This window comes from Synechococcus sp. J7-Johnson (assembly GCF_024345795.1).
Classification (GTDB): Bacteria; Cyanobacteriota; Cyanobacteriia; order PCC-6307; family Cyanobiaceae; genus Regnicoccus_A.
In genome coordinates this window covers 1-53706 of sequence record NZ_JAGQBU010000018.1, presented here as the reverse complement: position 1 = coordinate 53706, position 53706 = coordinate 1, and the positions used below count along the sequence as shown (strand labels likewise).

Here is a 53706-nt window from a genome sequence, read left to right as displayed (position 1 = left end):
CCACGACGCCGAGATGCTGCTGGCCCTGATGGCCCGGCGGGCCCGTCAGCTGGTGCTCGTGAACGACCTGATCCGCAGTCCCCTGGGCTACGGGCTGGCCTGGGCCGGCACCCGGCTGCTCAGCCGCTCCTGGATCGTGCACACCGATGGGCCGCGCTCGGTGCAGGGGGCCTTCCAGCTGGCTGAAGTGGCCGCCATGGCCGAGCGGGCTGGGCTGCGGGGCGCCTCGCTGCGGCGCTGCTGGCCGGAGCGATACCTGCTGAGCTGGTCCCGTGGCTGAGACCCTGCCCGGCGATCCCTGGGATGTGGTGGTGATCGGAGCCGGTCCGGCCGGCGCCCTGGCCAGCCTCGATCTGGCGCAGCGGGGCCTGCGGGTGCTGTTGGTGGAGAAGCGTCGCTTCCCGCGCTGGAAGGTGTGCGGCACCTGCTTCAACGGCCAGGCCCAGGCAGCGCTTGCCTCCGTGGGCCAGGGCCACCTGCTCGAGAGCCTGGGCGGGCGACCGCTGCGGCGGCTGAGGCTTGGCCTGGGCGGCCGGCAGGCGACCTGCGCCCTGCCCCCGGGATGGGCCCTCTCCCGCAGCCGCTTCGATCAGGCCCTGGTGGAAGCGGCCGTCAGCGCCGGAGTCGTGTTCCGCCCCCAGACCACGGCGCAGCTGGGTCCAGCCAGCGCCCACGCCCGCAGCGTCAGTTTGTGCCAGGGCCGCCATCAGGAGCTGCTGCAGGCGGCCGTGGTGCTGGTGGCGGCAGGACTGGCCCACCGCTGCCTCGAGAACGAGCCCACGGCCCAGACCCGTATCAGCCCCCGCTCGCGAGTGGGGGCCGGTTGCGTGCTGGGAGGTATGGGGCAACAGGATCACTGGGAGGAGGGCACCATCCACATGGCGGTGGGCCGCCATGGCTACGTGGGTCTGGTGCGGGTGGAGGACGGCAGCCTCAACCTGGCAGCCGCCTTAGATCGCAGCCTCCTGCAGGAGTGCGGGAGCACCGCTGTGGCCGCCGGACGGGTGCTGGCGGAGGCCGGCTTCCCTGCCATACCCCAGCTGGCGGAGGCCCACTGGCAGAACACTCCGGCCCTCAGTCGTCGCACCACCCCCCTGGCGGGCGATCGCTTCCTGGTGCTTGGGGATGCCGCCGGCTATGTGGAGCCCTTCACCGGAGAAGGCATGGGCTGGGCCCTGGCCGCCGCCGTCGCCGCCACACCGCTGGTGATGGAGGGCACACAGACGTGGCAGCCGGCGCTCGAGCGCCGCTGGAGTCGCACCCACAGGCAACGGATCGGCCGCCGGCAGCTGCTCTGCCGCAGCCTGGCCCTGGCGCTGCGCCATCCCACCAGCGCCCGCGGCCTGTTCTGGGCAGCGTCGCGCCTGCCATCCCTGCCGCTGCGGCTGATGTCATGCCCATGACGATCCTCGGCATCGGCACCGCAGTTCCTCGGCACCTAATCAGCCAGGGGGAATCGGCGGCGATGGCCGAGCGCATCTCCGGCTCCCCGCCGGAACGCGCGGCCCTGCTGGCGCGCATCCAGCGGCGCTCCGGGGTGAGCGTCCGTCACAGCGTGCTGCTGGAGTCGGCCCAGCATGAGGCCGACATCCACGGCCGCATGCCGTTCTATGGCGAACGCAGCCCATCCACGGGCGAGCGGATCCGACGATTTGAGGCCAATGCCGAACCCCTGGCGCTGGAGGTGGCCCGCCGCGCCCTGGCGGATGCGGGCCTGGCACCAGAGCGGATCACCCACCTGGTCACGGTGTGCTGCACGGGCTTCCAGGCGCCGGGCTTCGATCTCGCCCTGATCGAGCAGCTGCCCCTCAACCCCGATGTGGAACGCACCCATGTGGGTTTCATGGGCTGCCACGGAGCCCTCAACGGTCTGCGGGTGGCGCGGGCCTTCGTGGAGGCCGATCCGGGTGCCTGCGTGCTGCTCTGCGCCGTGGAACTCTGCAGCCTGCACATGCACTACGGCTGGGATCCGGAGAAGCTGGTGGCCAACGCCCTCTTCGCCGACGGGGCCGGCGCCCTGGTGGCCGCGGCCCCAGCCGAGGTCGCAGGCCCAGCATCAGGCACTCCCCCGTTGCAGGTGCTGGGCTCCGGCTCTACGCTCATCCCCGGCAGCAGCGATCTGATGTCGTGGACCATCGCCGACCACGGCTTCGAGATGACCCTCTCCGCCAAGGTGCCGGAGACCATCGCCGCCCACCTGCGACCGTGGCTGGAGCGCTGGCTCAGCTGCCGGGGCGAAAGCCTCGCCTCGATCGGATCCTGGGCCCTGCACCCCGGCGGGCCGCGCATCCTGGCGGCCGTCGCTGCCACGGCGGAGCTGGACCCCAGCCAGATCGAGCCCTCAGCGGCCGTGCTGCGCCAGTTCGGCAACATGTCGTCGCCCACGATCCTGTTCATCCTCGAGCGACTGCGCAGCGCGGCGGCTCCGCGGCCCTGGGTGGCCCTGGCCTTCGGGCCTGGTCTCACCGTGGAAGCCAGCCTGCTGGGCTGAGCCTCAGGGCCTCCTGAACCGGCGCAGCTCCCAGGCCGTGAGCCTTTGCTGGGTGTCGTAGATCAGGCTCACCTGCCGGAAGTGGTCGGCATCAAGGCGGCAGCCCACCTGCAACTCGAAGGCCCCCTCCGGCAGCTGCTCCGGCAGGGAACAAACCAGACCATCGTCGAAGCCGGCGGTGAGGCTGTTGTGGCTGAACCGGCTGCTGCGGAAGGGTTCGCACGGCTGCGGCGCCGGATCGACGACAGGCCAGCGCATGGGCTCAAGCCGCTCCAGCTCGCCGGGCCAGCCCTCCTGCTCCCCCAGTAGGGCCCGCCAGTCGCTGGCCGCAGGGCGGGGTGGATCCGGCTCGGGCGCCAGGCCGCAGCGGAAGGGCACCACCCCCAGGCTCTGCAACCGCCAGAGCGGAGATTCGCCCTGGGCGAACGCCAGCGGCGCGTAGAGCAGCACCAGCATCGAGCGGGAGCGGCCCCAGAACATGTTCACCTCGTGGCCGAAGCGTGGCTGCTGCCCGTCGACCGCCAGGCTCGACTGGCCGGCGGCGCCGCGGAATTGCCAGCACTGTCCGCCGCTGTTGTAAGCGGCGCGCGATAGGGGCAGCTGGCGGCGGCCGTCCGGTGCGAAGCGCAGGCCGCTGCCGTCCCACAGACCGGTGTCGAGGTCAGAGAAGCTGATGGAGTAGCGGGTGCCCTCGATCTCCGCGCTGGGGAGGGTGAGGTCCAGCACATCGGTGGCGCTGCGCTCATACCAGCGGCTCGTGCCACACCAGCGGCCCTCGAAGTTGAGCCGGTTGAGCTCCCACTGACGGTCGTGGCCGGTCATGGCATCAGGAGCTGTGGTGCTGGCGCCAGTGTGGTGGCGGCGCCTTAGCTTCTCGCCAGCCAGGCCAGTCTTGATGCGGATCGCGATCGTTGGCTGCGGCTATGTGGGCTCCGCCCTGGCAAGCCACTGGCATCAGCAGGCCAGGCACTGGCTGCGGGTCACCACCACCCGCAGCGAGCGGCTGGCGGAGCTGGCTCCCCTGGCCGATGACGTGCGGCTGCTGGATGCAGCCGACCCCGATCAGCTGCGGCAGGTCCTGGAGACCACCGAGGCGGCCGTGTTCTGTCTGGCGCCCGGGGGCAGCCGTCAGGTGAATGCCGACGGCTACGAGGCCACCTACCTGCGCAGCATGGAGGCCGTGGCAGCCGTGATGCCCCAGCTGCCAGGGCTCCAGCAGCTCGTGTACACCAGCAGCTGCTCGGTCTATGGCGAGGCCACGGGCCTGGTGGAGGAAACCACCCCCCCGCAGCCCTTTGAGCCCCACGCCCGGATCCTGCGCCACGCCGAAGAACTGCTGCTCGGCTGCCGTGCTCCCCACCGCCGCGTCGCGATCCTGCGGCTGGGGGCGATCTACGGCCCCGGGCGCGAGCTGGAACCCCGCTTCCGCTCCCTGGCGGGCAGCCGCCGCCAGGGGGATGGGTCTTCCTTGATCAGCTGGATCCACCGCGACGATGTGGTGACGGCCCTGGCCTGGGCGGTGGAGCAGGGCTTCGATGGACTCCTGAACCTCGTGGACGATGAACCGATCAGCGTGCGCGAGCTGGTCGACCGCAGCTGCCGCGCCGCCTGCCTCGAGCCGGTGATCTGGGAAGGCGACGCCGCCAGCCCTGCCGAGGGAGCTGCTCCCGCCACCGGCCGACGGATCTCGAACCGCCGCCTGCATCAGCTGGGACTCGAGCTACAGCACCCCAAGCTGGCGATCCTCGCCGCCCCGCGTTGCCCCGGGTCTGAGTCGCAGCCACCCTCCTAACCTTGCGGCGCCCCCTTGGTTGTGCCTGCCATGCGTTCCGTGCCGCTCCACCTCGAGCCCGGCAGCGACCTGCGCCGGTCGCTGGAGCAGCTGGCGCAGGAGCAGAACGCCTCAGGCTTCGTGCTCGGCGTGGTGGGCAACCTGGCCCAGGCCGCCTTCCAGTGCCCCGGCAAGATCGCCCCCACCGTGCTGCGCGGGGAGCTCGAAATCATCACCCTGCAGGGCACCCTCTCCCCCGAGGGGGTACACCTGCACCTGAGCCTCTCCGATGGGGAGTGCCGGGTCTGGGGCGGCCACCTGGAGCCGGGCTCCCGGGTGCTCAAGGGCGCCGATCTGCTGGTGGGCCTGCTCGAGTCGACTGCCGCAGCCGGAACTGAGACGGCAGGAGCCGAAGCCAGCGCCAATGAACCCCTTGAGTCCCTTGAGCCCCGGGTGACGATCGCCGTGCGCTCCGGTTGCCCCTTCTCCAGGCGCGCCCTGCGGATGCTGCGCACCCTCGGCATTCCCCACCGACTGATCGAGCCCAGCGCCGACGGGACCGTGCCCCAGATTTTCTTCGATGGGGAGCTGATCGGCGGCTACGACGAGCTGGCCCAGCGCCACGGCCGCGGCGAGCTGGAAGCCCTGCGCCAGGCATGACTGAAGACCAGGCATGACTCAGGACCAGAAATGACCCAAGACCAGATATGAGCCTGCCGCCTGCCGCCGCGCTGGAGCTGAACACCCTGGCGGGCTGCGGCCTGGCCATCGCCGGCTACCCGCATTTCCGCTACGACGCCCGCGGCGGTCGCGGCAGTGCCCAGTTGGGGCAACCATCCGGGGACGGGAGCTGGCCGCTTCGTTTCCAGCCGGAGGGGCTGTGCATTCCGCCGCTCAACTGGCGCAGCACCCGGGTTCTGGGTTTGCCCCTGCCGCCGGGGCTGAGCATCAGCATCGAGCCGGAGCAGCTGGAGGGTCTTCTCGATCCCGCCAGCGGCTGCCTGTCCCTGAATTTCAGGGCGCGCTTCCACTGTCGTGTGGGCTCGCTCTACCGCGCACCTCCCCTGCTGGTGGCCACGGAGCTGGTCACATGCGAGATCAGAAGCCAGCGGCATCACTGCTGCGGCCAGCCCCTCGCCGCCGATGGCAGGGCCCTGCTTGTCGGCGTGGCCACGATCGAGCCCACCGGTGAGGCCTGGCTCGATCGTTTCCTGGGGTTGCCCGATGAGGCTCTGGCGCTGTTGCGCTGTCGCTTCACTCCAGAAGCCGGGGCCGGGTTCCCGTGGGAACCACCTGCATACCGATCGGCGCCAGGGCAATGAACGCCAGCTTGACGTGCTGGATGCCGAAGGGGATGCCGATGATCGTCACGAAGCAGGCCAGGGCTGAACTGAGGTGGCCGATCGCCAGCCACCACCCTGCCAGCAGGAACCAGACCACATTGCCCACCAGCCCCAGGGGACCGGTGCCGAAGTCGATGCGGCCGGTGAGCTCACGGCGGCTGATCGCCTCCTGCCCGAACGGCCAGAAGGAGAAGTTGCCGATCACGAAGCAAGCCCGAGCCCAGGGCAGACCAATGACCGTGATGGCGGCCACCAGGCCCGCCAGCCACCAGCCCAGGCCCATCACGAAGCCCCCGAGCACGAACCAAAGGACGTTAAGAACAAAGCGCAGCATGTCTCCAGCCTCGCGCAGATCCGAAAATCAGTGTGCAGCCCCTGGCCCGTCAGCCCTGACCACGCGCCCGACCCGCCAGAGGCGAGCTGGCACCAAGCAAGTTTTATTACCAGCTTCCGGGCCCGTCGGCTAGAATCTGCAAACCTCCTTAACAAAAGGGACCCAAAGCATATGTTCACGCTCGAGAAAGCCGCCCAGATCTTCCCCAACACGCTTTCAGCGGATGTGGTGCCCGCCATCACGGCCCGCTACAAGCTGCTCAGCGCCGAAGACCAGCTGGCACTGATCTGGTACGCCTACCTCGAGATGGGCAAAACCATCACCATCGCCGCCCCCGGCGCTGCCCGCATGCAGTTCGCCGAAGGCGTGCTGAGCCAGCTCAAAGGCATGAGTTTTGCCCAGCAAAGTCAGGTGATGTGCGATCTGGCCAACAGCACCGACACCCCCATCGGCCGCACCTACTCAGGTTGGTCGGTGAATATCAAACTCGGCTTCTGGTATCAGCTCGGCGAGTGGATGGCCGCCGGCATCGTGGCTCCGATTCCCCAGGGCTACCAGCTCTCCGCCAACGCCGCCTCCGTGCTCAGCTCCCTCAAGAACGTCGAGCAGGGCCAGCAGATCACCCTGCTGCGTAACTTCGTCGTGGACATGGGTTACGACCCCGCCAAGGGCGAGGCCCAGCGCGTCATGGAGCCAGTGGTAGCTCCCACCCCTGAATCCCAGCGCCAGAAGGTATCGATCGCCGGTATCGACAGCGCCACGGTGAGCGCCTATATGGATCAGCTCAACGCCAACGATTTCGACAACCTGATTGAGCTGTTCCTGCCGGATGGAGCGCTGCAGCCTCCCTTCCAGAAACCGATTGTGGGCAAGGAAGCCATCCTGCGATTCTTCCGCGAAGACTGCCAGAACCTGAAGCTTCTGCCCGAATCCGGCATTGCCGAACCCGCCGACGGCGAGTTCACCCAGATCAAGGTCACCGGCAAGGTGCAGACCCCCTGGTTCGGAGCCGGAGTTGGCATGAATGTGGCCTGGCGCTTCCTGCTCAATCCCGACGGCAAGATCTACTTCGTGGCCATCGATCTGCTGGCCTCCCCTGCCGAGCTGCTCAAGTTCGCCCCTTGAGCCTTGTTACAGCCCCGGCCCCTGCCACCGGCAAGGGCCTGCTGTTGGCCGGCATGATCCTGCTGGCCTGGATCCTCAGCCTGGTGGTGCTGCTGCCAGCTGACCCCGGCCATTGGCCCCTGCCTCTGCTGCTGCTCGCCATCGGCATCCGCTCGGTGCTGCATACCGGCCTGTTCATCGTCGGACACGACGCCATGCATGGCCTGCTGATCCCAGGCCGGCCCAGGCTGAACCACCGGCTGGGGCAATTGGCCCTTGGTCTCTATGCCGGCCTGCCCTACGACGCCTGCCGCGCCAACCACCTGCGCCACCACCAGGCTCCGGGAACCGCCACCGATCCCGACCACCAGCCAAGCCAGGGCAGCGGTGTGCTGCGCTGGTATCTCCACTTCATGGCCAGCTATCTCTCCGCCGGCCAGATGCTGCGCCTGCTGGGAGGGTGGGCCCTGCTCATCCTGGTGGTGGCCGCGCCCTTCGGGGCCATGGCGCCGCTGTCGGTGCTGTTGATCTGCACCCTTCCCCTGCTGATCAGCTCCCTGCAGTTGTTCGTCTTCGGGACGTACCTCCCCCACCGCCAGTCAGAGGGGGAGAGACATCGCCACCAGGCCCGCAGCCTTGAGCTGCCGGTATGGCTCTCCCTGCTCGCCTGTTTCCACTTCGGTTATCACTGGGAACACCACGAGTTCCCTTCCAGGGCCTGGTTCCAGCTGCCGGGGATGCGCCGGTTCCGCCCGCCCATGCACACCCAATCGTTGCGGCTCGCGCCACCGGTGCTGCCGCGATAAAGTCTTGTATCAAGGAAGACATCATGGTTGAGCCGGCACTGATCACCTGGACCGACGACGAGCAGGCCATCGCCCAGGAGGCCTTCAGTCACGCCTACGGCCGTGCCGTTTCGACGGTGATCAGCACCTTGCGCCGTGAAGCCGATTCAATCCACACGGCCCAGGCGCTCTGGCGTCTGCACGACTACCTGAGCACCCAGCGCCACGTCATGGAAGGACGTTTCGATTTCCGCCTTGAGGGAATTCTGTTCACCTTCGCCAGCCTGGTGAAGGAAAACCTGCTGGAGCTCCAGGAACTCGATGGCCTCGACGCCGACAAGCTCGCCAAGATCAAGGCGATGTCGCGCTTCTAGGGCCAGGCAACCAATCGGCCAGACTGGCCTCCTATTCCTCGAGGCATCCGCCCCCCATGGCCGTCAGCGGGTCTGCAGTATCCCCGGCTGGTGCAAGAGCGGCAGGCACCAGCTCCTTCCCTCTGGCGGCCATCACCGGTCACGGCACCCTCAAGCTGGCCCTGCTGCTGGCGGCGGTGGATCCTGGTCTGGGCGGGGTGGTGATCGCCGGCGGCCGCGGCACCGGCAAATCTGTGCTGGCACGAGGCCTGCATGCCCTGCTGCCGCCGATCGATGTGCTGGCCCTCGGTGATGCCTGCCGTCGCCTGAACGTGGACCCCCAGCGGCCCGACGACTGGGACGCCACCATCCACAGCCGCATCACCCAGCTGGGAGGTGATCCCACCGGCGCCGACCCCACGGCATTGCTGCCTACCACGGTGATCCCGGCACCGTTCATCCAGGTGCCCCTCGGCGTCACCGAAGACCGTCTGGTGGGCTCGGTTGATGTGGCCGCCTCCCTGGCGGCCGGGGCGTCGGTGTTCCAGCCCGGCTTGCTGGCGGAAGCCCACCGGGGCGTGCTCTACGTCGATGAGCTCAACCTGCTCGACGACAACATCACCAACCTGCTGCTGGCGGCGGTGGGCAGCGGCGAGAACCGGATCGAGCGCGAGGGGCTCAGCCTCTCCCATCCCTGCCGCACCCTGCTGATCGCCACCTACAACCCGGAGGAGGGGGCGGTGCGCGACCACCTGCTAGACCGCTTCGCCATCGCCCTTTCGGCCAACCAGCTGCTGGAGATCGAGCAGCGGGTGGAGATCACCAGCTCCGCCCTCGATCACGGCAGCTCCAGCGAAGCCTTCCGCGCCCGCTGGCAGGAGGACACCGACGCCCTGGCCACCCAGCTGCTGCTGGCCCGCCAGTGGCTGCCCGACGTGACGATCGTGCGCGAGCAGATCGCCTACCTGGTCAACGAGGCCCTGCGCGGCGGCGTGGAGGGGCACCGCTCCGAGCTCTACGCCGTGCGGGTGGCAAGGGCCCATGCGGCCCTGAGCGGCCGCGATGCGGTGGACGCCGACGACCTGCAGGTGGCAGTGCGGCTGGTGATCGCTCCGCGGGCCCTGCAGATGCCGCCGCCTGATCCCGAGCAGCCGCTGGAACCGCCGCCGCCACCTCCACCGCCGCCCCAGGGAGAGCAGCCGCCCGAGCAGGACAGCGAGGACGACTCCCCGGACGACGGCGACGACAGCGACGAAGACACTGACGAAGACGACAACGACGAGGACGACAGCCCCGAGGAGCAGGCACCACCCCAGGTGCCCGAGGAGTTCCTGCTTGATCCAGAGGCGATCGCCATCGATCCCGATCTGCTCCTTTTTGCCGCGGCCAAGTCGCGCAGCGGTGGCAGCGGCAAGCGCTCGGTGGTGCTCTCCGATTCACGCGGCCGCTACGTGAAGCCGATGCTCCCCCGCGGTCCCGTGCGCCGCATCGCCGTGGATGCCACTCTGCGGGCCGCGGCCCCGTACCAGAAAGCCCGCCGCGCCCGCGAACCCCACCGCACCGTGATCGTCGAGGAGGGCGACCTGCGGGCCAAGCAGCTGCAGCGCAAGGCCGGCTCCCTGGTGATCTTCCTTGTCGACGCCAGCGGCTCGATGGCACTCAACCGCATGCAGAGCGCCAAGGGGGCCGTGATCCGCCTGCTTACGGAGGCCTACGAGAACCGCGACGAAGTCGCCCTGATCCCCTTCCGCGGCGAACAGGCCGAGGTGCTGCTGCCCCCCACCCGCTCGATCACCGCCGCCCGCCGGCGGCTGGAGCAGATGCCCTGCGGCGGTGGCTCACCCCTGGCCCACGGTCTGTCCCAGGCGGCCCGAGTGGCCGCAAACGCCCTGGCCACCGGCGATCTCGGCCAGGTGGTGGTGGTGGCGATCACCGATGGCCGCGGCAACGTGCCCCTCAGCCGCTCCCTGGGCCAGCCGCAGCTTGAGGGGGACGAACCCGTCGACCTCAAGGAGGAGGTGATCCAGGTGGCCGGCCGCTACCGGGCCCTGGGGATCAAGCTGCTGGTGATCGACACCGAACGCAAGTTCATCGGCAGCGGCATGGGCAAGGACCTGGCCCATGCAGCTGGCGGCAAGTACGTGCAGCTACCCAAGGCCAGCGATCAGGCGATCGCCGCCATCGCCTTGGACGCCCTCAACGGGGCTTAGGAGCCGCCTTGGTCTGGGCGGGATAGAGCTCATCGAAGAGCTGGCCCAGGCCGATCGCCACACTGCGCACACCATCCATGAACTCGGCGTCGCCGGTGAGCTTGTTCACGTCACCACCGACCGCATCGATGCGGGCCGTGAGCCGCTCGGCATTGCCGACGGTGGTCTTGAGCTGGGCAAGGGTCTTGGGGTTGTCGAGCGCAGCCGTGACGTTGCGCACGTGGCGACTGGCCGCCACCGCTTCGGCGGAGGCGGTGTTGAGATTGGCCAGGATCGGATCGGCCTTGCCCACCGAGCGCTTCAGCTCAGCCACCAGCACCTGTGCCCGCTGAAGGAACTCGGTGGCCTCTTTGGAGGTGGCATCAAAGCTGCGGGTGGTGCGGGCCATCTCCGCCACGATCTGCTTCTCATCCACCTGGGCCAGCAGGCTCTGCATCAGCTCGGTCACGCTGTTGAGGCTGGCGGCCGTGACGCCCTTGAGCTCGCTGCCGGCACAGACCATCACCTTGTTGTCGCAATCCTTGGCCCGGGGCAGGGGGGCACTCTCCGGCAGGGGGTTGCCGCTGCTGATCAGGGCCACCTGGGCATCACCGCCCAGCAGGGTGCCGGTCTGCACCTGGGCCCGGGTGGGGCGAGCCAGCTGCAGGGTGGGGTCGCTGATCTCCAGTTCGGCCAGCACCGCCGAGGAGGTGGTCCTGATCTTGCGCACGCTGCCCACCTGCACGCCGCGGAAGATCACTGCCGAGCGGTCCGCCAGGCCGGCGGCATCCTCGAAGCTCACCTTCAGGATCCAGTTGTTCTGGCTGAGAGAGATCCCCCGGAGCCACATCCAGAAACCGGCTCCCCCCACCACGGCCGCCAGCAGCGAAAATCCAACAATGGCCTCTCGCACACTGCGACGCATGGGGCTCTAGATCTCCGCCGGTTGCATCGGTCCGCTCAGGCTACCGGTTCTGAACTGGACCACATAAGGGTTGTCGGTGTGGCCGAAGTCCTGCACGGAACCAAGCCACTGGAGATGGCCCTGGTAGAGCATCGCCACCCGCTCCGCCGAGCGCACGATCGTGCTCATCACGTGGCTGACCACCACCGAGCAGCCCGCCGCCATCTGGGTGGTGGTCACGATCAGATCCTCGATGCGGGTGCAGGCCACCGGGTCGAGCCCCGCCGTGGGTTCATCGAACAGCAGGATCGGATGCTGCCCCACCGGTTGGCTGGGGTCTTCGATCAGGGCGCGGGCGAAGCTCACCCGTTTCTGCATGCCGCCACTGAGTTCGCCGGGCAGGCGCTCCTCGATGCCCGAGAGCCCCACGGCCTCCAGGGCCCGGTTGACCCGCTCGCGGATCTCGGCCTCCGGCAGCCTGCTGTGGCGGTAGAGCAGGAAGCCCACGTTCTCGCGCACGGTGAGGGAACCCAGCAGGGCCGGGTTCTGAAAGACCAGGCGCACATCCGGCGGATGGCGCTGGTCCAGCCGCAGGTAGTGCTGGGGGACGCCATGCAACCTCACCTCCCCCGCCGTGGGCAGCAGCAGCCCGGCCAGGATGCGCAGCACCGTCGATTTGCCTGTGCCGGAGGGTCCCACCACCGCCAGCCGCTCACCCCGCCGCAGGCTGAGGCTGAAGTCGTCGAGCACCGTGTTGCTGCCCCAGCGCATGCCCACACCATCGAGCTCGAGCACGGGCCCGTCAGGGACACCTGGTGCGTCCTCGGTCATCCCGGCGTTTCATCCGTACAGTTCTTGGTGCTCCGTGCTGTGGCGTAACGCCCCAACGGCTTGACCTCCCAGCGCCCCCCCCAGCCCAGCCGCCGCCCGCGCCGGCAGGTCCGCCGTCCGGCCTGGATGGGCCGTGGCGACCCACGCCAACAGGACCTGGTGAGCCGCTCGAAGCGGGCGGTGCGCTGGCTGCAACCAGGGCTGGTGGTGAAGCGCTGGGTGCTCACATCGGGCCTCGGGCTGGTGCTGGCGCTGCTGGGTGCCGCCATCCTGGCCGATCTCAAGCCCATCTACTGGATGCTGGAGTCGCTCACCTGGCTGATCACCAACGTGGCGCGGGTGCTGCCACGGGGCTTCACCGGTCCGCTGGTGCTGATCGCCGGGGCGGCCCTGGTGATCTGGGGCCAGAGCCGCAGCTTCGGCTCGATCCAGCAGGCCCTGGCTCCCGAGAAGGACACGATGCTGGTGGATGCCCTGCTGGCCCAGCGGCGCCTGAATCGCGGCCCGAACATCGTGGCAATCGGCGGTGGCACTGGCCTCTCCACCCTGCTGAGCGGCCTCAAGCGCTACAGCAGCAACATCACCGCCATCGTCACCGTCGCCGACGACGGCGGCAGCAGCGGGGTGCTCCGCCGCGAGCTCGGGGTGCAGCCGCCAGGCGACATCCGCAACTGCCTGGCGGCCCTGGCCCGGGAGGAACCGCTGCTTACCCGCCTGTTCCAGTACCGCTTCAAGGCAGGCAACGGCCTGGAGGGCCACAGCTTCGGCAATCTGTTCATCTCGGCGCTCACCGCCATCACCGGCAGCCTGGAGTCGGCGATCACGGCCAGCAGCCGGGTGCTGGCCGTGCAGGGCCAGGTGGTGCCGGCCACCAATGCCGACGTGCGCCTCTGGGCGGAACTGGAGAACGGCGAGCGCATCGAGGGCGAATCGAAGATCGGCCACTCCACAAGTCCGATCGTGCGCCTCGGCTGCATCCCCGAGCGGCCGCCGGCCCTGCCCAGGGCGATCGAGGCCATCGCCAATGCCGAGCTGATCATCCTTGGCCCCGGCAGCCTTTACACCTCCCTGCTGCCCAACCTGCTGGTGCCGGAGCTGGTTGAAGCGATCAGCCGCTGCAAAGCGCCGAAGCTCTACATCTGCAACCTGATGACCCAGCCCGGTGAAACCGATCGGCTGGATGTGGCCGGACATCTGCGGGCGATCGAGGCCCAGCTGGCCAGCCTCGGGGTGAACCAGCGCCTGTTCCCGGCGGTGCTCGCCCAGGAGCCGCTCAAGGACATCGCCCTGCTGGAGCACTACCGCGCCCGGGGCGCCGAGCCAGTGCTCTGCGATCCACGCCAGCTGCGCAGTGCCGGCTACGACGTGATGCTCGCCGCCCTGCAGGGTTCACGCCCGAGTGAAACCCTGCGTCACGACTCCCGCAGCCTCGCCCATGCCGTGATGCGCTTCTACCGCAAATCCAAGGGTCAGAAATTGGGTAATGAACTCGACTGGCTGAGCAGCCTGGCTCAGTAGGCGTCCTGCATCTCGTAGAAGTCGGGCTGGACGTAGTCCTTGCGCAGGGGGTAACCCTTCCAGTCTTCGGGCATCAGCAGGCGCTTGGGATGGGGGTGACCTGAGTAGATGATGCCGAACATGTCGAAGGTTTCCCGCTCCTGCCAGTCGGCGCCACGGAACAGGCCATAAAGGGTGGGGATGGAGAGATCGCCGCCGCGCTCAAGGAACACCTTCAGGCGCACCTCTTCTGGGGGCTTGGTGGGGGAAGGGCCCTGGGCCACCGCCGCCGCCAGCTTCACCAGGTGATAGAAGCTGACCAGACGGCCGCCTGGGCCTTCGTCGTAGCCGCCCTGGCACTGCAGATAATCGAAGCCCCAGGCCTTGAGGGCGGCGGCCACCACGGGCAGAAAAATCGGCTCCACCCCAATGATCTCCACGCCGAGGTGATCGGCGGGCAGGGGCTGGTGGTCGAAGCCCTGATCAGTCAGCCACTGGCTGACGGCGCCGATCGGGGCGGGGCTGAGCTCGGTGGTGGGATCAGGCATCGCTGGAGGAGCTGGTGGCGGCGAGGGCTTCGGGTTCGGGGGTGGCAAGGGGCAGCCCGGCGCCGGCGGCGAAGGCGGCCTGCTGGCTCTCCGCCCGCAGATAGGCACCGGTCACGATCGGCTCCACCGCTTTCATGGCGTGCTCGATCGTGAGGTAGCGGTGGGTGGGTCGCAGGTTGCCCCGCTCGGCGAGGGCCTCATTGCCCACCTTCTTGCGCAGCTTGATCACCGCATCGAAGATGGCTTCCGGCCGGGGCGGGCAGCCCGGGATGTAGAGGTCGACCGGGATCAGCTTGTCGACACCACGCACGGCTGTGGTGGAGTCGGCGGAGAACATCCCGCCGGTGATCGTGCAGGCCCCCATGGCGATCACGTATTTGGGCTCGGGCATCTGCTCATAGAGCCGCACCAGAGCCGGCGCCATCTTCATCGTCACGGTGCCGGCCGTGATCAGCAGATCCGCCTGGCGCGGGCTGGAGCGGGGCACCAGGCCGAAACGGTCGAAGTCGAAGCGGGAACCGATCAGGGCCGCGAACTCGATGAAGCAGCAGGCCGTGCCGTAGAGCAGGGGCCAGAGGCTGCTGAGCCGGGCCCAGTTATGGAGGTCGTCGAGGCTGGTGAGGATCACGTTCTCGGAGAGATCCGAGGTGACCGTGGGGGCACCCACCGGGTTGCAGGTGGCGGCACGCAGATCGCGCAGGGCCTCGATCGAGGGGGCTTCGCTGATTCCGGGGCTGGACGGGGTGATGGTCATCGTTCGACTGGTCGGGATTCCGGATGGCTGGGTATCAGCTCCACTCGAGGGCACCCTTCCGCCAGGCGTAGGCGAGGGCCACCACGAGGATCGAGATGAAGATGAGGGCTTCGATGAAGGCCAGCAGACCCAGGCGATGGAAAGCCACGGCCCAGGGGTAGAGGAAGACGGTCTCAACGTCGAAGATGACGAAGACCAGAGCAAACATGTAATAACGAATGTTGAACTGGATCCAGGCGCCACCGATCGGCTCCATGCCCGATTCGTAGGTGAGGCGGCGTTCCCCATCACGGGATTTGGGAGCCACCAACTTGTTGGTGACCAGAGCCAGCACAGGGACGGCCGCCGCGATCAGCAGAAAGCCCAGAAAGGCGTCGTAGCCGGGAAGCACGAACATGAAGGGGCCCAACCTGGGGCGCAGTCTGGCATCCGTCGGCAGAGATCGCCTGGATAGAGTCCGAGTCAACGTCAGAGGGGCCAGCGCCATGGTCAACGGGAACGACGGCGACGAGGAACGAGCTCCGGAGCAGACAAGCGATCCAGACACCCACCGCTTCGAATGCCGCAGCTGCGGTTTCGTCTACGACCCCGAAGAGGGAATCGCCAAACTGGCGATCGTCCCCGGCACCCCTTTCGCATCGCTCGATCCGATCGGCTTCCGCTGCCCGGTCTGCCGCAGCCGTGTGGGGGCCTTCCGCGACATCGGCCCGCGCAACAAGCCCAGCGGCTTCGAGGAGAACCTCAACTTCGGCCTCGGCGTGAACAAGCTCACCCCCGGCCAGAAGAACGTGCTGATCTTCGGGGGCTTCGCGCTGGCGTTCGCCTTCTTCCTCTCTCTCTATTCCCTGCGCTGAGTCCCGTGAAACGCCTGTTCTCTTCCCTGATCGGCCTGGTGCTGGCCGCGGGCCTGGCCTTCGGCCTCGGCGGCTGCGTCACCACGGGCCTGCCCGTGGCCGCCAGCAGCCCCTGGCAGCCCGTCGCCCTCGACACCCGCTCCAATCCCCTCGACGTGGCCTTCAGCGACGATCGCCACGGCTTCCTGGTGGGCAGCAACCGCCTGATCCTCGAAACCGACGATGGCGGCGCCAGCTGGGAGACCCGAGCCCTCGCCCTGCCGGAAGACGAGAACTTCCGCCTGCTCAGCATCGACTTCACCGGCCAGGAGGGCTGGATCGCCGGCCAGCCCGGCTTGCTGCTGCACAGCACCGATGGCGGCCAGAACTGGGAGCGCCTGCTGCTGGACACCAAGCTGCCCGGCGATCCCTACCTGATCACGGCCCTGGCCCGCGGCAAGGCCGAGCTGGCCACCACCGTCGGCGCCATCTACCGCACCGTTGATGGCGGCGGCAGCTGGCAGGCCGAGGTGAGCGATGCCGCCGGCGCCGTGCGCGACCTGCGTCGCTCCCCTGATGGCCGCTATGTGAGCGTCTCCAGCCTGGGCAACTTCTTCGCCACCTGGGAACCGGGCCAGGCCACCTGGCAGCCCCACCAGCGCATCAGCAGCCAACGGCTGCAGAGCATGGGCTTCCAGCCCGACGGCAAGCTCTGGATGGTCACCCGCGGCGCCCAGCTGCGCTTCAACCCCGATGGTGATGACGTGGAGGCCTGGAGCAAGGCGGTGATCCCGATCACCAACGGCTACGGCTACCTCGACATGGCCTGGGATCCCAAGGGCGCCATCTGGGCCGGCGGCGGCAGCGGCACGCTGCTGGTGAGTGAGGACGGCGGGTCCAGCTGGAAGCGTGATCCCCTGGGGGGCTCCCAGCCCACCAACTTCACCCGGATCGTCTTCAGCGGCGACAGCAAGGGTTTCCTGCTGGGGGAGCGGGGCAACCTGCTGCGCTGGGTGGGCTGACTGCATCCCTGTGTAACCAACAGGGGGCACCGCTCGCCCCCAAGCGACCCCAAGGCCTAAGATCCACTAGCTGAATTGCCCGCTGCTATGGCTGCCGGCTCCACCGGGGAACGTCCGTTCTTCGAGATTATTACGAGCATCCGTTACTGGGTGATCCACGCCGTCACCTTGCCGGCGATCTTTCTGGCGGGCTTTCTGTTCGTCTCCACCGGTCTGGCTTACGACGCCTTCGGTACGCCTCGCCCCGATGCCTACTTCCAGGCCCAGGAAGCCAAGGCACCGGTGGTGAGCAAGCGTTTCGAAGGCAAGGGCCAGCTCGATCAGCGCTTGCAATAAGCCATGACCCAGTCACCGAGCACCACGCCCCGCAACTATCCGATCTTCACGGTTCGGTGGTTGTCTTTGCATGCGCTGGGTATCCCCACGGTCTTTTTCCTGGGTGCCCTGGCAGCTATGCAGTTCGTCCGTCGCTGAACATCACCATGCAGCGCAACCCCAACCCGAACAACCTTCCGGTCGAAATGAACCGCACGAGCCTCTATCTGGGGCTCCTGTTTGTGTTCGTGATCGGAGTGCTTTTCACCAGCTACTTCTTCAACTGATCGGGAGACACAGCCATGAGCGGCAAGAAATCCGGTTTGCCAGACGGTCGACTTCCCGACCGTCTTCCTGATGGCAGGCCAGCCGTGGCCTGGAAGAGCCGCTGGACCGAAGGGGTTCTCCCCCTCTGGCTGGTTGCCACCGCCGGTGGCATCGCGGTGATCTTTGTGGTGGGCCTGTTCTTCTACGGCTCCTACGTGGGCCTGGGTTCGGCCTGATATTCAGTGCCGTTCCACCCGAATCCAGGGCCCCGATGGGGCCCATTTTTAATGGCAGTGCAATCAGACGCCGTAGTACTCGCGATACCAGCGGGCGAAATGGCCGATTCCCACCTCGAGGGGGGTGTGGGGAGCGAAGCCAATCCAAGCCTCAAGCGCTGAGGTGTCAGCGGCGGTGGCAGGCACATCCCCCGGTTGCATGGGCTCGAACTGACGGATGGCCTTCACCCCCAGGGCGTCTTCGAGCAGCTCGATGAAGCGCAGCAGTGGTGTGGGCTGGCTGTTGCCGATGTTGAAGATCCGGTGGGGCGCCGCCGCCGTGGCCGGGTTGGGATCGAGCGGGTCGAAATCTGGATCCGGGGTGGCCGGCTTGTCGAGGCAGCGGATCACCCCTTCCACAATGTCGTCGATGTAAGTGAAGTCACGCTGCATGCGGCCATGGTTGAACACCCGGATCGGCTCACCCGCCAGGATCGCCTTGGCGAACAGCATCGGCGCCATATCTGGACGGCCCCAGGGGCCATAGACGGTGAAAAAGCGCAGCCCAGTGGCCGGCAGCCCATAGAGATGGCTGTAGGTGTGAGCCATCAACTCATTGGCCTTCTTTGTGGCTGCATAGAGACTCACCGGATGGTTCACCGGATGCTGCTCAGAGAAAGGCATGCGCCGGTTGCCGCCATACACCGAGCTGCTCGAGGCATACACAAGGTGCTCGACGCTGTGGTGGCGGCAGCCTTCAAGGATGTGGCCGAACCCCACCAGATTGCTCTGGATGTAGGCCGCCGGGCTCTCGATCGAGTAGCGCACACCGGCCTGGGCGGCGAGGTGGACAACAGCCCGAGGGCGATCAGCTGCAAAGAGAGTCTCGATGCCAGTGCGATCCTCGAGATCAAGTTTGTGGAAGCTGAAGGCGCCCCGACCCTGTCCCTTGACTTCTTCTTCAGCCTGGCTCTGTAAAGCAGCGGAAAGATCGTTCAGGTCCGCCAGCCGCGCCAGCTTGAGAGTGGTGTCGTAGTAATCATTGGTATTATCCAAACCCACCACCCGCTCACCGCGTTGCAGGAGCACTCGACAAACAGCCGCACCGATAAAACCGGCGGCGCCTGTGACCAGGACCGTCATCTTTCGATTCCAAGAGCCTTACGGAAATAAGCAATCGTTGGTCCCAGTCCCTCCTCCAGCGGAATCTTCGGCTCCCAGCCCAGCTCCCGACGAGCCAGATCAATTACGGGCTGACGCTGTAAAGGATCGTCCTGCGGGAGAGGCAAGTAGGTAAGTGGCAAACCCGGGTTGATGCGATTGATCACCTGCTCAGCCAGTTGCCGGATCGTGAATTCACCAGGGTTACCGATGTTGATGGGGCCTGTGTGCGCTCCGTTCATCAGCCGGATCAGGCCTTCCACCAGATCGTCCACATAGCAGAAACTGCGGGTCTGACTGCCATCGCCATAGAGCGTGAGCGACTCACCGCGGAGAGCCTGCACGATGAAGTTGCTCACCACCCGACCATCATCCGGGAACATGCGCGGGCCGTAGGTGTTGAAGATCCTGGCTACCCGTATCTCAGTGCCATGCATGCGCTGATAATCGAAGCAAAGTGCTTCGGCGATGCGTTTGCCCTCGTCGTAACAGGAGCGGATCCCGATCGGATTTACACAGCCTCGATAGGTTTCGGGCTGGGGATGCACCTCGGGATCTCCATACACCTCACTGGTACTGGCCAGGAGCAATCGCGCACCTACACGCCGCGCCAAGCCGAGCATATTGTAGGTGCCGAGAAAGCTGGTTTTCGCAGTCTTGATCGGGTTCGACTGGTAATGACGTGGCGACGCCGGACAGGCCAGATGCCAGATCCGGTCGACCTCCAGGCGAATCGGCTCTGTGACATCGTGGCGGATCAGCTCAAAACTTGGATCGCCAATCCAGCGCGCCACATTGGCCTTGGAGCCGGTGTAGTAGTTGTCGAGACAGATCACCTCCTCACCAGCCTCCATCAGCCGGTCGACAAGGGTGGAGCCCACGAAACCGGCACCACCAGTCACGAGATTACGCCTGGTTGATGTGCTCATCACTTCAACCTTCTCCAACTCGCCAGACCTTGAGCCCGGCGGCACGGGCCGCCTCGGCATCGGTGATGGCGCGGACATCGAACAACCAGGCAGGGCGTCGCATTCTGCTGGCCAAGCTGTTCCAATCAAGCCGCCGGAACTGGCTCCATTCGGTGAGCACAATCACAGCATCGGCGCCCTCCACAGCCTCGCGGACATCCGTCGCCACGTCCCAGCTGCCTAGCTCCGCCAATCCCTGGCCAGGGCTGGAGGGTGGACAGGCCAGATCGGTGGCGATCTGCTGTGGAGCCGCTTTGGGATCATGGATCGCCAGGTGAGCCCCCTCCTCGAGCAAGTCATGGCAGATCCCGATCGCCGGTGATTCCCGGGTGTCGTTGGTGTCAGCTTTGAACGCAAAGCCGAGCACCGCCAGACGTTTGCCGCTCACGGTGCCGAACAGCTTGCGTACAACCAGGCGAGCGATGCGCTGCTGCTGCCAACTGTTGAAATCCACCACCTGCTCCCAATAATGGGCGGCCTCCTCCAGGCCGTAGTGGCGGCAGAGATAGACCAGATTGAGAATGTCCTTGCGGAAGCAACTTCCACCAAAGCCAGGGCCGGCGGAGAGGAATTTCGATCCAAGACGCGAATCAGCGCCAATGGCCCGAGCCACCTCCTTCACATCCGCCCCGGTAGCCTCGCAGAGGGCAGCAATAGCATTGATTGAGGAAATACGCTGTGCAAGGAAGGCATTCGCGGTGAGCTTGGAGAGTTCGCTGCTCCAGAGATTGGTGCGCAAAATCCGCTCAGGATTCACCCAATGTCCGTAGATCTCGGCCAAGGCGTTAATGGCATCAGGATCCTCACCACCGATCAACACACGATCTGGGTTCTCCAGATCGGTGATGGCGGTGCCCTCTGCCAGGAATTCGGGGTTGGAGAGAACGGAAAAACTCTTGCTGCCCTCAGTACCGAGCGCCTGGGAAGCCCCGAGAATCTCCTTGATGGTTTCAGCAGTGCGCACGGGCAACGTGCTTTTCTCCACCACGATCGTGTGACCTGTGGCCTGGGCAGCAACCTGCCGCGCAGAAGCCTCGATCCATCGCAGATCCGAAGCCTGCCCAGCACCAAGCCCCCGGGTCTTTGTGGGGGTGTTCACGGAGAGGAACACCATGTCAGCCGACGCGATCGCGCCATCCACCTCGGTGGTGAAGTGGAGATTGCGGCCCCGGCAACGACCCACCACATCTGCAAGCCCTGGTTCATAAACCGGCAGTCTGCTCAGGTTGGGATCGTTCCAGGCCGCAATCCTGGCCGCATTGAGATCCACGAGGGTCACCTGAATCCCGGGGCAACGATCAGCGATCACAGCCATAGTGGGCCCCCCCACGTAGCCCGCCCCAATGCAACAGATGGTCTGAACGGATCTCACGGCGTTGACTGGGGCATGGGGTCAAGTCCGATGATCATCTCGCGCTGGATGGGGCTGGCCTGAAACCTAATGAGCAAGTCGTCCGGCTCCAGGCGTTCCTCGGCAAGATCATCGTTCACCTCAGCGGCTTTACCGCCGCGGCGCAGGTCCTTGAGCAGCACCACCCCCTGCTCGGCTTCCCCCTCACCGATCACCACGGCCCAGGGGGCGCCGGAGCGGTCGGCCCGCTTGAGCTGCTTGCCGAAGGCCGCGCCGGTGAGATCGAGCTCCACGCTTCGGCCGGCCTGGCGCAACTGGCGGGAGAGCACCAGCGCCTGGCGCTCGGCCTGCTCGCCGCGGCTGACCAGATAGACGTCTGGAGTGGGTGGGGTGAGGGCGACAGTGCCGGCGGCCTGGGCCTGGGCCAGCAGCAGCACCAGCCGCTCCAGGCCGATCGCCCAGCCGATCGCCGCCGTGGGCGGCCCGCCCAGCCGCTCGATCAGGCCGTCGTAGCGGCCGCCGCCACAGACGGTGGCCTGGGCGCCGAGCTGGCTGCTGGTGATCTCGAAGGCGGTGTGGGTGTAGTAATCGAGGCCGCGCACCAGCCGGGGATTGAGCTGATAGGGAATCTCCAGGGCGTCGAGGCCGCGGCGCACAGCATTGAATCGCTCACGGCTGGCATCACTCAGGCTGTCGATCAGCAGCGGGGCCTCGGCCAGAACCGCCTGGGTGTCGGCGTTCTTGCTGTCGAGGATGCGCAGGGGATTGGTCGTGATCCGCTCCCTTGAATCGGCATCGAGTTGCTCCTGGTGCTGCTGCAGCCAGCTCACCAGGGTGGTGCGATAGGCGGCGCGATCGGCCGGATCACCAAGGGAATTGAGTTCCAGCGCCAGGCCGCCGACCGCCAGCTCGCTGAGCAGATCCCAGGCGATCGCAATCGCCTCGGCGTCGCTGCGGGGGTCGGCAAAGCCGAGCAGCTCGATTCCCACCTGGTGGAACTGGCGCTGGCGCCCTGCCTGGGGCCGCTCATAGCGAAACATCGGCCCCGTGTACCAGAGCCGCTGGGTCCCCTGGCTGAGCAGGCCATGCTGCAGGGCGGCTCGCACCACCGAAGCGGTGCCCTCAGGCCGCAGGGTGCAGCTGCGCTCGCCCCGATCGAGGAAGGTGTACATCTCCTTGCCCACCACGTCGGTGGCTTCGCCGATGCCGCGGGCGAACAGCTCGGTGACCTCCAGCAGCGGCGTGCGGATCTCCCGCAGGGCGGCCCGCTCGAACTGGGCGCGGACCGTGGCTTCGATCTGCTGCCACAGGGGCATCTGCTCCGGCAGCAGATCAACCATGCCCCGAAGGCTCTGCAGCTTCTCCACGCCCGCGTTGCTCACTCGCTCACAGTTTGCGGGATCGCTGGGGCCCGCCCTCAGCGCAGCCCAAGCCATTTGTGGCTCTGCAGGCTGAGGCGCCAGGCCGGGTTGCGGCGCACGTGCTGGATCGCCAGCTCCTGGCCCGCCGCACTTCCCCAGGCAGGCTGCAGGAGCAGCTGGGGAACCTCGCTGACCGCCGGGCGGGCAGCAAGGGCGGCGTCAGCCATCGCCTCCGCGAAGGCCAGATCAGCGCTCTCGTGGATCACCACCTTGAGCTCGTGGCAGGCCGCGAGCAGCTCGGCAGTGGCCGGCCTGTGGCGCTTGGGCGAGAGGGTGATCCACTCGAAGCGGCCGGAGAGCGGATCGACGCCGCTGGTTTCCAGGTGCAGAGGGAGCGGCCAGGAGCTGGCGCCGGTGCTTCGGCCTCGCCGCAGGGCCGCGCAGAGCGGATCGAGGTTGTGATGCAGGGGTTCACCGCCGGTGATCACCACAAAGGCGGCACCGGAAGCAGCAGCAGCCGCGGTGTCCACCGCCAGATCCTGGAGGCGGCGGTGGGGATGGGCCTCCACCGGCCAGGAATGCTTGGTGTCACACCAGCTGCAGCCCACCGAGCAGCCAGCCAGCCGGATGAAGAAGGCGCTGCGGCCAGCGTGCACTCCCTCACCCTGAAGGGAGTGGAAGGTTTCCACCACCGGGAGTCCGGCTGGGGGCACGGCCACGGCGCAAACGGAACTCACCCTAGGAAGCGAAGACCGGACGCTCAGCTGCACAACAAAAGGCCTCGATCCCCGCTTTCCCGCAGGAGGACTCACAGCGGAACACCGGCAGCCCTGCTCCATCCAATCCAGCTGGGCGCTCAAGCCCGCACGGGCATCTCCTGCGGGATCGCTTCAGCCTGCTGCTCCTGGCCGTTGGGGCTGACTTCGCCTCGCCGCCCCTGCGCTGCCGCGATCAACCCACGGAAAAGCGGATGGGGCTTACCCGGCCGAGACAGGAATTCGGGGTGGTACTGACAGGCGGTGAAGAAGGGGTGGTCGTTCAGCTCGATCAGTTCCACCAGCCGGCCATCGGGCGAAGTGCCGCTGATGGTGTAGCCGCCCGCCTGGAAAAGGTTGCGGTAGGCATTGTTGAACTCATAGCGGTGGCGGTGCCGCTCGTAGACCACCTCCTCCCCATAGAGGCTGGCGGCCATGGTGCCCGCCGTCAGCCGGCAGGGGTAGACCCCGAGGCGCATCGTGCCGCCCAGATCGATCACATCCTGCTGCTCCGGCAGCAGATGAATCACGGGGTGGAGGCTGTCGGGGTCGAGCTCGGCGCTGGTGGCGCCCGCCAGACCGGCGAGGTTGCGCGCCCACTCGATCACCGCGCACTGCATACCGAGGCAGAGGCCCAGGAAGGGCACCCGCTCTTCGCGGGCCCAGCGGATCGCAGCCACCTTGCCATCCACACCCCGATGGCCGAAGCCGCCTGGAACCACCACGGCATCCATGCCGCGCAGCAGCGCTTCGGCGCCCTGGGTCTCGATCTGCTCGGCGGAGACCCAGTGCAGGTCGAGACAGGCCTCCCGATCAATGCAGGCATGCCGCAGGGCCTCCACAACCGAGAGGTAGGCGTCGTTGAGCTGCACATACTTGCCCACCAGCGCCACCTTCACCGGCGCGCCGGGGTTGCGTAGTTTCTGCACCAGGGCCTCCCAGCGCTCCATGTCGCTGTCGCGATCTTCAAGTTCCAGCACCTCGAGCACCTGACGGCAGAGCCCCTCCTGCTCCAGGGCGATCGGCACCGCATAGATGCTGTCGGCGTCGCGGGCGGGAATCACCGCTTCACGGAGGACACCGCAGAAGCCGCCGATCTTGGACTTGAGCTCCTCGCTGATGGGCCGATCGCAGCGGCAGACCAGCAGATCGGGCTGGATGCCGATCGAGCGCAGCTCCTTGACCGAGTGCTGGGTGGGCTTGGTCTTGATCTCGCCGGAGGTGCCGATGTAGGGCAGCAGGGTGACATGCACGTAGGCGAGGTCGCGGCGGCCCACATCGCCCCGGAATTCACGGATGGCCTCAAGGAACGGCAGGGATTCGATGTCACCAACAGTGCCGCCGATCTCGGTGATCACCACATCCACTCCGCTGTCGGCGGCCACCCGGTGGATGCGTTCGCGGATCTCTCCGGTGATGTGGGGGATCACCTGCACGGTGCCGCCGTGGTAGTCACCGCGGCGTTCCTTGTTGATCACCGCCTGGTAGATCGAGCCGGTGGTCACGCTGTTCAGGCGCGACATGGCGGTGTCGGTGAAGCGCTCGTAGTGGCCCAGGTCAAGGTCGGTCTCGGCACCGTCCTGGGTGACGAACACCTCGCCGTGCTGGTACGGGCTCATCGTGCCCGGATCCACATTCAGGTAAGGGTCGAGCTTGAGGATCGAGACGCTGTAGCCCCGGGACTTAAGCAGCCGCCCCAGGCTCGCCGCCACGATGCCCTTGCCGATGCTCGAAACCACCCCGCCGGTCACAAAGACGAACTTGGTCATGGGCGGTGGACCAGGCACAGCAGACACTTCAATCTATCGAGCCCGCCCCAAGGCTCCTTGCCTGAATCACCTGGGCCTGGCTCTGGCCGTCGCGCCCGCTGCGCGGGCAATACGGCCTGCCGCCAGGCCCAGGTGGTTCAGGCCTCAAGGAGACTGCGCAACATCCAGGCGGTTTTCTCGTGGATCTGCAGCCGCTGGGTGAGCAGGTCGGCGGTGGGCTGGTCGCCGGCGGTTTCCACCAGCGAGAAGAGGCTGCGGGCGGTGCGGGCCACAGCCTCGTGGCCGAGCACCAGCTCACGCACCATCTCGAGCGCGGCGGGATGGCCGTGGGTTTCCTCGATCGAGGAGAGGGCAGCGAAGCGGGAGCCGCCGAAGGGAGCTGGGCAGCCGAGGGCGCGGATGCGCTCGGCGATCACGTCGAGCGCGTTCCAGAGCTCGGTGTACTGCTCCATGAACATCAGGTGGAGCGTGTTGAACATCGGCCCGGTCACGTTCCAGTGGAAGCCGTGGGTCTTGCCATAAAGCACGTAACTGTCGGCCAGCACCCGGCCAAGCCCGGCCGCGATCTGCTGGCGCTGGTCATCGGAGATGCCGATGTCGATCGGAGGTGCAGTGATGGCTGGGGCGTTACTCACGGAACCAGGGCGGAATGAATCCGGTTTAGTCCAGCACCGGCGCCGGCGTCCAGGGGGCGTCCCCTGGGGCGTGCGAGCGGGCTGCCTCAGCCGTCGAGGCTGGCGAGGTAATCGTGAATCCGGCCGCGCCGGGCCGGCTGGCGCAACTTGTGCAGGGCCCTGGTCTCGATCTGGCGCACCCGCTCCCGCGAGAGCTGCATCCCCTCGCCGATCTGGGCCAGGGTGCGTGGGGTGTCATCGCTGAGGCCGTAGCGCAGGCGGATCACCTCGGCCTCGCGCTGGCTGAGTTCATCAAGCAGGGCGTCGAGGTCGCTCTGCAGGTGCTGGCGGGTGAGGCGTTGCTCAGGGGTCTCTTTGGGGTCCTCGAGCAGGTCCCCCAGAGGGGTGTCCTGCTCGAGGCCAACCCTGGTCTCCAGGGAGATCGAGCGGGGCACCCGCAGCAGGGTGAGGCGCACGGCATCCTCGCTCCACTGCAGCGCCTGGGCCAGCTCGCTGAGAGTGGCTGTGCGGCCATGGTCACTGGCGAACTGACGCTGAGCTTTCTTGATCCGGTTCAGTTTCTCGGTGACGTGGACCGGCAGGCGGATCGTGCGGCTCTGGGTGGCGATCGCCCGGGTGACACCCTGGCGAATCCACCAGTAGGCGTAGGTGCTGAAGCGGAAGCCACGGGTGGGGTCGTATTTCTCCACCGCCCGCTCCAGACCCAGGGTGCCCTCCTGAACCAGATCGAGCAGTTCCATCCCTCGCTTCTGATACTTCTTGGCCACCGCCACCACCAGGCGTAGGTTGGCCTGGATCATGCGGTCACGGGCACGGCGACCGCGCAGCAGCCGTTGCTGGAGATCGCTGAGGCTGAGCTCCAGGCAAGCGGCCCAGGTCCTGTGGCCCTCCTGCAGGATTCGGCGCAGCTCGGCCAGGGGCAGGCCGCAGGCTTCCGCCCACTGGCCATGGGAGGGCTGGTGGGTGAGGCGGCTGGCAAGCCGCTGGCGCACCAGCTCCAGATCAACCATGGTCTGCAGGATCGGCAGCTCGGCGGCGTGCTCCAGCCGCTGGCTCAGCAGAGCCTCACGGGCCTGCACCTGACGGGCCAGCAGCAGCTCCTCCTCCTGGCTGAGCATGTCCACCCGGCCGATGTCCTGGAGGTAGAGCCGCACCAGATCGGCGCTGGCCCTGCTGGGGAGACGGGATTGGTTCCGGGCCGCCCCGGGCTCGTGATCCCGGTTGCCTTGAAGCGCTGCTGTTGACCCTGCCGACACGAACCCTGGATTGCACTGCCATCACCATCGGGTTTGCGGCGATGGGCGACCTGAAACAGATGGTTTCTCTTCGGGATCAGCCGTGTCTCGCCGCGGTCACTCCGGCTCCACCCAGGTGCTGGCCACGTGCAGATCCTCCAGTTGCTGGGGGGCGACGTCGGCGGGGGCCTGGGTGAGCAGGCAGCGGGCCTGCTGGGTCTTGGGGAAGGCGATCGTGTCGCGGATCGACTCCTCGCCGGCCAGCAGCATCACCATGCGATCGATCCCGAAGGCCAGACCGCCGTGGGGCGGGGCGCCCAGGTCGAGGGCCTCCATCAGGAAGCCGAACTGGCGCTCGCCCTCCTCCGGGGGCAGACCGATGGTCTGCAGCACCTGACGCTGCAGGGCCGAATCGTGGATGCGCAGTGAGCCGCCCCCCAGTTCCAGGCCGTTGAGCACCAGGTCATAGGCCTGGGCGCGGGCGCATGGCAGGGTGGCCGCCCACTGGGCCGGATCGCTGCCGAGATCGTCGGTATTGGGGGCGCAGAAGGGGTGGTGCAGCGCCTCGAAGCGGTTCTCGCCGGCGTTGAACTCGAACATCGGAAAATCCACCACCCAGAGGAAGTTCCAGGTGTCGTTCTCCCGCTCGGGCGGCACCAGCTTCAGCTCGCGGGCCAGAAACTGACGCACCCGGTCGAGAGCCTTGTTCACCGTGGCGGTGTCGCCGGCTCCGAAGAGCAGCAGGGTGCCGGGCACGGCGCCGGTGCGCTGCAGCAACTCGGCCTTGGTGGTGGCGCTGAGGTTGTCCTTGATGGCGCCGATCGTGTCGATCTCGCCGCCCTCGCGCACGCGGATGAAGGCCAGGCCACCGGCGCCCGCGGCCTGGGCCTCGCTGAACACGTCACCGCCGGGCTTGATGCGCACATTGCTGAGGGCGTCATTGCCGCCTGGCACGGCGATGCACTTCACGGAGCCGCCGGCCGCCACCGCGCCTGAAAACACCTTGAATCCCATGCCGGCCACCAGGTCGCTCACGTTGGTGAGCTCCATGCCGTAGCGGGTGTCGGGCCGGTCGGTGCCGTAGCGCTCCATGGCCTCATGCCAGCTGAGCCGGGGGAAGGGCCGCGGCAGCTCGATCCCCTTCACGGCCTTCCAGATCGAGGCGATCAAGGCTTCGTTGAGCTCGAGGATCTCCTCCTGGCCCATGAAGCTCATCTCGATGTCCAGCTGGGTGAACTCCGGCTGGCGGTCGGCGCGAAGGTCTTCGTCGCGGAAGCAACGGGCCACCTGGTAGTAACGCTCGATGCCGCCCACCATCAGCAGCTGCTTGAACAGCTGGGGCGACTGGGGCAGGGCGAACCACTCGCCGCCACACACCCGCGATGGCACCAGATAGTCGCGGGCGCCCTCGGGGGTGGAGCGGGTGAGCACGGGGGTTTCCACCTCGATGAAGCCCTGGTCTTCGAGGAAGCGGCGGGCGGCCTGGATCGTGCGGGCCCGCAGGCGCAGGTTGCCGTTCATGCGCTCGCGGCGCAGGTCGAGGTAGCGGTGACGCAGCCTCAGCTCCTCGCGGGTGTTCTCCTCGTCGTGCACCGACACGGGGAAGGGCAGGGGCTTGCGCACCACATTCAGCACCGTGAGCCGGCTGGCGAGCACCTCCACCTCACCGGTGGCCAGGCGGGTGTTCAGCGACTCCTGGGGCCGCAGCCGCACCCGGCCCTGCACCTGCAGCACCGTTTCATTGCGCAGGTGTTCCGCCACGGCGAAGGCCTCGGGCCCCAGATCGGGATCGACGGTGACCTGGACGGTGCCGCTGCGGTCTCGCAGATCGACGAAGATCACCCCGCCGTGGTCGCGGCGGCGGTCGACCCAGCCACTCAGCTCAACGACCTGATCGACGCTGCTGCTGCGCAGATCGCCGCACCCGTGGCTGCGCATGGTGAAAGGAACTCAATCCGAGAGTGTCCCATGGCGGCCGCCTGGCCGGAGAGCTCAGGCGCGCCGGTAGAAGGGCCTCTTCACCACCACGGCAGGCTCCGCCTTGCCGCGGATCTCCACCGCCAGTTCGGTGCCCACCCAGGTGGCATCCGCCGGCACGTAGGCCAGGGCGATCGCCTCGCCCAGGCTGGGCGACCAGGTGCCGCTGGTGACCTCCCCCACCACCTGGCCATCGCGCAGCACCGCATAGCCATGGCGCGCGATCGCCCGGCCCTGCAGCTTCAACCCCACGAGCCGCCGACTCACCCCCTCGGCGCTCTGGCGCTCCAGCGCGTCCCGGCCGATGAAATCGGCAGGCATCTCCAGGTGCACGAGCCAGCCCAGGGAGGCCTCCAGCGGAGTTGTGGCGGCGTCCATGTCGCTGCCGTAGAGGTGCATCGCCGCCTCCAGGCGCAGGGTGTCGCGGGCGCCGAGGCCACAGGGGGTCACCCCCTCCGCCAGCAGCTGGGCCCAGAGGGCGCCACCGGCGGCGCGATCCAGCAGCAGCTCCACGCCGTCTTCACCGGTGTAGCCCGTGCGGGCCACGAAGACGCTGGCCCCGGCGGCATCCCCGGCAGCGGTGCCGGTCAGGTGGATGGTGCGGTGGCCGAAGCGGGGCAGGCCACTCAGATCGGCACCGGCCAGGGCCTCCAGCCGAGCCATCGCCTCAGGACCCTGCAGGGCCAGCAGCACCCCATCGGCCTTGCGGTCGCTGATCACCAGACCAGCGGGCTCCAGCTGGCTGCGCAGCCAGGCGGTGTCAGCTTCGGCGCAGCCGGCGTTGATGATCACCAGCAGTTCATCGGCTGGGCCTTCACTGTCTTCAGGGCGTCCGAGGTCGTAGACGATCAGATCGTCGCGGATGCCTCCGGCCTCGTTGAGCAGCACGGTGTAGGTGGCCTCACCCGGGCCGATCCGGAACAGGTCGCTGGGCACCAGCGCCTGCAGGGCGTCCTTGGCTCCATCGCCCCGGAGCCGCAGCACCCCCATGTGGGAGATGTCGAACAGGCCGCAGGAGTCGCGCACTGCCTTGTGCTCCTGGACCAGCCCCTGGAATTGCACGGGCATCTCCCAGCCCTCGAAGGGCACCAGGCGGGCGCCGGCATCGCGGCAGGCCCCATGCAGAGGGGTTCGCTTCAGGGAGTCCGCCATGGGATGGGCCGTCGCGACTGCTGGCGGGATCCTATGGACGCAGCTCCAGTGGGCGGAGCCCCCGGGCGGGCCGTCCCGGCAATACCGAAGACTTCCAGCAGGTTCGGTTTTCCCCTGGCCCAACAATCAAAAGCTCTTTACCTTGGGTGCCGTGAATGGGTCGTGCCCATGGGCCAGCGCCCGAACTGTCGTAGCTGCAATCACTGCCAGACGCCTGAGCCAGCCTTCGGCAGCTCTGAGCAGAGCTGGTGCCAGATGCGACGGCTGGCGATCCACCCCGAGCTGGCCGCCGATCTGTGGTGCCACCACTGGACCCCCCGTCCGCCCCGCCTCCCCAGCGTCGACCATGCTCCCGTGGCGATTCCGTTGCTGGCCAACCGCCAGCTCGCCCTCACCGACCTGCTGGTGGCCGCCAGCTGACCTACCCCCGGGGGTGGATTGAATTCGCTGCATCTTCGCTACATTGTGTAACGCAGCTAGCCAGCCAAGGCAGGCAGCGCACGCCATGCTGAGCGTTCTGATCCCTGAATGGAGGTGGATGATTGGTTGCACTCGCACCCGCAACGCCGGTTGAACTGATGGCTTCCCAGGTGGACGGTGAAACTCTCACCCTGCCCACCGGCTCTCATGTGTTTCACCCAGGTGATCTCGCCCGCGCCATCTACGGAGTCCGCAAGGGCATCGTCGAACTGATCGACGCCACGAGCAATCGCCTCTGCTATCGCCACGGCGAGCTGTTCAGCTACGAAGACATCGCCTGGCGCGGGGGATACTTCCGCAATGAGGCCATCGCCCGCACTCCGGTGGAGCTCGTCAAGCTTGACCGACTGAACTTTCTCAACCTGCTGCACAACCACCCCACGCTGGCGGTGGTGTTGATCGGGCAGCAGCACGAACGGCTGCGGGAGCAACGCTCCAGCGGTTCGTATTCCTACTGAGCCTGGCCCAGCAGCAGCAGCAGGCTGCGGGTCACCTTCGCCGCCAGCACCGCGCTCACGCCGCTGGGATCCAGCCCCGGGGCTAGTTCGACCACATCGGCCGCCACCAGCCGCTGGTGGCGCAGCTCCTCCAGCAGCCCCGCAAAGTGGCCCCAGTGGTAGCCCCCGGGTTCGGGGGTGCCGGTGCCGGGCAGCACGGCGGGATCAAACCAGTCGAGGTCAACGGTGAGGTAGATCGGCCGGCCCCGCAGCGGGGCGAGAGCTGCCGCCAGCTCCGTCTGCAGCCGCTCGGGCTGCAGCGACAGACCCGGGTCCTGCCCCACCAGCCGGCCAGTGCGGCGCAACTCCTCGAACTCATCACGGGTGCCGCTGCGGATCGCCACCTGCAGCAGATCACCGGAGGGGAGCACCTCCAGGCAGCGGCGCATGGCACAGGCATGGCTGTGGCGTGCCCCCAGCCAGCTCTGGCGCAGATCGGCGTGGGCATCGAGCTGCACCAGGGCCAGGTCGGGATAGCGGGCGGCCACGGCGGCCACGGCGCCACTGCTGATCGAGTGCTCACCGCCGAGCATCAGCGGCCGCAGCCCCAGCTCCAGCACCGTCCGGGTGGCCTCGCCCACGGCCTCCAGCACCGGCTCCGGCGCGCCGAAGGGAATGGCCACCGCCCCCAGGTCGGCGAAGGGGAGGTCCTCGAGATCGAGATCCAGCTGTGGGTCGTAGGTTTCCAGCCCGCTGCTCACCTCCCGGATCGCCGCTGGCCCGAAGCGGGTGCCCGGCCTGAAGGAGGTGGTGCCGTCGTAGGGCACCCCGAACAGGCCCACCCGGCAACCCTCGGGGTCGCGCCGCGATCCCATGAAAATGGCGCCGTCTCGGTCAAAGAGGTCGCTATTGAGCAGGTGCAGCGCAGCGGGAACGGACATCAGCTCAGGCCTGGGGATGGGCCAGGGCCCGCTCAATACCGGCCGGGATGGCATCGAAGGCGCCCCGCTGCCAGCGGGGCGACCAGATCTCACAGCCGGCCGCCACCGCCGACGCCCGCTCGGCGATGGGCTCCCGGTAGCGGGGGCCATCGCTGGCGGCGAAGGTCCAGCTCCACCAGCCGCTCGGATACATCGGCACCCAGCCATAGAGCGGATCGGCATGGCCGAACACCTCCCGCAGCAACCTCACGCTGGCCAGGTGCACCTCGCGGAAAGCCTCCGGGGATTCGCTCTGGGTGGCGAACACCCCGCCGGGCCGCAGCAGGCGGCGGCAGTGCTGGAAGAAGGCGCGATTGAACAGGCCTTCGGCGGGACCGGCGGGGTCGGAGCCGTCCACGATCACCACGTCGTAGCTGGCGGCGGCGGCAGCCGACACCCAGGCGATGCCATCCCCCACGGTCAGATGGAAGCGGGGATCGTCCCAGCAGCCGCCCCCCAGGGAGGGCAGGTAACGCTGAGCGCACTCCACCACCAGCCCGTCGATCTCCACCAGATCGAGGTGACGCACACCGTGGTGGCGCAGGCACTCCCGCGCCGTGCCGCCATCGCCGCCGCCGATCACCAGCACCCGCTCAATGGCAGCGGCGGAGCAGAGGGCCGGATGAACCAGCGGCTCGTGGTAATGGCGCTCCTGGCCTTCGGCCGTCATCCAGCAGCCATCGAGCAGCAACCCCTTGCCGTAGCGCTGGCTGTCGATGATCGTGACCCGCTGGTAGGGGCTGGCCTGCTCCAGCAGCACCTTGGCTTCGAGGCCATAGCGCACCCCCTGGTGAATTTCATCGACCCAGCCAGCACTTGGATCCATGGCTGCTGACGCTCGGAGCGGTCCTAGCTAAGCCTCCAGAGGAGCACCCTGTCACCCGGGCATCCCTGGGCCCGCACCCTTGATGAACCTGAGCCGATGACGCTGACCCGACGGGAGTGGCTGCAACGCGCGGGCCTGGCGGCCAGCGCCCTGGCCCTGCCGGAACTGGGCCCGGCCCGGGCGGAGGCCGGCGCGCTTACGCCCGAGCTCGAGCAGAGCCTCTCAGCCTGCACGCCCCACGACGACCCGCTCGGCAGCCTGCTGCGCCGCAATCGCCAGTTCAGCCGCGCCTGGCAGGCCGCCGCCACAGCCGGCAGCGCCCAGGAGCGCACCGCGCTGATGAACGCCCTCTGGCAGAGCAGTTGTCAGTTGGACCCCAGCGCCATGGCCAGCGGCCAGAGGCCCTGGGCCGCCCTGCTGAGCTGCGCTGATTCCCGGGTTTCGCCGGAGTGGATCTTCGTCTCGGGGTCCGGGGAGCTGTTCGACGTGCGTTGCGCCGGCAACACGGCCTTCGACGACGGCATCGCCTCGCTGGAGTACGCGGTGGCGGAGCTGGCGGTGCCGCTGATCCTGGTGATGGGCCACAGCGGTTGCGGCGCCGTCACCGCCGCCCTGGCCGAAGCACCGCTCACCCCCCTGCTGGAGCACCTGGTCACGCCGATCCGGGCGGCACTGGAGCCGGGCGACGACCTCAGCCTGGCGGTCCGCCACAACGCCTGCCATTCCGCCCGGGAGCTGAGCCGACGCAGCTCCCTGCTGCGGGAGGCGGTGAGCTCCAGCCGGCTGCGCATCCAGCCCGCCTGCTTCGACATCGCCAGCGGCGCGGTGACGCTGCTGTGATGAGCCACGAGTTGATCGATGCCTGACCTGCCCCTGAACGAACGGCTGGTGATCCCGGGGTCCGAGCTGAACTGGCGCTTCTCCCGCTCTTCCGGGCCAGGCGGCCAGGGGGTGAACACCACCGATTCACGGGTGGAGCTGGTGTTCGATCTGGCGGCAACCACGGCACTGCCGCCCCTGCTCAAGGCCCGGGCCCTGAGGCGGCTGGAGGGACGGATGCGGGATGGCGCGCTGGTGGTCACGGCTTCGGAGCACCGCTCCCAGTGGCAGAACCGTCAGGCGGCCCTGCGGCGGCTGGCGGAGCTGCTGTGCTCCGCCATCGAACCGCCACCACCGCCCAGGCGGCGAACCAAGCCCACCCGGGGTTCGGTGGAGAGGCGCCTGAGCGCCAAGAAGCTGCGGGGAGCGATCAAGGGCCAGCGCCGCTCCCAAGCTCCCCGTCCCGACGACTGAGCCGCTGGCTCCAGCGGCTCACGTTGGTGGGTTGGAACCTGCGGCATCCGCACGGATCTGGGCCTTGGCCTGCTGCCAGAGCCCCTCCAGCTCAGGGAGGCTGTGACCCTGCAGGGCCCCGCCCAGGGCCGCCTCGACGCGGGAGAAGCGATCGAGGAAGCGGCGGTTCGTGCCGGCCAGGCCGGCCTCCGGATCAAGGCCGCACCAGCGGGCCACGTTCACGAGCGTGAACAGCACATCCCCCAGCTCCTCCTGGGCGTGGACCCGGTCGCCGCTGGCCACCGCCTGTTTGAGCTCATCGAGCTCCTCATGCACCTTCTCCCACACCCCCTCGATCGAGTCCCACTCGAAACCGGCGGCCGCGGCCTTGCGGGAGATGGTCATGGCAGCGGCCAGGGCGGGCTGACCACGCACCTTGGCGGCGAGGCGATCGCTGAGGGGACTGCGGGAGGGTTCGGCCGTGGCCTCCAGGGCCTTGATCGCTTCCCAGCTGGCCTTCACCGCGGCGCTGTCGCCGCTCAGGCCCCGGTTGGTGGCTGTGGCGGTTTCGGGGGCGGCGAATACGTGGGGGTGGCGCCGCACCAGCTTGTCGTGGAGACCACGGCTGATCTGCGTGAGATCGAAGCGGCCTGCCTCGCTGGCGATCTGGGCGTGCAGCAGCACCTGCAGCAGCAGGTCGCCGAGTTCCTCAGCAAGATGCCGGTCGTCGCCATGACGGATGGCGTCAGCCACCTCATGGGCCTCCTCCAGCACGTAGGGCAGCAGCGAGGCATGGGTCTGCTCCAGGTCCCAGGGGCAGCCGGCTTCCGGGTCCCGCAGCCGCGCCACGACGGCGATCAGATCGGCGAGAGCCTCCAGGGCGGGGGAATCGGGGCGGGTCACAGGCCTCAGGGCCACAGTGCCTCCCTCCTAACCCCGTCTCCCCCTGCGCCGCCGCCGCAGCAACCGGGGCAGACGCGGCAGGGGATCCCCATCCTGGAGCAGGTGCAACCAGCTGCTGGCCTCCACCCCCACCAGCGCCGCCAGCAGCAGCGGTCTTTGCTGCTCCCAGAGCCCCCGCCCCGCCTCCAGCAACCGCCCAGGCCCGGGCGCCCCCAACGGCGCGAGCAAGCCGCTCAACGCCAGCACCAACGCCGCCAGATAGGCCAGCCGCACGGCCGAGCCCAGCAGGGGGCTGTGGGAGAGCAGGGAGCGATGGCGCAAACCGCGGCGATAGGGCCACCAGAGCAGCGCCAGCGGCCCCCAGCGCTGGCTGGGGTTGGAACAGGTGTCGAGATCAGGAGAAAGCCAGAGGCCACCGAACAGAAAAGCGCCGCCGGCGCTGGCCACCCCCGCCAACCCCAGCCAGGGCCACCAGAGCAGCCCGAAAGGCAGGCACAGCAGCCAGGTGGCACGGTCGTGGTTGCGGCCGCTGGCCATGGCACGGTTCAACCCGAAGTGGACCACGACCACCGTCGGCCGCCGTACCGGCAGAATGCCGCCACGCGCGATTAGCTCAGCGGTAGAGCGCCTGCCTTACAAGCAGGATGTCGCTGGTTCGAACCCGGCATCGCGCATTCCTCTGCTGGCCTGAATGCCTGCTGATAGCAAGCATTCGAAAGGAAAAACGGGCAACGAAGCGAATGGCTCCGCGGCGCCATCACGGCAGCTGAGAATCTCGATCTCAAACCTGCCGAGTGGACAGGCTCTGTCGTAGAGATCAGAGAGCTCGGGAGTGGGCAGCGATTGACCTAAAGGTCGAATCTTTTCGGTGGAGGCTGGATCCAGGGCTCGCTCAACGCCACTTGAGCACCCATCCCCCAAGCACCAATTTCAGCGGAACTGGCTCATGACGACTCAAGACACTGACCTGACACCAAATGCCTGGGATCAGCGATATCTGGATGGTCGCGATGGCTGGGACCTGGGCCGGGCCGCTCCGCCGCTGCAGCATTTTCTTCACGAACATCCGCTGGCACCCCAGCCTCCGGGCCGGGTGCTGGTGCCCGGTTGTGGCCGCGGCCATGACGCACGGCTGCTGGCCAGCCTCGGCTTCACGGTGACCGGGATCGACATCAGCGCCGAAGCCCTGCGCGAGGCCCGTCGGCTGGATCAGCCCGCAGCGTCGTGTCAGTGGCTGCAGGTGGATGCCCTTGACCCGATGGCACTGCATAAGGAGGGATTGGCAGCAGGCAGCATGATCGGCGTGGTGGAGCACACCTGCTTCTGCGCGATTGATCCATCCCTGCGGGAGGCCTACGCCAACAGCATGGGGGAAATGGTGGCCGCAGGGGGGGTGGTTGCTGGGCCTGTTCTGGTGCCACTCCCGCAGCGGAGGACCTCCGTTCGGCTGTCAACCGGAGCGGGTGAACCAGCTCTTTGGGGGAGCTGGATTCGAAGCCGAGGTGTGGGGGCCCGCTCAACACGGGCTGCCCAGCCGGGATAACGAATGGCTTGGACTCTGGCGCCGAAGGGGCTGAGACCAGGAACCGGGGAGCTGGCGCCCTCAACCGAAAGCGCCAGCTCTCAGACAAGAGATGGCAGGCGGCAAATCCCTGACGCTGCAGGGAGATAGCCCGCTACAGCGCGCAGACGATCACTCGTCTTCGTCGTCGCCCCCGACAGGAACGAGACGAATCTGCTTCCGGCCCAGCTTGATCTGGAACTCATCGCCGGGCTTGAGATCGATCAAGGCGGTGTAGGCCTTGCCGATCAGCAGGTTGCCGTTGAACTGAACCTTGGTGACGTAGCTGAGCTTGCGGCCACTCTTGCCGGCACCGGCTCCACCGCCGACGCCGAGGCTGACGCCCTTGGCTTCCAGCAGCGCTTCATAGAAGGCCGTGAAGTTGAGCCGCTCGCTGCCGTCTTTCTTGGAACTCACGTAGCCACAGCTGCGCACCAGGTCGGATTTGGAGGAATCACCCATCTCCTTCACCTTGGCGAGCAGGTCAGGTCCGGTGAGCATGTCTTTCGTGTCTTGGATCAATCGAATGATAGCAATCGAACAGATGCTTTGACCAGCAAACAGCTGCCAGTTCAGGCCAACAACCCCCGCCAACTGATGACCGAATGCAAGCCGCAAGCCGCTTGACGGAAAGCCACATCGTTCCAACGGTTTTCCCTGGGCGGGCTCACCGCCGGCATGGATCTTCGAGCCGGACCGACTCACCAGCACCCCAGGCATCCAGCTGGAGGCCATCACCAGCCCCAGACCTGAGCACAACGAATCGGCCATGATGTCGGCGATCGGGCATCCCAGGGGTCGCCGCATTGGTCACCAGTCCTGATTTCACGATCCGGCCGATGGTCGAGTCCGACCTGCCCCTGGTGACGGAATGGGCCCGGCAGGAAGGCTTCTGCCCAGGACTGGGAGATGCCGGTGTGTATCGCCATACCGATGGCGCTGGCCTCTGGGTGGGGTGCCTCGCCGAGGAGCCGGTGGGATGTATCGCAGGAATTCGTTACGACGAGCGCTATGGATTCATCGGCCTGTTTCTTGTGCGCCCGGCCTTCCGCGGACGGGGCTACGGGGTGGCGCTCTGGCGTCAGGCCCTTGCACACCTCGATGGGGTGGCCTGCATCGGCCTGGAGGCGGCGCCCGAGCGGCTGATCGACTACGGCCAGTGGGGCTTCCAGGCGGCCTATGACACCCTGCGCTGGCGCCTTCCCTCCGCATGCCGCGCCCGCTGCAGCGGGGGTCAGCTGCCGCCGGGCTATGGCGTGGTGGCCGCGGTTCAGCTGGGAGCGGATGCCGGCAGCCATGAACTGGTGCTCAGCTACGACGCCCGTCACGAAGCCACGCCCCGGCCCCACTTCCTGGGGGAATGGCTGCGGCAGAGCAGCGGCACCGTGGAACTGGTGCGCGATGAACTGGGTTGTTGCCGCGGCTTCGGGCGGATCAGGCCCTGCCTGCTGCCCGATGGTGCCGGCGCCGTGGGCTGGCGGCTGGGCCCGTTGCTGGCGGATGCTCCGCTGCTTGCCGGCGCCCTGCTCGATCGGCTCTGCTCCGAGCGCACGGGACCCGTGCTGATCGATGCTCCCGAAGCGAATCCCAGGGCCCATCGCCTGCTGGAGCAGCGGGGCTTTCAGATCGCCGGGCGCACGGTGCGCATGTACCGCGGCACCCCTCCCGAGCTGCCCCTGCAGGACATCTACGGCCTGGCCTGCCTGGAGCTGGGCTGAACCCCCTGGCTAGCCTGAACTCCCCCAGGCTGGTGAAGGTGGAGCGGATCCGACGCGAACTGCTCGCCTCCGTCCCCCTGACCCTGGTGCTGGCCGCCGCACTGGGCGTCGGACTGATTCACCTGCTGGTCGACCTGCTGGACCAGCGCGCCGCCCTAAGCCTGGAAGCCTTGATGGTGGCTCTGCTCCATCTCGTAGCGCCCCTGGCCGTAACCCTGCTGTGGATCTGCTGCTGCGCCCCCCTTCGGGTGGGCGAGGCAGCCCGCCCCCACCCCCGTGGAGCCCGCTGGGAGCTGGCATCCGGCATGGCCACCGCTGCGGTCTGCACCACCCTGCTGATCCCCTATTTCCTGGGCGCCGCGATGCTGGCCGGTGCCCTGGCCACCTCAGTGCCCGACCCCCTGCGGCAACTGCCGCCCCTGCTGGCGCTGCTCACCCCCCTGGCGATGGTGAACACGACCCTGCACGGGGCCGGCCTGGCGGCAGTGAGCGCGTGGCTTTGCGCCCGTCAGGGCCGCCGCTGCCGCCAGCGGCCCGAAGAGTTGCCGCGCCGCATTGCCGCCGCCACGGTGGAGGCCATCCTGGCGATCCTCGGCCTGGAGGCTCTGCTCTCCATCCTGATGCCCCCCAACCTTCCCCCGATCGGATGACTGACAGCCCGACCGATCCACCGGCCCAGGAGGCAGACAGCCGCTGGCGGCTTGGGCTCAGCGAAGGTATCAGCTGGCTGGTGGTCCTCGGTTCCCTGGTCTTAGGCACCTGGATCGTGGCGGGGGCTCTGCGTCAGCAGGCCTGGCTTGGGTCGAGCTTCGCGCTGCGCTTTCGCACCGACAACGCCACCGGCATCTGGCCTGGCGTGCATGTGACGATCTCCGGCTACCGGGTCGGACGGGTGGAGTCGGTGCAGCTCGGTCCCGATGGCAGCGTGGCGGTCGACCTGCGAATCGCCGAGCGCTACCAGCCGCTGGTGGGCCCCGCCACCAGAGCCACCATCTACCAGGAAGGACTGATCGGCAGCAGCCTGATCGCCCTCAGCGCCGATCCCGCCAGGAACGGTCAGGCCCGACCCCGGACCGACCGGCTGATCCCCTTCGACGCGTCGCCCGACCTGGCCCAGCTGCTGGTGCAGCTGGGGGAGACCCGCCTTGTGCTGAACCGCGCCCTCCAGGGAACCGCCGCCATGGCGGAGCGGGACCTTCCCGGTGCGGTCGCCACCTTCAACGGCACGCTCCGGGATGCGAGCCAGCTCAGCCGACAGATCGCGCGGGAATCGGGCGCCACCGCGGCCACCGCCCGAGAGACGCTGCAGGTGTTCACGCGCACCGGCCAGCGTCTGGAAACCACCAGTGCGGAGGCCCAGGAGGCCACCGAAGCCGCCCTCAGCCTGATCCGTGACACCCAGCCGGAGATACTCGGCACCCTCCGGGAGATCAGGACTCTGGCCGAGCGTGCCAATCACCTGCTGGGGGTGCCTTCTGCAACAGAGCGCTCTTCTGCCTCGCCCTCGCCGAAACCATGAGCCCCTTCCGCCCCCTGCGGACCCGATCCAGCCGCCTGCGCCCCGTGCGCCTGCTCAAGCTCGATGGTGTCTATCGCGCCGAAAACATTGACAGCCTGATCAGCCAGTGGCGGGAGCCCTACCGGCTGATGCTCAAGGTGCCCTGGCCGGCCTTCCTGCTGCTGATCGCCCTGGCCTACCTGAGCACGAATGTGCTCTTCGCGCTGCTCTATCTGCTGGATGCCCCCGGCATCGGCGGTTTGCCCCAAGGCCAGGTGGCGGGCTTCAGCGATGCCTTCTTCTTCAGTGTGCAGACCCTGGGCTCGATCGGCTACGGCGTACTTCACCCCGTCTCGCCGCTGGTGAACGCCCTGGTCACCCTCCAGGCCTTCGTGAGCCTGGTGTTCACCGCCGTGACCACGGGCCTGGTGTTCGCCCGCTTCTCCCGCAGCCGGGCGGAGATCCGCTTCAGCAAGGTGGCCACGGTCCAGCCCTGGGATGGGAGGCCCTGTCTCACCTTCCGGATCGTCAACGTGCACCACAACAATCTGGTGAGTGCCCAGGTGCAGGCCTATCTTGCCATTGATGAACGCAGCACCGAGGGGGAGACGATGCGCCGCCTGCACCGGCTGGAGCTGGTGCGCAGCGAGGCCTTCCTCTTCCAGCTGATGTGGACGGTGATGCACCCGATCGGGCCGGACAGTCCTCTGCATGGCCTCGGCGAGGCCAAGTTGCGCGCCGCCCACGGGGAGGTGCTGGTGGCGTTCGAAGGCGTCGATGAAACGGTGCGCAGCCCGGTGTACAAACGCGCCGCCTACAACAGCAGCCGGATCCGCTTCGACGAAACCTTCGTCGCTATCGTCAGAGATGACCAGAGTGAGTTCCGCTGTCTTGATTTCAGCCGCTTCAACGACACCCGCCAGCGCTGAGCCAGGAACGATTCAGCTGATCTACGACGGTGGCTGTCCCTTTTGCAGCGCCTTTGCCACCATGGGCGAACTGCGTGGCGGCCTGCCCCAGCTGCGGATCATCGATGGCCGCGCCGATCACGCGCTGCGCCGACGGCTCAAACAACGGGGCTTCGATCTGGCCACCGGGGCCGTTCTGATCGAGGGCGAGCGCTGCTGGCATGGTGCCGAAGCTGTGCAGCGGCTCTGCACCCAGTTACGACCCAGTTCCGCCCTGCTGGGCCTGCTCAAGGCGGTGTTCGGCGAGGAAAACCGCAGCCGCACGCTCTATCCCCTGCTGTTGGCTGCCCGCCGTGGTGCCCTGGCGCTGCGGGGGCTGCCGCTCGATCCGGATGACAGCGCTCGGCCTAGCCTCTGAAGTCAGCGATCGCGGCGCCATGAGCTACCTGCGCGAGATCATGAATCGGCTGCGGGAACGCGCCGGAGCCAGCCAGTCCGGCCATGAGCCGCCATCCATCACTTACAGCCCCCTGAGCGAGCGGGTGCTCGAGGAGCATCTGCAGACCTACCGCGAACACCTGCAGGCGTGCAGTGACGCCATGCTCCCCTACGAATGGGCCTGGCTGGAGGACCATCTCGCCACCCTCCAGCTCTCGAGCGGCCAGGGAGCGATGCAGAAGGTGCTGGGGGGGCCGCAACGGGTGGCCGATCTGCTGCGCGAAACCCAGTGCTTCCAGGCCGAAGTGCGCGGGGAACTGAGCCGGCGGGGCCTTGAGCCCGGCAACCGCACAGCGCCGCTTGCAGCCCAGGAGCACGCCTGGGAGCTGAGCAACCCGGCCATCCGCCAGGAGTGGGGAATCGATCAGGCTGAGCCCCTCCCTGGCTGAGGCGATGTGGCAGCCGATCGCCCGATGTCGGAGCACGTATTCGTCTACGGGAGCCTGAAGCGGGGTGAGCCCAACCACCCCTGGCTCGACGGGAGCCGCTTCCTCGGGAGGCGGCGCCTTGGGGGAGCCCGGCTGCACGACCTCGGCCCCTACCCGATGGCGGTGGCCGCCACTGAACCGGAAGCGCAGGACGCACAGGGACCACAGGAACCTGCCCTGATCCATGGCGAGCTGTATGCGCTGGAGGCGAGCGGCCTGGCCCGGCTCGATCGGCTCGAAGACGTGCCCCGCGAGTACCAACGTCAGCGCTGGCGGCTGAGCGACGGCAGCCGGGCCTGGGTGTACCTGGGCCGCCATGGGCAGGTGATCGGTCTGCCGCTGGTGCCCTACGGCGACTGGAGAAGCACCCCGGTGTTCAGCTACGGCTCGAACCTCTGCCCCTCCCAGCTGGCGCGGCGCTGCCCCCGCTGGGATGGCAGCGGCCTGGTGGCGCGGTTGGAGGGCTGGCGCTGGGGGATCAACAAGCGGCGCCTGGGCCGTGCTCCGGGGGAAGGCGCCGCCGGGCTCGTGCGCCACAGCGGCGCCCACTGCTGGGGAGTGGTGCACCATCACAGCCCGGATGATCGGGCCGCCCTCGACCGCTGCGAGGGCGTGGCGGCCGGTCACTACCACCACCAGCGGGTCCAGGTGATCACCGGCGCCGGCGAACCTCTCGACGTCCTCACCTACGTGCCCACGGCCGCCTGGCGCGCCCCGGGGCTGAACGCCGGCTGCGACTACGCCGCGGCCATCCTGCGGGGAGCCCGCCACTGGCAGCTGCCGGAGGCCTGGCTGAGCCTGCTGGAGGCGGAGCTGCGCTAGGCCCATCACAGGCCATGCGTCAGCTGCCGGTCCAGCGGCGATAGAACCAGCCCTTGGCCAGCTCGGCGCTGGCCACGTAGGCCGCGAGGATCAGCAGCAGCGGCAGCAGAAAATCCAACGGCAACGGCACGAACCCGAACAGGCGCCCCAACGGTTTCCAGGGCAGGGGCAGGGTGAGGACGACCACGGCGATAGTGGCCCCCACCAGCGCCCGGGAAGGGCGGCTGTGGAGCAGGGGACCGCGGGTGCGGATCACCAGCACGATCGAGGCGGCCGAGAGCACCGATTCCACGAACCAGCCACTGCGGAACTGGGCGGCGTCGGCGTGGAGGATCCGGAGCAGCACCAGGAAAGTCACCACGTCGAAGAGGGAACTGACCAGACCGAAGGTGACCATGAACCGCTTGATGAAAGGGATGCTCCAGCGGTGAGGGCTGCTGATCCATTCAGGATCCACCCGGTCGGAGGCAATGGTCATCTCCGGCAGATCGGTGAGCAGGTTGGTGAGCAGGATCTGCTTGGGCAGCAGCGGCAGAAACGGCAAGGCCAGGGATGCCACGGCCATCGAGACCATGTTGCCGAAGTTGGCACTGGTGGCCATGAACACGTACTTGAGGGTGTTGGCAAAGGTGCGCCTCCCCTCGCGGATGCCCGCCAGCAACACGGCCAGGTCGGGATCCAGCAGCACGATGTCGGCCGCTTCCCTGGCCACGTCCACCGCCCCCTGCACCGAGAGGCCCACATCAGCGGCATGGAGGGCAGGCGCATCGTTGATGCCATCGCCCAGGTAGCCCACCACGTGACCGGCCCGGCGCAGGGCAAGGATCAGCCGCTCCTTCTGGCTGGGCTCGATCTCCGCAAACACATCCACCTGCTCGGCCCGCACCGGCAGGGCGGTGTCGGACAACTGCTGCAACTGGGCTCCGGTGAGCACCTCGGGATTGCGCAGGCCTGCTTCACGACCCACCCGAGCCGCCACAAGGGCGTTGTCGCCGGTGATCATCTTCAGCCGGACACCAAGACACTCGAGTTCGGCAACGGTGGCGGGCACGCCCGATCGGAGCGGATCCGTGAGGGCCAGCAGTCCGAGAACGGTCATGCCGGTTTCGTCCGTCCGGCTCACCGCGCGGGGCACCAGGCCCCCCTCGGGGTCCCAGCGTCGCACCGCCACAGCCAGCACCCGATATCCCTCGGCACTCCAGGCGGCATAGCGCTCGCGCAGTTCCCCCTCCACGGCCGTCAGCGGCACAACGGCGCCAGCGGCGGTTTCAGCCCGGTCGCACACCTCCAGCACCTTCAGGAAAGCCCCCTTGGTGATCAGCACCGGGGCGCCGTCAGCGCGGGCCAGCACGCTCAGACGCTTGCGATGGAAATCAAAGGGGATCTCATCGAGCTTGGTCCATGCGGAGAGGTCGATGGCAGCGCTCGCGTCCTCGCTGGAGCGCGCCGCATCGCGGATCGCCACATCGATCGGATTGGTGAATCCCGTTTCGAAGCCGGCATTCACCGCCGCATAAAGCAGCACCGACGGGTTGGCCCCGCCGTCGACACCGCAACTGCGCTGCACCTTGGCCCTGCCTTCGGTGAGGGTGCCGGTCTTGTCGGAGCAGAGGACCGAGAGACTGCCGAAGTTCTCGATCGAGGAGAGGCGCTTGACGATCACCCTCCGGGCCGCCATGCGACGGGCCCCCTGAGCAAGGTTGACGCTGATGATCGCGGGCAGCAGCTGGGGCGTGAGCCCCACCCCCAGAGCCAGGGCAAAGAGAAACGAGTCCACCACCGGCCGCTGCAGGATCACGTTGACCGCGAAGATCGTGATCACCAGCAGCAGGGTCAGCTCCATCAGCAGCGCCCCGAAGCGGCGCACACCTCGCTCGAAATCAGTCTCGGGGCTGCGCTGACGCAAGCGCTCGGCGATGGCCGCGAACTGGGTGGCGGCTCCGGTCCGCACCACCACGGCCGTACCGCTGCCGCTCACCACATGGGTACCGAGGAACAGCACATTGCTGCGTCTGGCTGGAGGCGTCTCGGCCTCCACCACAGTTGGATGCTTGCTCACCGGAAAGCTTTCGCCGGTGAGGGCTGCCTCGTTGAGACTGAGATCGCATTCCTCCAGCAGGCGGCAGTCGGCGGGAATCCCGGCCCCGGCGGAGAGCACGAGCCGGTCGCCCGGAACCACCTCGGCCACGGGGATGGCCCGCTCAGTGCCGTCGCGTCGCACCCTGGCGGTGGGCTGAACCGTCTGGAGCATCTGGGCCACCGCGCCGGCGGCGCCGTATTCCTGCCAGAAACCGAGCAGCCCGCTGATCAGCACGATCGCCAGGATGATCAGCCCGTCGGTGGGTGAATCGAGCAGGAACGAGAGCAGGGCCGCCGCCGCGAGGATCAGGATGATCGGGCTGGTGAACTGGCGCAGCATCAACCTCGCCCCACCGCTGCGGGGCGGCGGAGCGAGGCTGTTCGGGCCGTGGCTTCGGAGCCGACGCTCCGCTTCTGCGGTGGTGAGGCCTTCCTCCCCGGAAGCCAGCTGCTCCAGCAGCTCGGCGAGCGGCTGACTCCAGAAGGCCTCGGGAGGGCCGGGGCGGTCTAGGGGCTTCATCAGCCTGGGAGAACTCTCGGTAGGGTGATGGGTATGAAAGCCCGGTCAAGACCGGTGCAGGAATTATCGCCATGGCCCACACCACTCAGGATCCCCGCCATCAGGCCCTGGTGTTGTCGCTGCGTCAGCGCATGGCCGAAGCCCGTGCCTGCGGCGACGCCGAGACCCGCCAGGCCCTGTTCCGCGAGGCGGTCTACCTCGGCATCCAGCCCAATCTGCTGGAAGCTGAGCAGGCCACGGCAGCAGCGGGGCCTGGCGACGGGCGCTGAATGCGGGCCCTGATCCTGCACAGCCTCTGGGGATTTCAGGGCGACCTGCCCGCGGCCATCCAACAGGCACGCCAGGGCGGCTTTGATGGCGTGGAAGCCAACCTCGTCCATCCAGCCCTGGCCGGCACTGATCCCGAGCTGGCCGTGGACGAGTTCGGCCGCACCGAGCTGGCCCTGATCGTGGAGCTGGTCACCGGCAACGGCTACGTGCCTGATCTCGCCATGACAGCTGCTGAGCATCTGCAGCAGCTGGCCAGCCAGCTGGAGCGTTGCCGAGCGTTGAAGCCCCTGCGGATCACGGTGATCTGCGGCAGCGACAGCTGGAGCTGGGCGGAGCAGCAATGGTTCTGGGATCGGGCCCTGGAGCTTGCCGCCACCGCGCCGGCACCGGTGAGCTTCGAAACTCACCGCTCACGCAGCCTGGCGGACCCCTGGCGCATCCAGGCATGGCTCAACCGTTACCCCACCCTGCGCCTCACCGCTGATCTGAGCCACTGGTGCGTCGCCTGCGAGCGGCTGATGACCCCTGATCTTGAGCCGATTCTGGCGATCGCTGACCGGGTCGATCACATCCATGCCCGGGTTGGCCATGCCCAGGGCCCCCAGGTGAGCCATCCCTTCGCGCCCGAGCACGCCGAGGCCCTGGCAGCGCACCGGGCCTGCTGGGAGCTGTTCCTCAAGCGGGCCCGCGCACGGGGCAAGGAGTGCGTCACGCTCACGCCGGAATTCGGCCCCGACGGTTACCTGCCCACCCTCCCCTTCACCAACCAGCCCGTAGCCGATCTATTGGAGATCAACACGGCCATGGCCAGCTGGCTCAGGCGGAATCTGACCGCGGCGGCTCCTCCAGGCCCATGATCCGCGCATAGAGCGCCTGCTGGTGCAGGATGCGCCCCTCCAGCCGATGGGCCGGGCCAGGCTTGAGGCCACTGGCATAACCTCGCTGGGCCGATTCCACCAGGGCCCGGTCCTCCTCCAGGAAGGCGCCCAGCTCCTCGATCCACTCCTGGCCGCGGTGCTGCTGCGAGGGGTCCCCCAGCAACCACACCTGCATGCGGCAGCGGCCGGGATCGCGGGGCGGAAAGCTGATCAGGGCCAGGCGACCATCCGGCCAGGCCAGCAGGTGAATCCACGGCGGCGCTCCGAAGGTGAGAAAGTCCGCCGCAGCGGCAGGGCCGCCATGGCCTGGGGCCGCAACCGGTGTGGCCAGCAGATTGGTGTGGGCAGCGAAGCGGTGGCGGTAGTGGCGCACCGGCCCCTGCTGCCGGTGCAGGGTGGTGGGGTGGGCGATCGCCACGTGGTAGTCGTCGAGGGTGTTGTCGTGGGCGATCTTCCAGTTGCAGGCCAGGTCGCGCTCCAGGCTGGCCAGCAGCACCCGTGGCCGCTCAAGCTCCGGGCCCAGCTCCTGCACCACCAGGTCCAGCTGCTGCTCCAGCGGCAGCGGATCGGGACCGATCGCCACCCACAGCATCGAGGCGCGCACTGCGCAGGCCAGACCGGTCAGGGGCCAGTCGCTGCGCACGAAGGGATCGAAGAACTCAGGCTCCCGGGCCGCGGCTCGCAGGCGGCCATCCAGGTCGTAGGTCCAGCCGTGGTAGGGGCAGACCAGACGGCGGCAGGGCTGGGCGCCGGCCGCAGGCGGCAGCAGGGCCACTCCGCGGTGGGGACAGCGGTTGAGGAACGCCCGAGGCGGCCCGCCAGGGGGATGGCTGAGCAGCAAAAGCAGGTCCAGGAGCTCTAGAGTCAGGACCGAGCCCTCCGGCAGGCTGGAGAGAGGCGCCACCGGGTGCCAGAACCTCGGTGCGTAGACCGCCCGCTCACGCACCGCCACTGCGGCCGAGCCGTAGTGCTCGGCCGCCAGGAACGAGCGCCTGGGGAAGGAGGCCCCGTTGGCGGCCATGGCAACCGCGTCAGCTGGCGGCTGCATCGAGGTTGCGCAGACTGTTGACCAGTTCCTCCCGCAGCTCCAGGAACGGCGGGGACATCCGTAGGTGAGCCAGGTTGGAGCGGTCCAGATCCGCCTCCACCGTGCGCACGATCCGCCCGGGGCTCGGCGCCATGATGTGAACCCGCTGGGCCAGCAGCAGCGCCTCCTCCAGATCGTGGGTTATCAGCAGAGCGGTGATTCCGGAGCGCTGCCAGAGCTCATAGAGGAACTCCTGCATCGTTTCGCGAATCTGCAGATCCAGGGCGCCGAAGGGCTCATCCAGCAGCACCACCTTCGGGTCAGCGGCCAGGGCACGGGCGATCGCCACCCGCTGCTGCATCCCCCCCGACAGTTCCTTCGGCAGACGCCGGGAGTCGTTCTGCAGGCCCACCACCTCCAGGAAATAGGCGGTGCGCTCCCGCACCAGAGCCCTGGGCAGTCCCTGCAGCGACATGCCGAAGGCCACGTTCTGGGCAGCCGTCATCCAGGGGTAAAGGCTGTATTTCTGGAACACCATGCCCCGGTCGGAGCCCGGCCCGCGCACCGGCTTGCCGTCCATTGCGATCACCCCCGTACTGGGGCGCTCCAGGCCGGCGATAAGGCGCATCACAGTGGATTTGCCCGAGCCTGAGCTGCCCACCAGGGCCACGAATTCACCCGAATCGATCGAGAGGTTGATGTCATCGAGCACGAGCTTGGCGTGGCGGCCATCGCCGAAGGTCTTGCTGACGCCACTGACGGAAAGGTGCATCTCAGCTGGCCCAGCGGCAGCTGCGCCGCAGCACGGCGCGGAAGCCCAGATCGATCAGCAGGCCGATCAGGCCGATCACGATCAGACCCACGAAGATCTCATCGGTGCGCAGAAAGCGCTGGGCCAGGCTGATCCGCTTGCCCAGGCCCTCGTTGGCGGCCACCAGCTCCGCCACGATCACCAGGTTCCAGGCCGAGGCCATGTTGATGCGATAGGCATCGATCACCTGGGGGGCGATGTACGGGGCCACCACTCGGGTGAGGATCGGCAGCTTCCGGCCTCCGAGGGTGAGGGCGGTTTCAAGCAACTCCCGGGGCACGAATTTCACCGCATCCATGATCATCAAAGTGTTGAAGAAAAAGGTGCCGATGAAGATCAGCAGCACCTTGGGCAACTCCCCCAGGCCGAAATAGATGATCAACAGGGGAATGAAGGCCGGAGCCGGCATGTAGCGGATCAGCCCCAGCAGGGGCTCCAGCAGGCGACAGATCAACGTGTTGCTGCCCATGGCGATGCCCAGGGGCAGGGCCAGGGCAGCCGATAGCGCAAAGCCGAGAAACACCCGCCGGATGCTGGCGATCGCGTCGGCCAACAGGATTCCTCCCCGGAACTGGTCGCCAGCTGCCTGCAAGACCGCAGGCGGGCTGGGCAGGAAGAGGGGATCCACCGCGCCGCTGAGGCTGATCAGGGACCAGGCCAGCAGCACCACAGCGATCCCAAGCGGACCCAGCAACCAGGGGGAGCGCATGACGGTTCGCTCAGGGAGCCGCATCGACGAAACGGGAGTCGAAGAGCTTGGTGAGATCCGGTGGCGTCTTGGCCAGGCCCACCTCCTGCAGGAAGGTACTGATCTCGCCGGCGGCAAACGGCAGCGAGGCCATGGTGTTGCCGGGCTTGAGCGCCTCGCGGTTCTGCTCGAGCGTGAAGATCGTGGTGCCGAGGTCGTACTCCTTGTATTCGGCCTCGCTCACCCCGGCCCGGGCCGCCAGGATCGTGAGACTGGGGCCTGGGTTGGCCTTGATCTCCTTGAGGGTGGCGAACCAGGCGTTCACCACCTTCTGCAGTTGCTCGGGGTTCTTCTCCACGAATTCGCTGCGGCAGACCAGGTGATCGCTGATGGCGCCGGGGAACTCCTTGGAGGAGAACAGGGTGGTGCTGCCGGGACGCTTGAGCGCCTGGGTGGTGAAGGGCGCGAACACGCCCACGGCATCAACCCTCTCAGCCACGAAGGCCGCTGCTGCTGCTCCGGTTTCCAGGGGCACGAACTCGATGTCCTTGGCCGTGAGGCCTGCCTTCTTCAGGCCCAGGAGCAGCAGGTAGTGATCAACGGTGCCCTCTTCAGCAGCCACTTTGCGGCCCTTGAGCTGGGGCACCGCGGTGATGCCCTGGGCGGCGATGATCTGATCATTGCCGGTGGAGTTGTCGTTGGTGAGCACCACCCGCAGATCGGCACCACCGGCGATCGAGCTGATCGTGTCGTTGAGTGTCTGGCTGTTGCAGTCGAGCTGGCCGGCGTTGAGGGCGTTGATCGAATCGAGATAGCCGTCGAACCACTGAAGAGTCACGGGAACGCCGGCGGCCTTGAACAGGCCCTTCTCCTCAGTTACTTGCCAGGGAATCCAACCGGGCCAGGCACTGAAGCCGATCCGCACGGGCGTGGCTTCCGTCTGCGGCGGGCTCTGGCAGCTCGCCAGCAGGCCACCGCCCAGCACCGCCAGCAGACCGAATCCGAGCAGCCGTTGCCGCCTGCGCCTAGAAACCTGGGAATGCTGAGTGCGGGATGTGGGGGTGGGCATGGGGGTGAGGGAAGAAGGTGGGATGGAGGTCATCGGTTGAGTGGGGAAGGAATAGAAAAAGGCATCAAGAAGCGGGAGAGATCAACATCTGATCGTTGTTCAGAGGAACTCGAGATAGCGCGTCAGTTCCCAGTCGGACACGCAGGCGTGATAGTCGGCCCATTCGGCTCGTTTGTAGTCGATGAACGCGTCGGCCATGGCATCACCGAACACCAAGCGGGAGAGTGGATCAGCGGCAAAGGCCTCGATCGCCTCCCCGAGGGTCCGCGGCAACACCTTCAGGCCCCGCTCTGCCAGCTGCTGGGGGCTGAGCCGGTAGGCATTGACGAGATTGGCAGGGCCCGGATCCAGGCCCTCCCTGATACCTTCGAGCCCCGCAGCAAGGATCATCGCCGCACCGAGATAGGGGTTGCAGGCACTGTCGGCGGCACGACATTCCACCCGATCGGCAGCGGATGGAATCCGCAGCATGTTGGTGCGGTTGTTGTTGCCGTAGCAGATGAACACCGGAGCCCAGGTGAATCCGCTCATCGAGCCCTGGGCCACCAGCCGCTTGTAGCTGTTGACCGTGGGGGCGATCACGGCACAGATCGCCGGCGCATGGCGCAGGATGCCGGCGATGAACTGCTCCGCCAGAGGGGAGATACCGCTCTCTGTGGCGCCCACGAAGAGGTTCCGGCCCGTGGCTGGATCCGCCAGCGACATGTTGAAGTGGGCGCCGCTGCCGGTGCGATCACTGAAGGGTTTGGGCATGAAGCTGGCGATCAACCCATGGCGGTGGGTGATCTCCTTGAGCATCAGCCTGAAGAAGGTGAGTCGATCCGCCATGGTGAGCGCCTCTGCATAGGCGAAGTCGGTCTCGAACTGGCCATTGCCATCCTCGTGATCGAAGGAATACACCCCCCAGCCCAGATCATTCATCGCCTGAACCAGCTCATCGAGCCAGGGCAGATTGTCGAGCAAGCCAGTGAGGTCGTAGCAGGGTTTCTCGAGGTTGTCGCGGGAGCTGGCGGGCCGGAGAACGCCGTCATCTCCGCGACGCAGCACAAAGAATTCGGTCTCGATCCCGAGGTTGAAGCGAAAGCCCATCCGCCCGGCTTCATCCAGGGCGCGGATCAGGATGTTGCGGCTGCAGGCCTCGAAGGGCTGGCCGTGCAGGTGCAGGCTGCTGGCCAGCCAGACCACATCGCGGCGCCAGGGCAGGACCGTGGCCGTTGCCAGATCGGGGATGGCAGCCACCTCGTCGTCGCTGACATCCTGGGGAACACCATCGAGGGCGGCACCGGTGAACAGCTCGGAGCCTGCCAGCATTGACTCGAAATGGGCCAGCGGCACCGCCTTGGCCTTGCTGGTGCCGTGCAGATCCACGAAGCTGGCCAGGGCATAACTCACCCCCTGGCTGAGCAGATCGAGCTTGCGCTGCTGCAAGTGCAGGCTGCTCATCCCACCTCCACCAGAGCCGCCTGGCGGGTGTGCTCCCTGGTGGTGGCCAGCACCCACTGGTGCCAGGCATCGAGCCCGGCGCCGCTGCTGGCCGACACCTGGAAAACTTCGGCGGCCGGGTTGACGGAGCGGATGTGCGTTTCGATGCGCTCCACCGCGACGGGCAGATAGGGCAGCAGATCCACCTTGGTGATCAGCACGCAATCGGCCTCCCGGAACATCACCGGGTACTTGAGCGGTTTGTCGTCGCCTTCAGTGACACTCAGCAGGGCCACCTTGAGGTGCTCGCCCACCTCGAATTCAGCTGGACAGACCAGGTTGCCCACGTTCTCCACCCAGAGCAGATCGAGAGCGGCCGGATCCAGCTGCGCCTGGAGCTGACGCAGGCCGCCGCTCACCATCGCCGCATCCAGGTGGCAGGCGCGGCCGGTGGTGATCGGCACCACCGGCACCCCCACCGCTTCGAGGCGCTGGGCATCGAGCTGGGTGGTCATGTCGCCCTCCAGCACCGCCATCTCCAGATGAGGCGCAAGTGCCGTGATCGTGCGTTCCAGCAGGGAGGTCTTGCCGGCACCGGGGCTGCTCATCACGTTGAGGCAGAGCAGGTTCCAGGCGTCGAAGTGCTCGCGGTTGTGATCCGCCTGGTGCTGATTGGCGGCCATCAGGTTGAGGCCGAGAGTGTCGCTGAGGGGCATGTGCATGGGATCAGCGCGAAGGAACGGCGGCGGGATCTGATGCCTGTTGCGGCAGGCTGTAGTCGACGGAGCGGATGCGCAGCTCACGGCCGCTGACGATCTCCTCCATGGGCTGATCGCAGCAGGGGGAGCGGTAGGCCTGATCGGGATCGGGGCTGTAGACGCTGGAGCAGCCAAGGCAACGGGCCCGCAGGGGAACGGTGTCGATCTCAAGGGTCGAGCCGTCGAGCCAGGTGCCCTCCACCGCGGCAGCGAAGGTGAACCGCAGCGCCTCCGGTTCCACGCAGGTGAAGTCGCCCACCTGCAGGTGCACGGCTGACACCACGGGAGTCAGGGGCTCCTGCCCACGCTTCCACTCATGCAGGGAGAGCAGCAGGCACTTGGTCATGTCGACCTCATGCATGGCCTATCTCCACTTCTGATCGACGGCCATGTTGCAGGCTTCATGCAGCCAGGGCGGCTTGCTCTTGCGGGGCAGCTGGCCGCTCACCACCAGATGGGCCATCACATCGCAGATCACGCGGGTGGCCATCAGCGAGGTCATGTCGCTGATGTCGTAAGGCGGTGAGACCTCCACCACCTCCAGGCCGCAGACCGGCACGTTGCGCACGATCAGCTCCAGCAGCTTGAGCGCCTCGCGCGGCAGCAGACCGCCGGGTTCGGGCCAGCCTGTGCCGGGCACGAAGCCGGCATCGATGCAATCGATGTCGAAGGAGATGTAGACGCAGTCGGTGCCGTCGGTGGCACGCTCGATCGCGAATTTCGCCGCCGCTTCCAAGCCCATGTCGCAGATGTCGGTGACGGTGAGCACGTTGGTGCCCCGCTCCCGGCAGACCTTCACCCCTTCACGCGGTACCTGCCAGCCGCCGATGCCCAGCTGCACCAGGTTCTCGGCCGGGGCGTTGGCCATGTTGGTGGCATGGAACCAGGGGCAGGTATGCATGCGCTCGTCGAGGTCGATCTCCTGGGTGTCGACATGACGATCAAAGTGGATGATGCCTACCTTCTTGTCACCCAGATGGCGGCAGACGCCACGCACGGTGGGAAAGCCGATCGAGTGATCTCCGCCAAGAATGATCGGGAAGGCTCCACTGGCGAAGACGTGCGCGACGCCCTTGGAGATCTGATCGAAGCTCTTCTCGTTATTGGCCGGAATGGTGAAGATGTCGCCGACATCGCAAAGCCTGATCGACTCACGCAGATCGACGCCCATTTCGTAGTTGTAGGGCGTGTAGAGGGCCGAGATGCGGCGGATGCCCTGGGGCCCGAAGCGGGTACCGGGGCGGTAGGTGGTGCCGGAGTCATGCGGCACGCCCATGATCGCCACATCGAACTCACCGACGCGGTTCACATCCTCGATGTAAGGCGCCTTCATGAACGTGTTGATCCCCGCGTAGTGGGGCAGCTCACCACGGGAGAAGGTGGAAATGCGCCGATCGACGATGCTCTCAGCCGCCTCAAGGCCGTAGAGCAAGCCCTGGTCCACCTCCTGCTGCCAGCCGGTGAGCGGCAGGCGGGCTTCCTTCTCGAGGGCCTCGGCGCCCTGGCGACCGAGTGACCGCTCAAATGCCCCTTCTGGGCCAGACGGATCGCTCATGGAGAGTCACGGATGGAGTGAAGCGGTCTCCCGGGCTTTTATCCCTCCGTGCAACCGGGTGATCCCGGTGAGCTCCTCTCGGACCAGACGTCCCTGTGGCCCTGGCGGGCTGGAGGACCGGAACCCTAGGAGCTGCTTCCGCACCAGGATGGTGTCCCCATGGGAACAGCGGCGTTGTGGCTTTTGCTACCGAATGGGAACTGGATGCACAGGGTGCGCGCTGTCCCGTCGATAAAAAGTATCTTGATTAACGTAAGCGTTCAGGGGTCGGGACAGCACGCGGCGAACTTCGTCTCTGCTGAACCCTTGACGGCGAGATGATTCCCGTTTGCATCTCAGGCAGAGACTGCTTGAGATGGGAGCCCCTCCTGCTGGCAT

62 protein-coding genes, 1 tRNA gene and 1 riboswitch (1 of these 64 only partly in view) are annotated in these 53706 nt (G+C 67.4%); of the genes, 32 read left to right on the top strand and 31 right to left on the bottom strand.

All coding sequences use genetic code 11. From position 1 onward, the window contains the following. The 3 genes in view from KBY93_RS10405 to KBY93_RS10395 are tightly spaced (each overlapping or abutting the next) and all read left to right on the top strand, a layout consistent with a single transcriptional unit that may run on beyond the window. Positions 1 to 280, top strand: the final stretch of a protein-coding gene (locus KBY93_RS10405) for a methyltransferase domain-containing protein (RefSeq protein ID WP_255094311.1). The gene continues 461 nt to the left of window position 1, outside the view; 280 of the gene's 741 nt are visible here — the last part of the coding sequence; its start codon lies off the left edge, out of view; its stop codon occupies positions 278 to 280. Beyond that, a complete protein-coding gene (locus KBY93_RS10400; protein WP_255094310.1) occupies positions 273 to 1403 on the top strand; it encodes an NAD(P)/FAD-dependent oxidoreductase in 1131 nt (376 codons plus the stop codon). Before KBY93_RS10405 ends, KBY93_RS10400 begins: the two co-directional genes overlap by 8 nt. Continuing rightward, entirely contained in the window at positions 1394 to 2491 is a 1098-nt protein-coding gene (locus tag KBY93_RS10395; RefSeq protein ID WP_255094309.1) for a type III polyketide synthase, read from the top strand. The genes KBY93_RS10400 and KBY93_RS10395 overlap by 10 nt, the downstream gene beginning before the upstream one ends. A 3-nt stretch (positions 2492 to 2494) precedes the next feature. Here the strand turns inward: KBY93_RS10395 and KBY93_RS10390 are convergent, their stop codons facing one another. Beyond that, entirely contained in the window at positions 2495 to 3313 is an 819-nt protein-coding gene (locus KBY93_RS10390) for a hypothetical protein (protein ID WP_255094307.1), read from the bottom strand. A gap of 73 nt (positions 3314 to 3386) precedes the next feature. On the opposite strand from KBY93_RS10390, the gene KBY93_RS10385 reads away from it, so the two are divergent. From KBY93_RS10385 to KBY93_RS10375, 3 genes are read left to right on the top strand one after another with little or no spacing between them, the layout of a single operon-like run. Then, a complete protein-coding gene (locus KBY93_RS10385; RefSeq protein WP_255094306.1) occupies positions 3387 to 4283 on the top strand; it encodes an NAD-dependent epimerase/dehydratase family protein in 897 nt (298 codons plus the stop codon). A 30-nt stretch (positions 4284 to 4313) separates the two neighbouring features. Continuing rightward, positions 4314 to 4922, top strand: a complete 609-nt coding sequence (locus KBY93_RS10380) for a PCC domain-containing protein (protein WP_255094305.1) — start codon at positions 4314 to 4316, stop codon at positions 4920 to 4922. Between the two features lie 47 nt (positions 4923 to 4969). Then, complete coding sequence (locus KBY93_RS10375) at positions 4970 to 5584, top strand: hypothetical protein (protein WP_255094303.1); 615 nt, start codon at positions 4970 to 4972, stop codon at positions 5582 to 5584. Here KBY93_RS10375 and KBY93_RS10370 read toward each other — a convergent pair. Continuing rightward, the gene (locus KBY93_RS10370) at positions 5517 to 5939 is read right to left on the bottom strand and encodes a YccF domain-containing protein (protein WP_255094302.1); all 423 of its coding nucleotides are present in this window, start codon (positions 5937 to 5939) and stop codon (positions 5517 to 5519) included. The genes KBY93_RS10375 and KBY93_RS10370 overlap by 68 nt on opposite strands. A gap of 171 nt (positions 5940 to 6110) precedes the next feature. On the opposite strand from KBY93_RS10370, the gene KBY93_RS10365 reads away from it, so the two are divergent. From KBY93_RS10365 to bchD, 4 genes are read left to right on the top strand one after another with little or no spacing between them, the layout of a single operon-like run. Next, positions 6111 to 7064 carry an orange carotenoid-binding protein gene (locus tag KBY93_RS10365; protein ID WP_255094301.1) on the top strand — a complete coding sequence of 318 codons (954 nt, stop codon included), beginning with the start codon at positions 6111 to 6113 and terminating at the stop codon, positions 7062 to 7064. Then, a complete protein-coding gene (locus KBY93_RS10360) occupies positions 7061 to 7849 on the top strand; it encodes a fatty acid desaturase (protein WP_255094299.1) in 789 nt (262 codons plus the stop codon). Before KBY93_RS10365 ends, KBY93_RS10360 begins: the two co-directional genes overlap by 4 nt. 23 nt (positions 7850 to 7872) lie before the next feature. Then, positions 7873 to 8202 carry a hypothetical protein gene (locus KBY93_RS10355; RefSeq protein WP_255094298.1) on the top strand — a complete coding sequence of 110 codons (330 nt, stop codon included), beginning with the start codon at positions 7873 to 7875 and terminating at the stop codon, positions 8200 to 8202. Positions 8203 to 8258: 56 nt separating this feature from the next. Further along, positions 8259 to 10391 carry a magnesium chelatase ATPase subunit D gene (gene bchD, locus KBY93_RS10350; protein ID WP_255094296.1) on the top strand — a complete coding sequence of 711 codons (2133 nt, stop codon included), beginning with the start codon at positions 8259 to 8261 and terminating at the stop codon, positions 10389 to 10391. On the opposite strand, the gene KBY93_RS10345 is transcribed toward bchD, so the two are convergent. Continuing rightward, positions 10378 to 11295: an MlaD family protein gene (locus KBY93_RS10345; protein ID WP_255094295.1), complete on the bottom strand. Its 918-nt coding sequence runs from the start codon at positions 11293 to 11295 to the stop codon at positions 10378 to 10380. The genes bchD and KBY93_RS10345 overlap by 14 nt on opposite strands. Before the next feature lie 6 nt (positions 11296 to 11301). Beyond that, positions 11302 to 12105, bottom strand: coding sequence for an ABC transporter ATP-binding protein (locus KBY93_RS10340; RefSeq protein ID WP_255094293.1), 804 nt, complete (start codon positions 12103 to 12105; stop codon positions 11302 to 11304). Between the two features lie 126 nt (positions 12106 to 12231). Here KBY93_RS10340 and yvcK point away from each other — a divergent pair, with 126 nt between their 5' ends. After that, positions 12232 to 13623 (top strand): gluconeogenesis factor YvcK family protein, encoded by a 1392-nt coding sequence (gene yvcK / locus KBY93_RS10335; RefSeq protein WP_255094321.1) that lies wholly within the window; start codon positions 12232 to 12234, stop codon positions 13621 to 13623. Here yvcK and KBY93_RS10330 read toward each other — a convergent pair. The 3 genes from KBY93_RS10330 to KBY93_RS10320 all read right to left on the bottom strand — a co-directional run bounded on the left by KBY93_RS10330 (position 13617) and on the right by KBY93_RS10320 (position 15301). Beyond that, complete coding sequence (locus KBY93_RS10330) at positions 13617 to 14150, bottom strand: NAD(P)H-quinone oxidoreductase subunit J (RefSeq protein WP_255094292.1); 534 nt, start codon at positions 14148 to 14150, stop codon at positions 13617 to 13619. The genes yvcK and KBY93_RS10330 overlap by 7 nt on opposite strands. Next, a complete protein-coding gene (locus tag KBY93_RS10325; protein WP_255094319.1) occupies positions 14143 to 14877 on the bottom strand; it encodes an NADH dehydrogenase subunit K in 735 nt (244 codons plus the stop codon). Before KBY93_RS10325 ends, KBY93_RS10330 begins: the two co-directional genes overlap by 8 nt. A 61-nt stretch (positions 14878 to 14938) precedes the next feature. Beyond that, positions 14939 to 15301 (bottom strand): NAD(P)H-quinone oxidoreductase subunit 3, encoded by a 363-nt coding sequence (locus tag KBY93_RS10320; protein ID WP_094556246.1) that lies wholly within the window; start codon positions 15299 to 15301, stop codon positions 14939 to 14941. Positions 15302 to 15389: 88 nt separating this feature from the next. Here KBY93_RS10320 and KBY93_RS10315 point away from each other — a divergent pair, with 88 nt between their 5' ends. The 6 genes from KBY93_RS10315 (at position 15390) to KBY93_RS10290 (ending at position 17577) form a co-directional block, all read left to right on the top strand. Further along, the gene (locus tag KBY93_RS10315; protein ID WP_255094290.1) at positions 15390 to 15758 is read left to right on the top strand and encodes a rubredoxin; all 369 of its coding nucleotides are present in this window, start codon (positions 15390 to 15392) and stop codon (positions 15756 to 15758) included. Positions 15759 to 15763: 5 nt separating this feature from the next. Next, positions 15764 to 16759 carry a photosynthesis system II assembly factor Ycf48 gene (locus KBY93_RS10310; RefSeq protein WP_255094289.1) on the top strand — a complete coding sequence of 332 codons (996 nt, stop codon included), beginning with the start codon at positions 15764 to 15766 and terminating at the stop codon, positions 16757 to 16759. 87 nt (positions 16760 to 16846) lie between these two features. After that, entirely contained in the window at positions 16847 to 17095 is a 249-nt protein-coding gene (gene psbE / locus KBY93_RS10305; protein WP_255094288.1) for a cytochrome b559 subunit alpha, read from the top strand. Positions 17096 to 17098: 3 nt separating this feature from the next. After that, positions 17099 to 17233 carry a cytochrome b559 subunit beta gene (gene psbF / locus KBY93_RS10300; protein ID WP_006173009.1) on the top strand — a complete coding sequence of 45 codons (135 nt, stop codon included), beginning with the start codon at positions 17099 to 17101 and terminating at the stop codon, positions 17231 to 17233. A gap of 8 nt (positions 17234 to 17241) precedes the next feature. Then, positions 17242 to 17361 (top strand): photosystem II reaction center protein L, encoded by a 120-nt coding sequence (locus KBY93_RS10295; protein ID WP_255094287.1) that lies wholly within the window; start codon positions 17242 to 17244, stop codon positions 17359 to 17361. Between the two features lie 15 nt (positions 17362 to 17376). Beyond that, complete coding sequence (locus tag KBY93_RS10290) at positions 17377 to 17577, top strand: photosystem II reaction center protein J (RefSeq protein ID WP_094556241.1); 201 nt, start codon at positions 17377 to 17379, stop codon at positions 17575 to 17577. A 63-nt stretch (positions 17578 to 17640) separates the two neighbouring features. Here the strand turns inward: KBY93_RS10290 and KBY93_RS10285 are convergent, their stop codons facing one another. From KBY93_RS10285 to gcvT, 10 genes are all read right to left on the bottom strand, one after another. Next, complete coding sequence (locus tag KBY93_RS10285; RefSeq protein WP_255094286.1) at positions 17641 to 18699, bottom strand: NAD-dependent epimerase; 1059 nt, start codon at positions 18697 to 18699, stop codon at positions 17641 to 17643. Then, positions 18696 to 19646 (bottom strand): UDP-glucuronic acid decarboxylase family protein, encoded by a 951-nt coding sequence (locus tag KBY93_RS10280; protein WP_255094285.1) that lies wholly within the window; start codon positions 19644 to 19646, stop codon positions 18696 to 18698. The genes KBY93_RS10285 and KBY93_RS10280 overlap by 4 nt, the downstream gene beginning before the upstream one ends. A 4-nt stretch (positions 19647 to 19650) precedes the next feature. After that, on the bottom strand, positions 19651 to 21000 hold the full coding sequence (locus tag KBY93_RS10275; RefSeq protein ID WP_399222987.1) for a nucleotide sugar dehydrogenase: 1350 nt from the start codon (positions 20998 to 21000) through the stop codon (positions 19651 to 19653). A gap of 53 nt (positions 21001 to 21053) precedes the next feature. Next, positions 21054 to 22403 (bottom strand): histidine--tRNA ligase, encoded by a 1350-nt coding sequence (gene hisS / locus KBY93_RS10270; protein ID WP_255094281.1) that lies wholly within the window; start codon positions 22401 to 22403, stop codon positions 21054 to 21056. Positions 22404 to 22453: 50 nt separating this feature from the next. Further along, positions 22454 to 23116, bottom strand: coding sequence for a 7-carboxy-7-deazaguanine synthase QueE (locus tag KBY93_RS10265; protein ID WP_255094279.1), 663 nt, complete (start codon positions 23114 to 23116; stop codon positions 22454 to 22456). Between the two features lie 137 nt (positions 23117 to 23253). Further along, the gene (locus KBY93_RS10260; protein WP_255094278.1) at positions 23254 to 24921 is read right to left on the bottom strand and encodes a CTP synthase; all 1668 of its coding nucleotides are present in this window, start codon (positions 24919 to 24921) and stop codon (positions 23254 to 23256) included. A 137-nt stretch (positions 24922 to 25058) separates the two neighbouring features. Continuing rightward, positions 25059 to 25556: a Dps family protein gene (locus tag KBY93_RS10255; protein WP_255094277.1), complete on the bottom strand. Its 498-nt coding sequence runs from the start codon at positions 25554 to 25556 to the stop codon at positions 25059 to 25061. An 86-nt stretch (positions 25557 to 25642) separates the two neighbouring features. Next, the gene (locus KBY93_RS10250; protein WP_255094318.1) at positions 25643 to 26713 is read right to left on the bottom strand and encodes an RNA polymerase sigma factor, RpoD/SigA family; all 1071 of its coding nucleotides are present in this window, start codon (positions 26711 to 26713) and stop codon (positions 25643 to 25645) included. A 195-nt stretch (positions 26714 to 26908) separates the two neighbouring features. After that, positions 26909 to 28729 (bottom strand): aspartate--tRNA ligase, encoded by a 1821-nt coding sequence (gene aspS, locus KBY93_RS10245; RefSeq protein WP_255094276.1) that lies wholly within the window; start codon positions 28727 to 28729, stop codon positions 26909 to 26911. Between the two features lie 54 nt (positions 28730 to 28783). Further along, complete coding sequence (gene gcvT / locus KBY93_RS10240) at positions 28784 to 29920, bottom strand: glycine cleavage system aminomethyltransferase GcvT (protein WP_255094274.1); 1137 nt, start codon at positions 29918 to 29920, stop codon at positions 28784 to 28786. 168 nt (positions 29921 to 30088) lie between these two features. Between gcvT and KBY93_RS10235 the strand changes: the two genes are divergently transcribed. After that, complete coding sequence (locus KBY93_RS10235; RefSeq protein ID WP_255094273.1) at positions 30089 to 30340, top strand: hypothetical protein; 252 nt, start codon at positions 30089 to 30091, stop codon at positions 30338 to 30340. A gap of 158 nt (positions 30341 to 30498) precedes the next feature. Further along, a complete protein-coding gene (locus KBY93_RS10230; RefSeq protein ID WP_255094272.1) occupies positions 30499 to 30858 on the top strand; it encodes a cyclic nucleotide-binding domain-containing protein in 360 nt (119 codons plus the stop codon). Here KBY93_RS10230 and speB (KBY93_RS10225) read toward each other — a convergent pair. Then, positions 30852 to 31778, bottom strand: a complete 927-nt coding sequence (gene speB, locus KBY93_RS10225; protein ID WP_255094271.1) for an agmatinase — start codon at positions 31776 to 31778, stop codon at positions 30852 to 30854. The two genes, KBY93_RS10230 and speB (KBY93_RS10225), sit on opposite strands and share 7 nt — an antisense overlap. A gap of 4 nt (positions 31779 to 31782) precedes the next feature. Next, complete coding sequence (gene speE, locus KBY93_RS10220; protein ID WP_255094269.1) at positions 31783 to 32643, bottom strand: polyamine aminopropyltransferase; 861 nt, start codon at positions 32641 to 32643, stop codon at positions 31783 to 31785. Between the two features lie 96 nt (positions 32644 to 32739). On the opposite strand from speE, the gene KBY93_RS10215 reads away from it, so the two are divergent. Both KBY93_RS10215 and arfB read left to right on the top strand, forming a co-directional pair. After that, entirely contained in the window at positions 32740 to 33483 is a 744-nt protein-coding gene (locus KBY93_RS10215) for a carbonic anhydrase (protein ID WP_255094268.1), read from the top strand. Positions 33484 to 33501: 18 nt separating this feature from the next. Next, positions 33502 to 33936, top strand: coding sequence for an alternative ribosome rescue aminoacyl-tRNA hydrolase ArfB (gene arfB / locus KBY93_RS10210; protein WP_255094266.1), 435 nt, complete (start codon positions 33502 to 33504; stop codon positions 33934 to 33936). Positions 33937 to 33954: 18 nt separating this feature from the next. On the opposite strand, the gene mazG is transcribed toward arfB, so the two are convergent. Further along, on the bottom strand, positions 33955 to 34818 hold the full coding sequence (gene mazG / locus KBY93_RS10205; RefSeq protein ID WP_255094265.1) for a nucleoside triphosphate pyrophosphohydrolase: 864 nt from the start codon (positions 34816 to 34818) through the stop codon (positions 33955 to 33957). A 27-nt stretch (positions 34819 to 34845) separates the two neighbouring features. Continuing rightward, complete coding sequence (locus KBY93_RS10200) at positions 34846 to 35355, bottom strand: metal-binding protein (protein ID WP_255094264.1); 510 nt, start codon at positions 35353 to 35355, stop codon at positions 34846 to 34848. Positions 35356 to 35420: 65 nt separating this feature from the next. Between KBY93_RS10200 and KBY93_RS10195 the strand changes: the two genes are divergently transcribed. Beyond that, positions 35421 to 35492: transfer RNA gene (locus KBY93_RS10195), tRNA-Val, on the top strand. A gap of 272 nt (positions 35493 to 35764) precedes the next feature. Further along, positions 35765 to 36361 (top strand): methyltransferase domain-containing protein, encoded by a 597-nt coding sequence (locus KBY93_RS10190; RefSeq protein WP_255094263.1) that lies wholly within the window; start codon positions 35765 to 35767, stop codon positions 36359 to 36361. 150 nt (positions 36362 to 36511) lie between these two features. On the opposite strand, the gene KBY93_RS10185 is transcribed toward KBY93_RS10190, so the two are convergent. After that, positions 36512 to 36880, bottom strand: coding sequence for an AbrB family transcriptional regulator (locus KBY93_RS10185; protein ID WP_094556058.1), 369 nt, complete (start codon positions 36878 to 36880; stop codon positions 36512 to 36514). Between the two features lie 338 nt (positions 36881 to 37218). Here KBY93_RS10185 and KBY93_RS10180 point away from each other — a divergent pair, with 338 nt between their 5' ends. Genes KBY93_RS10180 through KBY93_RS10150 form a run of 7 tightly spaced genes read left to right on the top strand, consistent with a single transcriptional unit; the run spans position 37219 to position 42251 of the window. Beyond that, positions 37219 to 38097, top strand: a complete 879-nt coding sequence (locus KBY93_RS10180) for a GNAT family N-acetyltransferase (RefSeq protein ID WP_255094262.1) — start codon at positions 37219 to 37221, stop codon at positions 38095 to 38097. 32 nt (positions 38098 to 38129) lie between these two features. Then, the gene (locus KBY93_RS10175) at positions 38130 to 38747 is read left to right on the top strand and encodes an ABC transporter permease (protein WP_255094261.1); all 618 of its coding nucleotides are present in this window, start codon (positions 38130 to 38132) and stop codon (positions 38745 to 38747) included. Next, positions 38744 to 39616 carry an MlaD family protein gene (locus tag KBY93_RS10170; RefSeq protein WP_255094260.1) on the top strand — a complete coding sequence of 291 codons (873 nt, stop codon included), beginning with the start codon at positions 38744 to 38746 and terminating at the stop codon, positions 39614 to 39616. The genes KBY93_RS10175 and KBY93_RS10170 overlap by 4 nt, the downstream gene beginning before the upstream one ends. Then, positions 39613 to 40524: an ion channel gene (locus tag KBY93_RS10165; protein ID WP_255094258.1), complete on the top strand. Its 912-nt coding sequence runs from the start codon at positions 39613 to 39615 to the stop codon at positions 40522 to 40524. The genes KBY93_RS10170 and KBY93_RS10165 overlap by 4 nt, the downstream gene beginning before the upstream one ends. Continuing rightward, entirely contained in the window at positions 40472 to 40921 is a 450-nt protein-coding gene (locus tag KBY93_RS10160) for a DCC1-like thiol-disulfide oxidoreductase family protein (protein WP_315856403.1), read from the top strand. The genes KBY93_RS10165 and KBY93_RS10160 overlap by 53 nt, the downstream gene beginning before the upstream one ends. 19 nt (positions 40922 to 40940) lie before the next feature. After that, entirely contained in the window at positions 40941 to 41390 is a 450-nt protein-coding gene (locus KBY93_RS10155) for a hypothetical protein (protein WP_255094255.1), read from the top strand. 24 nt (positions 41391 to 41414) lie between these two features. Further along, positions 41415 to 42251, top strand: coding sequence for a gamma-glutamylcyclotransferase (locus tag KBY93_RS10150; RefSeq protein ID WP_255094254.1), 837 nt, complete (start codon positions 41415 to 41417; stop codon positions 42249 to 42251). 19 nt (positions 42252 to 42270) lie between these two features. Here the strand turns inward: KBY93_RS10150 and mgtA are convergent, their stop codons facing one another. After that, on the bottom strand, positions 42271 to 44850 hold the full coding sequence (gene mgtA, locus KBY93_RS10145; protein ID WP_255094253.1) for a magnesium-translocating P-type ATPase: 2580 nt from the start codon (positions 44848 to 44850) through the stop codon (positions 42271 to 42273). 71 nt (positions 44851 to 44921) lie between these two features. Here mgtA and KBY93_RS10140 point away from each other — a divergent pair, with 71 nt between their 5' ends. Together KBY93_RS10140 and KBY93_RS10135 are read left to right on the top strand one after the other, a co-directional pair. After that, a complete protein-coding gene (locus KBY93_RS10140; RefSeq protein WP_255094252.1) occupies positions 44922 to 45119 on the top strand; it encodes a hypothetical protein in 198 nt (65 codons plus the stop codon). Continuing rightward, positions 45120 to 45977, top strand: a complete 858-nt coding sequence (locus KBY93_RS10135; RefSeq protein WP_255094251.1) for a sugar phosphate isomerase/epimerase — start codon at positions 45120 to 45122, stop codon at positions 45975 to 45977. It begins immediately after the preceding gene. On the opposite strand, the gene KBY93_RS10130 is transcribed toward KBY93_RS10135, so the two are convergent. The 8 genes from KBY93_RS10130 to speB (KBY93_RS10095) form a co-directional block, all read right to left on the bottom strand. After that, positions 45937 to 47019 (bottom strand): aromatic ring-hydroxylating dioxygenase subunit alpha, encoded by a 1083-nt coding sequence (locus KBY93_RS10130; RefSeq protein ID WP_255094250.1) that lies wholly within the window; start codon positions 47017 to 47019, stop codon positions 45937 to 45939. The genes KBY93_RS10135 and KBY93_RS10130 overlap by 41 nt on opposite strands. Positions 47020 to 47029: 10 nt before the next feature. Then, on the bottom strand, positions 47030 to 47797 hold the full coding sequence (locus tag KBY93_RS10125; protein ID WP_255094249.1) for an ABC transporter ATP-binding protein: 768 nt from the start codon (positions 47795 to 47797) through the stop codon (positions 47030 to 47032). Position 47798: 1 nt separating this feature from the next. Next, entirely contained in the window at positions 47799 to 48545 is a 747-nt protein-coding gene (locus KBY93_RS10120) for an ABC transporter permease (RefSeq protein ID WP_255094248.1), read from the bottom strand. A gap of 10 nt (positions 48546 to 48555) precedes the next feature. Beyond that, a complete protein-coding gene (locus tag KBY93_RS10115) occupies positions 48556 to 49626 on the bottom strand; it encodes an ABC transporter substrate-binding protein (protein WP_255094247.1) in 1071 nt (356 codons plus the stop codon). 66 nt (positions 49627 to 49692) lie between these two features. Then, positions 49693 to 51036, bottom strand: coding sequence for a type III glutamate--ammonia ligase (glnT, locus tag KBY93_RS10110; RefSeq protein WP_255094246.1), 1344 nt, complete (start codon positions 51034 to 51036; stop codon positions 49693 to 49695). Next, positions 51033 to 51737 carry a hydrogenase nickel incorporation protein HypB gene (gene hypB, locus KBY93_RS10105; protein ID WP_255094244.1) on the bottom strand — a complete coding sequence of 235 codons (705 nt, stop codon included), beginning with the start codon at positions 51735 to 51737 and terminating at the stop codon, positions 51033 to 51035. The genes glnT and hypB overlap by 4 nt, the downstream gene beginning before the upstream one ends. Before the next feature lie 4 nt (positions 51738 to 51741). Further along, positions 51742 to 52134: a hydrogenase maturation nickel metallochaperone HypA gene (locus KBY93_RS10100; RefSeq protein ID WP_255094243.1), complete on the bottom strand. Its 393-nt coding sequence runs from the start codon at positions 52132 to 52134 to the stop codon at positions 51742 to 51744. A 3-nt stretch (positions 52135 to 52137) separates the two neighbouring features. Continuing rightward, entirely contained in the window at positions 52138 to 53328 is a 1191-nt protein-coding gene (gene speB, locus KBY93_RS10095; RefSeq protein WP_255094242.1) for an agmatinase, read from the bottom strand. Between the two features lie 25 nt (positions 53329 to 53353). Then, a riboswitch (guanidine-I (ykkC/yxkD leader) is annotated at positions 53354 to 53468 on the bottom strand. Positions 53469 to 53706 lie beyond the last annotated feature (238 nt).

Bases quoted from the DNA above. Each gene is read 5' to 3' on its own strand.
- KBY93_RS10395 (WP_255094309.1), top strand. From the start codon at position 1,394: ATGCCCATGACGATCCTCGGCATCGGCACCGCAGTTCCTCGGCACCTA.
- KBY93_RS10390 (WP_255094307.1), bottom strand. From the start codon at position 3,313: ATGACCGGCCACGACCGTCAGTGGGAGCTCAACCGGCTCAACTTCGAG.
- KBY93_RS10385 (WP_255094306.1), top strand. From the start codon at position 3,387: ATGCGGATCGCGATCGTTGGCTGCGGCTATGTGGGCTCCGCCCTGGCA.
- KBY93_RS10380 (WP_255094305.1), top strand. From the start codon at position 4,314: ATGCGTTCCGTGCCGCTCCACCTCGAGCCCGGCAGCGACCTGCGCCGG.
- KBY93_RS10375 (WP_255094303.1), top strand. From the start codon at position 4,970: ATGAGCCTGCCGCCTGCCGCCGCGCTGGAGCTGAACACCCTGGCGGGC.
- KBY93_RS10370 (WP_255094302.1), bottom strand. From the start codon at position 5,939: ATGCTGCGCTTTGTTCTTAACGTCCTTTGGTTCGTGCTCGGGGGCTTC.
- KBY93_RS10365 (WP_255094301.1), top strand. From the start codon at position 6,111: ATGTTCACGCTCGAGAAAGCCGCCCAGATCTTCCCCAACACGCTTTCA.
- KBY93_RS10355 (WP_255094298.1), top strand. From the start codon at position 7,873: ATGGTTGAGCCGGCACTGATCACCTGGACCGACGACGAGCAGGCCATC.
- bchD (WP_255094296.1), top strand. From the start codon at position 8,259: ATGGCCGTCAGCGGGTCTGCAGTATCCCCGGCTGGTGCAAGAGCGGCA.
- KBY93_RS10345 (WP_255094295.1), bottom strand. From the start codon at position 11,295: ATGCGTCGCAGTGTGCGAGAGGCCATTGTTGGATTTTCGCTGCTGGCG.
- KBY93_RS10340 (WP_255094293.1), bottom strand. From the start codon at position 12,105: ATGACCGAGGACGCACCAGGTGTCCCTGACGGGCCCGTGCTCGAGCTC.
- yvcK (WP_255094321.1), top strand. From the start codon at position 12,232: ATGGGCCGTGGCGACCCACGCCAACAGGACCTGGTGAGCCGCTCGAAG.
- KBY93_RS10330 (WP_255094292.1), bottom strand. From the start codon at position 14,150: ATGCCTGATCCCACCACCGAGCTCAGCCCCGCCCCGATCGGCGCCGTC.
- KBY93_RS10320 (WP_094556246.1), bottom strand. From the start codon at position 15,301: ATGTTCGTGCTTCCCGGCTACGACGCCTTTCTGGGCTTTCTGCTGATC.
- KBY93_RS10315 (WP_255094290.1), top strand. From the start codon at position 15,390: ATGGTCAACGGGAACGACGGCGACGAGGAACGAGCTCCGGAGCAGACA.
- psbE (WP_255094288.1), top strand. From the start codon at position 16,847: ATGGCTGCCGGCTCCACCGGGGAACGTCCGTTCTTCGAGATTATTACG.
- psbF (WP_006173009.1), top strand. From the start codon at position 17,099: ATGACCCAGTCACCGAGCACCACGCCCCGCAACTATCCGATCTTCACG.
- KBY93_RS10295 (WP_255094287.1), top strand. From the start codon at position 17,242: ATGCAGCGCAACCCCAACCCGAACAACCTTCCGGTCGAAATGAACCGC.
- KBY93_RS10290 (WP_094556241.1), top strand. From the start codon at position 17,377: ATGAGCGGCAAGAAATCCGGTTTGCCAGACGGTCGACTTCCCGACCGT.
- KBY93_RS10285 (WP_255094286.1), bottom strand. From the start codon at position 18,699: ATGACGGTCCTGGTCACAGGCGCCGCCGGTTTTATCGGTGCGGCTGTT.
- KBY93_RS10280 (WP_255094285.1), bottom strand. From the start codon at position 19,646: ATGAGCACATCAACCAGGCGTAATCTCGTGACTGGTGGTGCCGGTTTC.
- KBY93_RS10275 (WP_399222987.1), bottom strand. From the start codon at position 21,000: ATGGCTGTGATCGCTGATCGTTGCCCCGGGATTCAGGTGACCCTCGTG.
- KBY93_RS10260 (WP_255094278.1), bottom strand. From the start codon at position 24,921: ATGACCAAGTTCGTCTTTGTGACCGGCGGGGTGGTTTCGAGCATCGGC.
- aspS (WP_255094276.1), bottom strand. From the start codon at position 28,729: ATGCGCAGCCACGGGTGCGGCGATCTGCGCAGCAGCAGCGTCGATCAG.
- gcvT (WP_255094274.1), bottom strand. From the start codon at position 29,920: ATGGCGGACTCCCTGAAGCGAACCCCTCTGCATGGGGCCTGCCGCGAT.
- KBY93_RS10235 (WP_255094273.1), top strand. From the start codon at position 30,089: ATGGGCCAGCGCCCGAACTGTCGTAGCTGCAATCACTGCCAGACGCCT.
- KBY93_RS10230 (WP_255094272.1), top strand. From the start codon at position 30,499: ATGGCTTCCCAGGTGGACGGTGAAACTCTCACCCTGCCCACCGGCTCT.
- speB (WP_255094271.1), bottom strand. From the start codon at position 31,778: ATGTCCGTTCCCGCTGCGCTGCACCTGCTCAATAGCGACCTCTTTGAC.
- speE (WP_255094269.1), bottom strand. From the start codon at position 32,643: ATGGATCCAAGTGCTGGCTGGGTCGATGAAATTCACCAGGGGGTGCGC.
- KBY93_RS10215 (WP_255094268.1), top strand. From the start codon at position 32,740: ATGACGCTGACCCGACGGGAGTGGCTGCAACGCGCGGGCCTGGCGGCC.
- arfB (WP_255094266.1), top strand. From the start codon at position 33,502: ATGCCTGACCTGCCCCTGAACGAACGGCTGGTGATCCCGGGGTCCGAG.
- KBY93_RS10200 (WP_255094264.1), bottom strand. From the start codon at position 35,355: ATGGCCAGCGGCCGCAACCACGACCGTGCCACCTGGCTGCTGTGCCTG.
- KBY93_RS10190 (WP_255094263.1), top strand. From the start codon at position 35,765: ATGACGACTCAAGACACTGACCTGACACCAAATGCCTGGGATCAGCGA.
- KBY93_RS10185 (WP_094556058.1), bottom strand. From the start codon at position 36,880: ATGCTCACCGGACCTGACCTGCTCGCCAAGGTGAAGGAGATGGGTGAT.
- KBY93_RS10180 (WP_255094262.1), top strand. From the start codon at position 37,219: ATGGTCGAGTCCGACCTGCCCCTGGTGACGGAATGGGCCCGGCAGGAA.
- KBY93_RS10170 (WP_255094260.1), top strand. From the start codon at position 38,744: ATGACTGACAGCCCGACCGATCCACCGGCCCAGGAGGCAGACAGCCGC.
- KBY93_RS10165 (WP_255094258.1), top strand. From the start codon at position 39,613: ATGAGCCCCTTCCGCCCCCTGCGGACCCGATCCAGCCGCCTGCGCCCC.
- KBY93_RS10155 (WP_255094255.1), top strand. From the start codon at position 40,941: ATGAGCTACCTGCGCGAGATCATGAATCGGCTGCGGGAACGCGCCGGA.
- KBY93_RS10150 (WP_255094254.1), top strand. From the start codon at position 41,415: ATGTCGGAGCACGTATTCGTCTACGGGAGCCTGAAGCGGGGTGAGCCC.
- mgtA (WP_255094253.1), bottom strand. From the start codon at position 44,850: ATGAAGCCCCTAGACCGCCCCGGCCCTCCCGAGGCCTTCTGGAGTCAG.
- KBY93_RS10140 (WP_255094252.1), top strand. From the start codon at position 44,922: ATGGCCCACACCACTCAGGATCCCCGCCATCAGGCCCTGGTGTTGTCG.
- KBY93_RS10135 (WP_255094251.1), top strand. From the start codon at position 45,120: ATGCGGGCCCTGATCCTGCACAGCCTCTGGGGATTTCAGGGCGACCTG.
- KBY93_RS10130 (WP_255094250.1), bottom strand. From the start codon at position 47,019: ATGGCCGCCAACGGGGCCTCCTTCCCCAGGCGCTCGTTCCTGGCGGCC.
- KBY93_RS10125 (WP_255094249.1), bottom strand. From the start codon at position 47,797: ATGCACCTTTCCGTCAGTGGCGTCAGCAAGACCTTCGGCGATGGCCGC.
- KBY93_RS10120 (WP_255094248.1), bottom strand. From the start codon at position 48,545: ATGCGCTCCCCCTGGTTGCTGGGTCCGCTTGGGATCGCTGTGGTGCTG.
- KBY93_RS10115 (WP_255094247.1), bottom strand. From the start codon at position 49,626: ATGACCTCCATCCCACCTTCTTCCCTCACCCCCATGCCCACCCCCACA.
- glnT (WP_255094246.1), bottom strand. From the start codon at position 51,036: ATGAGCAGCCTGCACTTGCAGCAGCGCAAGCTCGATCTGCTCAGCCAG.
- hypB (WP_255094244.1), bottom strand. From the start codon at position 51,737: ATGCACATGCCCCTCAGCGACACTCTCGGCCTCAACCTGATGGCCGCC.
- KBY93_RS10100 (WP_255094243.1), bottom strand. From the start codon at position 52,134: ATGCATGAGGTCGACATGACCAAGTGCCTGCTGCTCTCCCTGCATGAG.
- speB (WP_255094242.1), bottom strand. From the start codon at position 53,328: ATGAGCGATCCGTCTGGCCCAGAAGGGGCATTTGAGCGGTCACTCGGT.